This window comes from uncultured Tessaracoccus sp. (assembly GCF_947255005.1).
Taxonomy (GTDB): Bacteria; Actinomycetota; Actinomycetes; order Propionibacteriales; family Propionibacteriaceae; genus Arachnia.
The window spans coordinates 1-57,514 of sequence record NZ_CAMYFI010000010.1 but is presented as its reverse complement, the minus strand read 5'-3'; the positions used below and the strand labels follow the sequence as shown (position 1 = coordinate 57,514).

At 63.3% G+C, this 57,514-nt stretch carries 53 protein-coding genes and 1 pseudogene (1 of these 54 cut by a window edge); 6 read left to right on the top strand and 48 right to left on the bottom strand.

The features are described 5' to 3' along the window. From Q0X61_RS03915 to Q0X61_RS03845, 15 genes are all read right to left on the bottom strand, one after another. Positions 1–352 carry the 5' portion of a lactate utilization protein C gene (locus tag Q0X61_RS03915; protein WP_297740552.1) on the bottom strand. Its footprint begins 302 nt before the window's first position, so 352 of the gene's 654 nt are visible here — the first part of the coding sequence; its start codon is at positions 350–352; its stop codon lies beyond the left edge, outside the window. Positions 353–354: 2 nt separating this feature from the next. Next, complete coding sequence (locus tag Q0X61_RS03910) at positions 355–1,827, bottom strand: LutB/LldF family L-lactate oxidation iron-sulfur protein (protein WP_297740550.1); 1,473 nt, start codon at positions 1,825–1,827, stop codon at positions 355–357. After that, positions 1,824–2,594 (bottom strand): (Fe-S)-binding protein, encoded by a 771-nt coding sequence (locus Q0X61_RS03905; RefSeq protein WP_297740548.1) that lies wholly within the window; start codon positions 2,592–2,594, stop codon positions 1,824–1,826. Before Q0X61_RS03905 ends, Q0X61_RS03910 begins: the two co-directional genes overlap by 4 nt. Before the next feature lie 11 nt (positions 2,595–2,605). Further along, entirely contained in the window at positions 2,606–4,297 is a 1,692-nt protein-coding gene (locus tag Q0X61_RS03900) for an L-lactate permease (RefSeq protein WP_297740546.1), read from the bottom strand. A gap of 207 nt (positions 4,298–4,504) precedes the next feature. After that, a complete protein-coding gene (locus tag Q0X61_RS03895) occupies positions 4,505–5,200 on the bottom strand; it encodes a FadR/GntR family transcriptional regulator (RefSeq protein WP_297740544.1) in 696 nt (231 codons plus the stop codon). Further along, positions 5,184–6,245, bottom strand: a complete 1,062-nt coding sequence (gene aroB / locus Q0X61_RS03890; RefSeq protein WP_297740542.1) for a 3-dehydroquinate synthase — start codon at positions 6,243–6,245, stop codon at positions 5,184–5,186. Before aroB ends, Q0X61_RS03895 begins: the two co-directional genes overlap by 17 nt. Beyond that, positions 6,242–6,736 (bottom strand): shikimate kinase, encoded by a 495-nt coding sequence (locus Q0X61_RS03885; protein ID WP_297740540.1) that lies wholly within the window; start codon positions 6,734–6,736, stop codon positions 6,242–6,244. The genes aroB and Q0X61_RS03885 overlap by 4 nt, the downstream gene beginning before the upstream one ends. Next, positions 6,733–7,917 carry a chorismate synthase gene (gene aroC / locus Q0X61_RS03880; RefSeq protein WP_297740538.1) on the bottom strand — a complete coding sequence of 395 codons (1,185 nt, stop codon included), beginning with the start codon at positions 7,915–7,917 and terminating at the stop codon, positions 6,733–6,735. Before aroC ends, Q0X61_RS03885 begins: the two co-directional genes overlap by 4 nt. Positions 7,918–7,930: 13 nt before the next feature. Continuing rightward, positions 7,931–8,755 (bottom strand): shikimate dehydrogenase, encoded by an 825-nt coding sequence (locus Q0X61_RS03875; protein ID WP_297740536.1) that lies wholly within the window; start codon positions 8,753–8,755, stop codon positions 7,931–7,933. Beyond that, positions 8,740–9,858 carry an endolytic transglycosylase MltG gene (mltG, locus tag Q0X61_RS03870; protein ID WP_297740534.1) on the bottom strand — a complete coding sequence of 373 codons (1,119 nt, stop codon included), beginning with the start codon at positions 9,856–9,858 and terminating at the stop codon, positions 8,740–8,742. The genes Q0X61_RS03875 and mltG overlap by 16 nt, the downstream gene beginning before the upstream one ends. Then, positions 9,855–10,319: a Holliday junction resolvase RuvX gene (gene ruvX / locus Q0X61_RS03865; protein WP_297740532.1), complete on the bottom strand. Its 465-nt coding sequence runs from the start codon at positions 10,317–10,319 to the stop codon at positions 9,855–9,857. Before ruvX ends, mltG begins: the two co-directional genes overlap by 4 nt. Next, positions 10,312–12,963: an alanine--tRNA ligase gene (alaS, locus tag Q0X61_RS03860; protein ID WP_297740530.1), complete on the bottom strand. Its 2,652-nt coding sequence runs from the start codon at positions 12,961–12,963 to the stop codon at positions 10,312–10,314. Before alaS ends, ruvX begins: the two co-directional genes overlap by 8 nt. 5 nt (positions 12,964–12,968) lie before the next feature. Next, complete coding sequence (locus Q0X61_RS03855) at positions 12,969–13,196, bottom strand: hypothetical protein (RefSeq protein WP_108871979.1); 228 nt, start codon at positions 13,194–13,196, stop codon at positions 12,969–12,971. Next, complete coding sequence (locus Q0X61_RS03850) at positions 13,193–13,564, bottom strand: DUF948 domain-containing protein (protein WP_297740526.1); 372 nt, start codon at positions 13,562–13,564, stop codon at positions 13,193–13,195. Before Q0X61_RS03850 ends, Q0X61_RS03855 begins: the two co-directional genes overlap by 4 nt. After that, positions 13,551–14,942, bottom strand: a complete 1,392-nt coding sequence (locus Q0X61_RS03845; RefSeq protein WP_297740524.1) for a replication-associated recombination protein A — start codon at positions 14,940–14,942, stop codon at positions 13,551–13,553. Before Q0X61_RS03845 ends, Q0X61_RS03850 begins: the two co-directional genes overlap by 14 nt. 52 nt (positions 14,943–14,994) lie before the next feature. Between Q0X61_RS03845 and Q0X61_RS03840 the strand changes: the two genes are divergently transcribed. Then, entirely contained in the window at positions 14,995–15,975 is a 981-nt protein-coding gene (locus tag Q0X61_RS03840; RefSeq protein ID WP_297740522.1) for an LLM class flavin-dependent oxidoreductase, read from the top strand. Between the two features lie 341 nt (positions 15,976–16,316). Here Q0X61_RS03840 and aspS read toward each other — a convergent pair whose 3' ends face one another. The 3 genes from aspS to Q0X61_RS03825 all read right to left on the bottom strand — a co-directional run bounded on the left by aspS (position 16,317) and on the right by Q0X61_RS03825 (position 20,207). After that, positions 16,317–18,110 (bottom strand): aspartate--tRNA ligase, encoded by a 1,794-nt coding sequence (aspS, locus tag Q0X61_RS03835; protein ID WP_297740520.1) that lies wholly within the window; start codon positions 18,108–18,110, stop codon positions 16,317–16,319. Between the two features lie 100 nt (positions 18,111–18,210). Next, positions 18,211–19,524 carry a histidine--tRNA ligase gene (hisS, locus tag Q0X61_RS03830; RefSeq protein WP_297740518.1) on the bottom strand — a complete coding sequence of 438 codons (1,314 nt, stop codon included), beginning with the start codon at positions 19,522–19,524 and terminating at the stop codon, positions 18,211–18,213. Continuing rightward, the gene (locus Q0X61_RS03825) at positions 19,524–20,207 is read right to left on the bottom strand and encodes an MBL fold metallo-hydrolase (RefSeq protein ID WP_297740516.1); all 684 of its coding nucleotides are present in this window, start codon (positions 20,205–20,207) and stop codon (positions 19,524–19,526) included. The genes hisS and Q0X61_RS03825 overlap by 1 nt, the downstream gene beginning before the upstream one ends. Before the next feature lie 30 nt (positions 20,208–20,237). Here Q0X61_RS03825 and Q0X61_RS03820 point away from each other — a divergent pair, with 30 nt between their 5' ends. Then, the gene (locus tag Q0X61_RS03820; RefSeq protein WP_297740514.1) at positions 20,238–21,482 is read left to right on the top strand and encodes a DUF349 domain-containing protein; all 1,245 of its coding nucleotides are present in this window, start codon (positions 20,238–20,240) and stop codon (positions 21,480–21,482) included. A gap of 59 nt (positions 21,483–21,541) precedes the next feature. Here the strand turns inward: Q0X61_RS03820 and Q0X61_RS03815 are convergent, their stop codons facing one another. Beyond that, on the bottom strand, positions 21,542–23,794 hold the full coding sequence (locus Q0X61_RS03815) for a bifunctional (p)ppGpp synthetase/guanosine-3',5'-bis(diphosphate) 3'-pyrophosphohydrolase (protein WP_297740512.1): 2,253 nt from the start codon (positions 23,792–23,794) through the stop codon (positions 21,542–21,544). A gap of 368 nt (positions 23,795–24,162) precedes the next feature. On the opposite strand from Q0X61_RS03815, the gene Q0X61_RS03810 reads away from it, so the two are divergent. Next, entirely contained in the window at positions 24,163–24,762 is a 600-nt protein-coding gene (locus Q0X61_RS03810; protein ID WP_367270700.1) for a polysaccharide deacetylase family protein, read from the top strand. Here Q0X61_RS03810 and Q0X61_RS03805 read toward each other — a convergent pair. From Q0X61_RS03805 to dnaE, 19 genes are all read right to left on the bottom strand, one after another. Then, positions 24,759–25,823, bottom strand: coding sequence for a TrkA family potassium uptake protein (locus tag Q0X61_RS03805; RefSeq protein ID WP_297740508.1), 1,065 nt, complete (start codon positions 25,821–25,823; stop codon positions 24,759–24,761). The genes Q0X61_RS03810 and Q0X61_RS03805 overlap by 4 nt on opposite strands. Positions 25,824–25,826: 3 nt before the next feature. Then, positions 25,827–26,351, bottom strand: coding sequence for an adenine phosphoribosyltransferase (locus Q0X61_RS03800; protein WP_297740506.1), 525 nt, complete (start codon positions 26,349–26,351; stop codon positions 25,827–25,829). Continuing rightward, entirely contained in the window at positions 26,348–27,484 is a 1,137-nt protein-coding gene (gene secF / locus Q0X61_RS03795) for a protein translocase subunit SecF (RefSeq protein WP_297740504.1), read from the bottom strand. Before secF ends, Q0X61_RS03800 begins: the two co-directional genes overlap by 4 nt. Before the next feature lies 1 nt (position 27,485). Then, the gene (secD, locus tag Q0X61_RS03790; RefSeq protein WP_297740568.1) at positions 27,486–28,952 is read right to left on the bottom strand and encodes a protein translocase subunit SecD; all 1,467 of its coding nucleotides are present in this window, start codon (positions 28,950–28,952) and stop codon (positions 27,486–27,488) included. A 100-nt stretch (positions 28,953–29,052) separates the two neighbouring features. Then, positions 29,053–29,472 (bottom strand): preprotein translocase subunit YajC, encoded by a 420-nt coding sequence (gene yajC, locus Q0X61_RS03785; protein WP_297740502.1) that lies wholly within the window; start codon positions 29,470–29,472, stop codon positions 29,053–29,055. A gap of 88 nt (positions 29,473–29,560) precedes the next feature. After that, complete coding sequence (gene ruvB / locus Q0X61_RS03780; RefSeq protein ID WP_297740500.1) at positions 29,561–30,589, bottom strand: Holliday junction branch migration DNA helicase RuvB; 1,029 nt, start codon at positions 30,587–30,589, stop codon at positions 29,561–29,563. Continuing rightward, entirely contained in the window at positions 30,586–31,194 is a 609-nt protein-coding gene (ruvA, locus tag Q0X61_RS03775) for a Holliday junction branch migration protein RuvA (protein WP_297740498.1), read from the bottom strand. The genes ruvB and ruvA overlap by 4 nt, the downstream gene beginning before the upstream one ends. Continuing rightward, entirely contained in the window at positions 31,191–31,700 is a 510-nt protein-coding gene (gene ruvC / locus Q0X61_RS03770; RefSeq protein ID WP_297740566.1) for a crossover junction endodeoxyribonuclease RuvC, read from the bottom strand. The genes ruvA and ruvC overlap by 4 nt, the downstream gene beginning before the upstream one ends. 18 nt (positions 31,701–31,718) lie before the next feature. After that, positions 31,719–32,492 carry a YebC/PmpR family DNA-binding transcriptional regulator gene (locus tag Q0X61_RS03765; protein WP_297740496.1) on the bottom strand — a complete coding sequence of 258 codons (774 nt, stop codon included), beginning with the start codon at positions 32,490–32,492 and terminating at the stop codon, positions 31,719–31,721. Positions 32,493–32,556: 64 nt separating this feature from the next. Beyond that, on the bottom strand, positions 32,557–33,336 hold the full coding sequence (locus Q0X61_RS03760; protein ID WP_297740494.1) for a hypothetical protein: 780 nt from the start codon (positions 33,334–33,336) through the stop codon (positions 32,557–32,559). After that, positions 33,333–34,850, bottom strand: a complete 1,518-nt coding sequence (locus Q0X61_RS03755) for a lactate racemase domain-containing protein (RefSeq protein WP_297740492.1) — start codon at positions 34,848–34,850, stop codon at positions 33,333–33,335. The genes Q0X61_RS03760 and Q0X61_RS03755 overlap by 4 nt, the downstream gene beginning before the upstream one ends. Before the next feature lie 12 nt (positions 34,851–34,862). Beyond that, complete coding sequence (locus Q0X61_RS03750; protein ID WP_367270699.1) at positions 34,863–37,205, bottom strand: HAD-IB family hydrolase; 2,343 nt, start codon at positions 37,203–37,205, stop codon at positions 34,863–34,865. Then, complete coding sequence (gene priA / locus Q0X61_RS03745) at positions 37,198–37,935, bottom strand: bifunctional 1-(5-phosphoribosyl)-5-((5-phosphoribosylamino)methylideneamino)imidazole-4-carboxamide isomerase/phosphoribosylanthranilate isomerase PriA (RefSeq protein WP_297740488.1); 738 nt, start codon at positions 37,933–37,935, stop codon at positions 37,198–37,200. Before priA ends, Q0X61_RS03750 begins: the two co-directional genes overlap by 8 nt. Positions 37,936–38,039: 104 nt before the next feature. Beyond that, complete coding sequence (gene hisH / locus Q0X61_RS03740; RefSeq protein WP_297740486.1) at positions 38,040–38,645, bottom strand: imidazole glycerol phosphate synthase subunit HisH; 606 nt, start codon at positions 38,643–38,645, stop codon at positions 38,040–38,042. After that, the gene (gene hisB / locus Q0X61_RS03735) at positions 38,642–39,250 is read right to left on the bottom strand and encodes an imidazoleglycerol-phosphate dehydratase HisB (RefSeq protein WP_297740484.1); all 609 of its coding nucleotides are present in this window, start codon (positions 39,248–39,250) and stop codon (positions 38,642–38,644) included. Before hisB ends, hisH begins: the two co-directional genes overlap by 4 nt. 2 nt (positions 39,251–39,252) lie before the next feature. Then, positions 39,253–40,320 (bottom strand): histidinol-phosphate transaminase, encoded by a 1,068-nt coding sequence (locus Q0X61_RS03730; RefSeq protein ID WP_297740482.1) that lies wholly within the window; start codon positions 40,318–40,320, stop codon positions 39,253–39,255. Then, on the bottom strand, positions 40,317–41,618 hold the full coding sequence (gene hisD / locus Q0X61_RS03725; RefSeq protein ID WP_297740480.1) for a histidinol dehydrogenase: 1,302 nt from the start codon (positions 41,616–41,618) through the stop codon (positions 40,317–40,319). Before hisD ends, Q0X61_RS03730 begins: the two co-directional genes overlap by 4 nt. Before the next feature lie 11 nt (positions 41,619–41,629). After that, positions 41,630–42,172, bottom strand: coding sequence for a hypothetical protein (locus Q0X61_RS03720; RefSeq protein WP_297740478.1), 543 nt, complete (start codon positions 42,170–42,172; stop codon positions 41,630–41,632). Then, a complete protein-coding gene (gene dnaE / locus Q0X61_RS03715) occupies positions 42,172–45,693 on the bottom strand; it encodes a DNA polymerase III subunit alpha (RefSeq protein WP_297740476.1) in 3,522 nt (1,173 codons plus the stop codon). The genes Q0X61_RS03720 and dnaE overlap by 1 nt, the downstream gene beginning before the upstream one ends. Positions 45,694–45,851: 158 nt before the next feature. On the opposite strand from dnaE, the gene Q0X61_RS03710 reads away from it, so the two are divergent. Further along, positions 45,852–48,626 carry a DUF2804 family protein gene (locus Q0X61_RS03710; RefSeq protein WP_297740474.1) on the top strand — a complete coding sequence of 925 codons (2,775 nt, stop codon included), beginning with the start codon at positions 45,852–45,854 and terminating at the stop codon, positions 48,624–48,626. 2 nt (positions 48,627–48,628) lie between these two features. On the opposite strand, the gene Q0X61_RS03705 is transcribed toward Q0X61_RS03710, so the two are convergent. Genes Q0X61_RS03705 through Q0X61_RS03685 form a run of 5 tightly spaced genes read right to left on the bottom strand, consistent with a single transcriptional unit; the run spans position 48,629 to position 52,315 of the window. Continuing rightward, entirely contained in the window at positions 48,629–49,258 is a 630-nt protein-coding gene (locus Q0X61_RS03705; protein WP_297740472.1) for an SCO family protein, read from the bottom strand. Continuing rightward, entirely contained in the window at positions 49,255–50,088 is an 834-nt protein-coding gene (gene trpA / locus Q0X61_RS03700; RefSeq protein WP_297740470.1) for a tryptophan synthase subunit alpha, read from the bottom strand. The genes Q0X61_RS03705 and trpA overlap by 4 nt, the downstream gene beginning before the upstream one ends. Position 50,089: 1 nt before the next feature. Further along, the gene (gene trpB / locus Q0X61_RS03695) at positions 50,090–51,319 is read right to left on the bottom strand and encodes a tryptophan synthase subunit beta (RefSeq protein WP_297740468.1); all 1,230 of its coding nucleotides are present in this window, start codon (positions 51,317–51,319) and stop codon (positions 50,090–50,092) included. Between the two features lie 10 nt (positions 51,320–51,329). Then, the gene (trpC, locus tag Q0X61_RS03690) at positions 51,330–52,106 is read right to left on the bottom strand and encodes an indole-3-glycerol phosphate synthase TrpC (RefSeq protein WP_297740466.1); all 777 of its coding nucleotides are present in this window, start codon (positions 52,104–52,106) and stop codon (positions 51,330–51,332) included. Then, positions 52,103–52,315 carry an HGxxPAAW family protein gene (locus Q0X61_RS03685; protein WP_297740564.1) on the bottom strand — a complete coding sequence of 71 codons (213 nt, stop codon included), beginning with the start codon at positions 52,313–52,315 and terminating at the stop codon, positions 52,103–52,105. Before Q0X61_RS03685 ends, trpC begins: the two co-directional genes overlap by 4 nt. A gap of 81 nt (positions 52,316–52,396) precedes the next feature. Here Q0X61_RS03685 and Q0X61_RS03680 point away from each other — a divergent pair, with 81 nt between their 5' ends. Continuing rightward, on the top strand, positions 52,397–53,263 hold the full coding sequence (locus Q0X61_RS03680; protein ID WP_297740464.1) for an A/G-specific adenine glycosylase: 867 nt from the start codon (positions 52,397–52,399) through the stop codon (positions 53,261–53,263). Between the two features lie 99 nt (positions 53,264–53,362). Here the strand turns inward: Q0X61_RS03680 and Q0X61_RS03675 are convergent, their stop codons facing one another. Genes Q0X61_RS03675 through hisI form a run of 4 tightly spaced genes read right to left on the bottom strand, consistent with a single transcriptional unit; the run spans position 53,363 to position 56,270 of the window. Then, a complete protein-coding gene (locus tag Q0X61_RS03675; RefSeq protein ID WP_297740462.1) occupies positions 53,363–54,091 on the bottom strand; it encodes a cytochrome b5-like heme/steroid binding domain-containing protein in 729 nt (242 codons plus the stop codon). 18 nt (positions 54,092–54,109) lie between these two features. Next, on the bottom strand, positions 54,110–54,487 hold the full coding sequence (locus Q0X61_RS03670; RefSeq protein ID WP_297740460.1) for a hypothetical protein: 378 nt from the start codon (positions 54,485–54,487) through the stop codon (positions 54,110–54,112). Beyond that, the gene (locus Q0X61_RS03665; protein ID WP_297740458.1) at positions 54,478–55,953 is read right to left on the bottom strand and encodes an anthranilate synthase component I; all 1,476 of its coding nucleotides are present in this window, start codon (positions 55,951–55,953) and stop codon (positions 54,478–54,480) included. The genes Q0X61_RS03670 and Q0X61_RS03665 overlap by 10 nt, the downstream gene beginning before the upstream one ends. Beyond that, positions 55,950–56,270: a phosphoribosyl-AMP cyclohydrolase gene (gene hisI / locus Q0X61_RS03660; protein ID WP_367270698.1), complete on the bottom strand. Its 321-nt coding sequence runs from the start codon at positions 56,268–56,270 to the stop codon at positions 55,950–55,952. Before hisI ends, Q0X61_RS03665 begins: the two co-directional genes overlap by 4 nt. A 31-nt stretch (positions 56,271–56,301) precedes the next feature. Here hisI and Q0X61_RS03655 point away from each other — a divergent pair, with 31 nt between their 5' ends. Further along, on the top strand, positions 56,302–56,901 hold the full coding sequence (locus tag Q0X61_RS03655) for a maleylpyruvate isomerase family mycothiol-dependent enzyme (protein ID WP_297740455.1): 600 nt from the start codon (positions 56,302–56,304) through the stop codon (positions 56,899–56,901). Between the two features lie 117 nt (positions 56,902–57,018). Here the strand turns inward: Q0X61_RS03655 and Q0X61_RS03650 are convergent. Further along, positions 57,019–57,514 (bottom strand): annotated as a pseudogene (locus Q0X61_RS03650) (Asp-tRNA(Asn)/Glu-tRNA(Gln) amidotransferase GatCAB subunit B); the annotation flags it as partial.

The following is a 57,514-nucleotide window of genomic DNA, read 5'->3' as shown; positions in this document are numbered from 1 at the left end:
CAATCTCGTTGAGTTCATCGTGGGTGAGCTGCGGCTCGTCGAGGTGCACGGTGACGTTCGCCGCCTTGACCGCGTCAATCCAGCCGTCGGGAACACCGTCAGGAACCACGACATGCTCCGAGCCGAGCGTCTTGAGTGCCTCGGTCAGCGCCTTCTTCACTGCTGAATCGCTGACCTGTACGACGGTGGCGCGGTAGTCCTCAATCTTTTCGACGAGATCCGCGAGCACGTCCTTCGTGCCGAGCGGTTGACCGTACGTCCACTCGACAGCGATATCCGTCTCCTTCTCCGACGAAGGAACATCGGCCAGGGCCTTGCGCACCCTGCCAAGGATCACTTCCTTTGCTCCCATGGTCAGCTCCTCTTCTCCTTCTTCCACCAGTCGCGGAAGGTCTTCGTGGGTGGCGGCTCAACGTCGCGAGCATTCGTCCACTTATTCACCAGCGGAACGGGCAGTGGGCCAATCCATTTCTTTCCGAACACGTGTCCTGCGGTCTTGGAGGCACGCTGCACAGTCTCGAGATGACTGCCCTTAGACATGACCCAGCCAGCCATCTTCATGAGGCCCTGCTCCACCGTCGGATGCTTCGAGGTCTTTTTCTCAGCAACGCGACGCCGTTGGTCTACGAGAATGTCGGTGAACGGAATACGTACCGGGCACACCTCGTTGCAGGCTCCGCACAGACTCGAGGCGTACGGCAGCGCTTGGTCTACCTTCGACGTGATCCCTCTCAACTGCGGGTTCAGGATGGCGCCGATGGGCCCGGGGTACGGGGACCCATAGGCGTGGCCACCTGCACGCTCGTAGACGGGACAGATGTTCAAGCAGGCCGAGCATCGGATGCATCGCAGCGCGGCGCGGCCGAGCGGATCGGCGAGCACATCGGTGCGCCCGTTATCGAGCAACACGACGTGGAGATCCTGTGGTCCATCGCCTTCTGACACGCCGGTCCACATGGAGGTGTAGGGGTTCATTCGCTCACCAGTGGATGAACGCGGCAGCAGCTTGAGGAACACCTCGAGATCCTCGAACGTGGGGAGGATCTTCTCAAGGCCCACCACGCTGACGAGCGTTTCAGGAAGGGTGAGGCACATGCGGCCGTTGCCCTCAGACTCGACGATGACGAGCGTGCCCGTCTCGGCGACGATGAAGTTTCCGCCGGAAATCGCCATCTTTGCGCGGAGGAACTTCTCCCGCAGGTGCAGGCGCGCGGCCGCGGTGAGTTCGGGCGGGTCGTCGCTGATGCCCTCGGGCGCTGGCTTGCCGTAGCGGCCCATCTCGGCTTCGAAGATCTCGCGAACCTCAGAACGGTTGCGGTGAATGGCTGGCACGAGGATGTGGGATGGCAGGTCATGCCCCAACTGCACGATGAGCTCCGCGAGGTCGGTTTCCCAAGCGGCGATGCCTTCCTTCTCGAGGTGCTCGTTGAGGTCGATTTCTTGGGTGGCCATCGACTTGATCTTGACGACCTCGTCGACGCCCTTCTGCTTCGCGATGCGCGTGACGATTTCATTCGCCTCTTGAGCATCGCGTGCCCAGTGGACGGTGATTCCGGCCTTGGTCATAGCCTCTTCGGCCTGCTCGAGGTAGTAATCGAGGTGGCGCCCAACGCGGTTCTTGATCTGCTCCGCAGCGGTGCGTAGCTCCTCCCAGTTCGGCACCTCGCTGGCCCGGACGACGCGCTTTGCGCGGATGGTGCTCGTCGCGTGGCGGAGGTTCTTGCGCTGGATGGAGTTCTCGAGTTCAGATTTCACCGCCTCGGGGAACGGTGGGATGCCGAGCCATGCTCCCTCTGGCGGGGCGGGGGTCAAACGTTCGACGGTCATCGCGCTTCCTCCTTGGTGCTAGCGAGGATCTCGACGAGATGGATAGTTTGTACGCCGGAATGCTGGCGGTGCAGCATGCCGCCGATGTTCATCAGGCAGGCGTGGTCGCCGCCGACGACGTACTCGGCGCCGCTATCGATCACGTGCCGAGCCTTATCGGAGGCCATGGCGACCGACATGTCCGAGTTCTTCAGTGAGAACGTGCCGCCAAATCCGCAGCACTGGTCGGCCTCGGGCAGGTCGACGAGCGTGATGCCCCCGACGGCTTCCAGGAGCTGCATCGGCTTGTCCCCCAGCTTCAGCATGCGCTTGCCGTGGCAGGACGGGTGGTAGGTCACCTTGTGCGGGAACCAAGCCCCCACGTCCGTGACGCGCAGCACGTCGACGAGGAACTCGGCGATGTCGTAGGTGCGCTTCGCGGTGGCGGCCGCATCGCGCGCGAGGCCGGCGTCGCCCACATGATTGGCGATCATCTCGTGCTGGTGGTGCACGGAGGCCACGCATGAGCCGGAGGGCGCGACGACGTATTCCGCGTCGCCGAAGCTCTTCACGTAGTTACGGACGGTGCCCTCGGTTTCCTTGAAGTAGCCCGTGTTGGCCATGATCTGGCCGCAGCAGGTCTGTTCCTTTGGGAACTCCACCTTGCATCCGAGGCGTTCGAGCAGTTTCACCGTCGCGATGGGAACGGATGGTTTCATGGTGTCCGTGATGCAGGTGGCGAACAGTGCCACCGTGATCCCGGCACCTGGAAGTGTGGCTGTGGTCATGCTTATTCCTTTCAGATCAGCCAGCTGAGGACCGGTGTCGACATCAATCCGACGATGACGCACATCAATGCGAGCAGAATGAGGCTCCATTTGAAGACCTTGCGCAACACCACAGACTCGCTGCCGACCAGGCCGATGGCAGTAGCGGCGATGGTGAGCGACTGGGGCGAGATCATCTTGCCGACGACGCCGCCTGCGGCATTGGCGCCAACGAGCAGTTCACGCATGCCCTGCACTCCGAGATGGCTGCCTTGGCCGATCTCCTGACCGACGGTGGACTGCAGGCCGGAGAACAGGATGTTGGCGGAGGTATCCGAGCCGGTCACGTAGGTGCCGATCCAGCCGAGGATGGGTGACAGGGCCGCGTAAATGGATCCGGCTGCAGCGATGAAGAAGCCGAGGGCGAGCGTCTGGCCGGAGTCGCCCATCACATAGGCCAGTGCGACGACCAGTCCAATCGTGAGGGCGGAGAACCGCATCTTCTTCATGTTTTCCCACAGTACGGCGAAGGTCTGACCCAAAGACATCTTGTAAATGATGCCGGTCAGGATGGCCACGATGGCGAGCAAGATGCCTGGCGACGAGGCCCACAGCAGCGTGTACGTCTGGTGCGAGGCCGGGCTGCCGTCGAGGCCCATCAGGTTGCCGAGCAACGGCCAAGCGAAGCTCACGTCGAGCGACTTCAGGAACGTCTTCACCGCGGGGATGGATGCGATGCCGAACACCACGATCACCATCAGGTAGGGCACCAGTGCCATGACGATTCGGTTGGTGGTGAGCTGAGGCTGACCCGCGTCATCGTGGACGGCGGGCTCCCAATCCTTCTCGACCTCGGGCGCCATCATCTCGCTAATGCGCCCCTTAGCGTCGGTGCCGCCGGTTGGGTGCCACAACTTGAGGAAACCGAGCGTGACGGCGATACTGACCACGGCTGCGAACATCTCGGTCAGGTTGAACAGCGGCGTGGAGCTCACGATCCACTTGGTGATACCGAATGAAACACCGATGACGAGACCCACCGGCCAACACTGCTTCAGCCCCTTGGCGCCGTCCATCACCAGCAGAATGAGGAAGGGAACGATGAGGCTCAGCATGGCGGTGATACGTCCGCTGATCGGGGCGACGGCGAGCACATCCAGTTCAGCCGTCTGGGCAGCAACGACGATGGGCAAGCCGACGGCGCCAAATGCCACCGGGACGGTGTTGGCGAGCAGCGCCACCATGGCGGCTCGAATGGGCGAGAAACCGACCGCGATGAGCATGGCAGCGGCGATCGCGACCGGCGCCCCGTAGCCTGCGAGGGCTTCTAGAAGACCGCCAAAGCTGAACGCGATGATGAGACCTACGACACGCGGATCATCTGAGATGAGGAAGAACGTGCGTCGAAGATCTTCGAAGCGCCCCGACTTCACAGTCACCTCGTACATCCAGATTGCGGTGAGCAGAATCCAGACGATCGGGAAGATGCCGTAGAGAATGCCGTGCGCGCTTGTGGAGAGCGCCATCACCACCGGCATCCGGAACGCTGCAATCGCCACTATGAGTGCGACGCCCCACGACGCCAATGCCGCGTAGTGGGCCTTCCACCGCAGCGCTCCCAGCGTGGCAAGCATGCAAATAATGGGCAGTGACGCCAACAGCGCGGACAGCCACAGCTGCCCAGTAGGGTTCGTCTCCGGGACGAATGTCTGAAGCAAAGTCATGGTTGAACTCCGTTGTTCTGGCTACAGCAGCACTTTAATACTACTGCACGTCGTAAATTATAACGGTCGGACCAATTTGTCAATGCGTTGGGGATAGGTTCCCCGCCTGAGTGACGCCGCACTCTCGACTGGACGCACGCCAGATTCAATAAATGAGTGTGCAAAGACCAAAATCGGCATCTGTTGTGCGCCCAGTCGAGGAAGCATTTAGAACAGCGACGTCGCGGCATCGCGGATGTGGTGTTCAACGAGATCAGCGGCGTGGGCCCCGTCGCCGCTGCAGATGGCCTCGTAGATCGCTCGGTGCTGGGTACACAGCATGGTGCGGATATCCGTCCAGCGCTCGACGCCGAGTGAAGCTTGCAAAATGGGTCGACGCAGCGCCTCACGGATAGCAACCGTGAGGTCACGCAGCAGTGGATTGCCCGAGATCTGGGCGATGCAGTGATGGAAGTCAGTGTCCAGGTCGTTGTACGGCGCGAGTTCGTGGGTGCCATCCATCGCCTCGATGATGTGCTGCAGTCGAGCGTGGTTCTCCGGCGTCGACGACGATGCTGCGAGGCTGGCCGTCGCACGTTCCAGTGCGATGCGCGTCTCCATGAGATCTGCCTGCGATTGCGACGCCGTGGCGAGATGGAGGGAGAATAACCGGCCGAGCGCCTTCGATTGCATCGCGATCACACGTGTGCCGCGTCCTGGGCCTGGCTGTGATTCCAGCACGCCGTACGCTTGCATGGCACGGATGGCTTCGCGTACGGCCCCGCGACTCACGCCGAGCTCTGCAGCGAGTTCTCGCTCCCCCGGGAGACGGTCGCCCACCGCGAGCGCTCCGGAGAGCACCTGTTCTTGCAGATGGGTGAGCGCGAGGACATATCCCCCGGCGGTTTCAGGCGAGCTCGGCATAGCACGCTTCCAGCACGCCCTCGTCGGGGCTGACAACGATGGTTGGCGATCCCACCTCACGCAGGCACACGAGCCGCAGCGCCTGGCCGCGAGCTTTCTTGTCAAGGCTCATCACGTGCCGCAGCTTGGCGAAGTCTCCGTCATAGGAAGTTGGGAGTTGCAGAGAGCGCAGGAGTTCGTCGTGGAGAACGACGATGTCATCAGCGAGGCCCGTGAGGTGGCGAGAGACGCGAGCGATCCAAGCCATGCCCACTGCGATGGCCTCGCCGTGGCGCCAGAAATACCGCTCACAGGTTTCAATAGCGTGGCCCAGGGTGTGACCGTAGTTCAGGGATTCGCGGCCCACTCGGTCTCCCACCGACGTCGCCTCGCGAAGATCGGCGGCAACCACGTCGGCTTTCACCGCAATGGCTCGCGAAACGAGTTCCGCGAACGTGCTTCCTGACACATCCAGACGATCATCACGCGCTGCCAGAGCGAGAATGTGTGAGTCGCGAATGAAGCCGCACTTCACCACTTCGGCCATGCCGGAGCGCAGTTCGCGCGACGGAAGCGTGGCCAGGAAGTCGAAGTCGCAGAACACCGCACGCGGCTCGTAAAACGCGCCGACGAGGTTCTTTCCCGCCTCGAGATTGATGCCCGTTTTCCCGCCCACTGCTGCATCCACCATCGCAAGCACGGACGTAGGTACGGAGATGTAGGCGACGCCGCGAAGCCAGGTGGAGGCAACGAAGCCGGCGAGATCCGTTACCGCTCCCCCGCCAATGCCCACCACCAAGTCATTGCGGGTGAACCCGGCCTTGGCCAGCTCGTTCCAACAGTGCTGCAGCACCGTTACCGTCTTGGCTGCCTCCGCGTCGGGAACTGGAAGGCGCAACACGTGCCCAGCGACCCGGGTTGCGACGGCGTCTGCCAGATGCGGTAGATGCTCGGGGAAGATGACGGCGATACGGGAGCTTCCCTCGCTGGCTGCCGCGAAGCCCTCGAGTACCCCGGCGCCGATGTGCACATTGTAGGGATGCTGCTGGGAATGGACGGTGATCACTGCTGATGCTCCGCCACGATCTGGTCGGCAACCTCGGCTGTACCCCGCCCGTCGGTTTCAATCGTTCGTGTGGCGCAGGCCTCGTACAATGGCGTGCGCTCAGCGAGCAGTTTGATGAGCGTCGCCCGCGTGTTGCCCAGCAGGAGTGGGCGGACGGTATTCATGCCGACGCGGCGCGCGGCCTGGCCCGCAGAAACCTTCAGCCAGATCACCTCGTGGCCTTGCAGCGCTTCCCGGATGCGTTCGTTCATCACGGCACCCCCACCAAGCGAGACCACGTCCGCGGTATCCAGCAACTCGAGGGTAGCTTCCTCTTCAGCTTGGCGGAAGTAGGCCTCCCCTTCGTCGGCGAAGATCTCGCTGATGGGTTTTCCCAGCACTTCTTCGATACGAGCATCGACATCGACGAACGTGAGGCCAAGTTTTCGGGCGACGCGTTTCCCGGCGGAGCTTTTCCCGGCACCCGGCGCGCCGATGAACACCATGCTCATGCCAGCCCTAGCCCCCGTTCGCGGATGTCCTCAAGGTAAGCGGCAGCGTTACGGCGCGTCTCCGCGACGGAGTCGCCGCCGAACTTTTCAATCACGCACTCGGCCAACACCAGCGCAACCATCGCTTCCGCGACGACGCCCGCCGCCGGCACAGCGCACACGTCGCTGCGCTGATGGTGAGCGGACTCGGCGGCGCCGGTTGCGACGTCGACCGTTCGAAGCGCGCGGGGCACCGTCGCGATGGGTTTCATCGCGGCTCGCACGCGCAACAACTCGCCCGTGGACATGCCACCCTCCGTGCCCCCCGCGTGATCGGTGGCGCGACGAATCCCTGGCAGGATTTCGTCGTGGGCCTTGGAGCCGCGGGTACGGGCGAGCTCGAACCCGTCGCCCACCTCGACGCCCTTGATGGCCTGGATGCCCATGAGCGCGCCCGCGAGGCGCGCGTCGATCCGGCGATCACCCTGGATGTGCGACCCAAGGCCGGCAGGCACGCCCTCGGCGATCACCTCAACAACGCCGCCGAGCGTGTCGCCCTCCTTGTGGCAGGCCTCAACCTCCGCCTGCATCTCCACTGATGCGGCGGCATCAAAGCACCGCACGGGGTTGGCGTCGATCGCTTCCAGATCGTCCCACGTCGGCCGCTCTGCCTTCTGGGAGCGCACGGGCCCGAGCTCGACAACATGGCTCAGCACCTTGATGCCCAAGGCCTGGTCGAGAAACGCCATAGCGACGGTGCCGAGCGCAACGCGCGCAGCCGTTTCACGCGCAGATGCCCGCTCCAAGATGGGGCGTGCCTCATCAAAGGCGTACTTCTGCATACCCACCAAATCGGCGTGACCAGGACGCGGACGGGTGAGTTTCGCGTTACGAGCGAGCGACGCGAGCTCGTCGGCATCTACCTCGCCAGGGGCCATGACTCGTTCCCACTTCGGCCATTCCGTGTTCTGGACCTCAATAGCAATCGGCGATCCGAGGGTCTCGCCATGGCGGAACCCAGCCAGCAGGCGCAGCGCATCGGCTTCGAACTGCATGCGGGCTCCTCGGCCTGCACCGAGTCGCCGCCGGGCGAGGTTGTGCGCGATCTCCTTCTCCCCCACACGAACGTGAGCGGGAATGCCCTCCATCGTGGCGATCAGCGACTGGCCGTGCGATTCACCGGCCGTGAGGTAACGAAGCATGCGGATCATTCTTTCAGAGAGTCTCCCGACGGCGAAGTTCCCGCTCGGCAGCCGAGAGACAGGCTTCGAATGTGATTCGTTGCCCCGTCAGCCAGAAGAACTGATCCACTGCCTGACCTGCGAGCAGGTCCAGGCCAGACAGTGCCCGACGGTGGAGCGCGCTCGCCGCGGCCCCAAGGGGTGTGGGCCACGGGTCGTAGACCACGTCGAAGACCGTCGTCGCGCATGTTGCCCAGCGCCGGGCGTAGGGCTCGGTCGCGAGCGTGGGAACTGTGCTCGCGAGTAAGTCCACCGGCTCCAGCGCATCGGAGAGCAGCCGCACCTCGGCGATCAGTCCGAGCGCTTCGGCAAACCTGAAGAGGCCTTCTGCTCGCTTTGGATTGCGAGCCAAGATCACGACATCCTCGGCACCCAGCTGAGCAACCGCCAGCGTGATCGACCGCGCCGTGGCACCGTTCCCGACGATCGCCACCCGTCTGGGTGTGGGGGTGCCTGAGCGTTCGAGGGCAAGCGCAAAACCAGGTACGTCGGTGTTACGAACGAGAGGCTGCTCCCCGAACACTAACGTGTTGCCGCAGCCCAGCAGGCGGGTGGGTTCGTCGGGTTCCCCATACTCAACGATGGCGTCTTTGTGTGGTGCCGTGACGCTGAGCCCAGCCCAGCTTGAATCTTCCCTGCAGCGCTGCACGAACCCTGGAAGATCGCCGGGAGTGACGTCGATGGCGTCGTACTGCCAATCCAACCCGCACGTGGAGTAGCCTGCGGTGTGGATAGCCGGCGAGAGTGAGTGCGACGCAGGGTCACCGATGACGGCGCAACGCATCATTTGCCCGAGCACTTGCCCTTGTTCGCCTGGCAGTACTCCTGGAACTTCTTCACGTTGGCGTTGTGTTCTTCGAGCGTATTGGCGAACAACGTCTCCCCCGTGTCGAGATCGACAGTGACGAAGAACAGTGCTTCGGTGTCGGCAGGGCTGAGGGCCGCTTTGATGGCGGTCTCGCCGGGGTTGTTGATGGGGCCGGGCGGAAGACCTTTGTGGCGGTACGTGTTGTAAGGCGACTCGCTGGCACGCTCGGCGGCAGTGGTGGTGACCGCGCCGGACTTACCCACCGCATAGTGCACCGTCGAGTCCATCTCCAGCCTCATGTCCTTCTCAAGACGGTTATAGATGACGGCGGCGATGAGCGGTTGGTAATCGGGATCGTGCGACTCGCCCTCAATTATGGACGCGACGGTGAGAACCTCAAGCGGAGATTTGCCAATGGACTTCGCTCGGTCGGCAAGGTCGATGCGGGTCGCGACCGTGTTAAATTGGGCGACTTGCTTCTTCATGATCGCGAATGCATCGATGGGCTCTGCCACGTCGTAACGAGCCGGGAACAAGAAGCCCTCAAGCGTGCCCTTGGTGTGAGCCCATTTGGGTAGCCCCAACTCGCCGACTCGGCTGGCAGCGGTGTCGATCTGCTCCTGAGAAAGCCCGAGCTCCTTGCTGATGCGCGCCTGCTGTTCCTTGGTGGTGGTGCCTTCGGGGAACGTGATCCAGATTCGTTTGATGTTGCTCGGGTCGAGCAACATGGTGAGTGCTGTTTCTGCGGGGAGTTCCTTGCGGAGTTTGTATCGACCAGCTTGGAGTCGGTCAACCGAACCGGAACTCAGCGCCTCGCCGCGGAACTTTCGCACCGATTTCACAACGCCCGCTTCGTAGAGGATGTCGCCAATCTCGGTAATACCCGCACCGCGAGGAATAACCACCTCGATATCTTCGGTTCCATTCCCGACGAAGTCGTCATCGGGGGTAGTGGCGGCAACGTAGAAGTCGTGGGCTTTGGAGTACGCGAACCAGCCCCCACCGATGAGCACTGTGAGGGCGAGCAGGACTGCGAAGGCGCCTCGGCCGTAGTAGGCCACATCGCGCCAGTCCACAGGTTTCTTCTCGCTCATTCGTCCTCGTTTCCGTGCAGTAGCTCACCAGCCGGTTGAGACAGGCGCTGCTCAACGTCGACCGCAGTCTGCAAAATCTCCACAGCCGCAGCTTGATCGATGATGCCACGCTGAGATCTGGTGTCTCGCCCGACACTCCCAAGAGTACGCGAGGCCGAAGCCGTGCTCATCCGCTCATCGATCAGCCGAACCTCAATTGGGGCAACGCGTTGCGCCAACGCGGCGGCTTTCTGCGCCACAAACTTGGCAGCCGGGCCCAGCTTGCCCCTAAGGTCGAGCGGGTAACCCACGTAGATGATCTCCGGCTCGTACTCCTCGACAAAGGCAGCCAAATGATCGAGCTCGTCACGGCCAGCTCGCACTGTCGCCACAGGATGACACACCGACGTGTGACGCCCGCAAGCAGCAACTCCGATGCGAGCCTTACCCCAGTCGATGCCCAGGCGCGGAGAATCAGGCATCAGCAACCTTGGCTCGCACGGCAGCCAGTGCGGCTTCGGCTTGTGCCCAATCCGAGCCGCCACCTTGCGCAAGGTCGTCTCTGCCACCGCCCTTGCCGCCGAGCGTCGTACACATCTCGCGGATAAGGGCGCCTGCCTTGAGCCCCTGCTCGCGGGCAGCCTCATTCGTCGCGACAATGGCGGCGGGCTTGTCTGCACCGCCAACCAGCGCGACAACACCCGCTGTCGCGGTGTCCAGACGCTCCCGAAGATCCGACGCCAAGGTGCGCAGATCTCCGCCGCTGACCCCCTCAACCTTCAGCGCGAGCAGGTTGACCGAACCAACGCGCTCCACTTGAGCGAGCATCGCCTCGGCGCTGGCCAGCAGTTTCTCAGAGTGGAGCTGAGCGATCTGCTTCTCTGCTTCCTTCAGTTGCTGCACGAGTTTGCCAACGCGCTCTCCGAGCTGCTCAGGCGCAACCCGCAACGTGTCGGTGAGTTCACGCACAAGTGCGCGCTCGGCAGCGAATTGCCGAAACGCATCACCTGCGACGAGGGCCTCGACGCGCCGAACGCCAGAACCTACCGACTGTTCGGAGACGAGGTTGAGCACGCCGATTTGCGCGGTATTGGCAACGTGAGTGCCTCCACACAGTTCACGCGACCAGGGGCCCGCCAACTCCACCATGCGCACGACGGGTGGGTACTTCTCGCCAAACATGGCCATCGCACCGAGGGCTTTCGCGTCCTCGAGCTTGAGCTGCTGGCTCGTGACGTCAAACCCATCAAGGATGGCCTGGTTGGAGCGCTCCTCTACCTCGCGACGCAGCTCCTCGCTCATCGCTTGCGGGGCCGAGTAGTCGAATCGAAGATAGCCAGGCTTGTTGTAGGAGCCGGCCTGCGTCGCCCCCGATCCGAGCAGTTCGCGTAGTGCCGCATGCACGATGTGCGTCGCGGTGTGTGCCTGCGAGGCCTGGTGGCGAAGCGCCGGGTCGACTTGCGCCTCGACTGCCGTTCCTACTCCGAGCTCACCCGAAAGCTGTACCCGGTGCACGACGAGCCCCGGCACTGGGCGCTGCACGTCCAGCACGTCTGCGGTGAACCCGTGGCCGACGATGACCCCGTGGTCGGCATCCTGGCCGCCAGCCTCGGCGTAGAACGGCGTCTCATCGAGGATGATCTCTACCTGCGCACCAGTGATAGCGCGGTTAGCGGCGTGACCATCGACGATGAGGCCACGCACCGTCGTTGCGAGCCCAAGCTCGTCGTACCCGGTGAAGGGGGTCTCTCCTTGTTCACGGAACGCGCGGTACGCCTCATGATTCGCGAGCCCGCCCTTCTTCGCCTTCGCGTCGGCGCGGGCCCGTTCCTTCTGCTCCTTCATGAGCGCTTCGAAGGCCGTGCGGTCGACGCTGAGCCCCTGCTCGGCGGCCATCTCCATCGTCAGATCAATCGGAAACCCGTAGGTGTCGTGCAGCTTGAAGGCTGTGTCGCCGGGCACCGCCGTCGCCTTGGATTGCTTGAGCTCGGCTGCGACGCCGTCGAAAAGTACCGTGCCTGCTTGGAGCGTGCGCCGAAAGCTCTCCTCTTCTGCCGAAGCAGCTTGCGAGACGCGATCCCAAGCCTCAGTGATCTCCGGGTAGGAGGGTTCCATGAGCGCCTTTGAGACGGGCATGAGTTCGCCCAGCACCGGGTCCTGGACGCCCAGTAAGCGCATCGCTCGGATAACACGACGAAGTAGTCGGCGCAGCACGAAGCCCCGGGCCTCATTTCCGGGGGTAACGCCGTCGGTCATCAGCATCAATGAGCTGCGGACGTGGTCGGCCACCACGCGGAACCAGACGTCGTCGGCAGCGTTCACGCCGTAGCGCTTGCCGGAGAGCTCGGAGGCCTTCTGGATAACGGGGAACACCTGGTCGATCTCGTACATATTCGCCTTGCCCTGCTTGAGGAAGGCGATGCGTTCGAGCCCGGCGCCGGTATCAATGTTCTTGCTCGGCAAAGCGCAAGCAACGTCGAAGTCATCCTTCGCGCGAACCGCGGAGAGTTCTTCCTGCTGGAACACCAGGTTCCAGATCTCCAGGAAGCGGTCTTCGTCGGCCTCGGGGCCACCATCGGGCCCGAACTCCGGGCCGCGATCGACGTAGATTTCGGAGCATGGCCCGCCGGGTCCGGGAACTCCCATGTGCCAGTAGTTGTCTTTGAGTCCGCGTTGCTGAATGTGTTCGCTCGGCACCCCGACAGCGCGCCACATGCTGATGGTTTCGTCGTCGCCGTGGAGCGCGGTCACCCAGATCTTGTCGCCGTCGAAGCCCAAGCCCCCGTCGGATTCTGGTTTAGTGACGAGTTCCCACGCCATCGAGATGGCGCCTTCTTTGAAGTAGTCGCCGAACGAGAAGTTGCCGAGCATCTGGAAGAAGGTGCCGTGACGGGTGGTCTTGCCAACCTCATCAATGTCGAGCGTTCTCACACACTTTTGCGCTGAGACGGCCCGGCGAAATGGTGCCGGCTCGTCGCCCAAGAAATAGGGTTTGAACGGCACCATGCCGGCGTTCACGAACAGCAGTGTCGGGTCGTTGTACAGCAGCGATGCGCTCGGCACCACCTCGTGCTCGTGGGCCTCGAAGTGGTGGATGAAGCGCTGGAGGATGTCATGGGTCTGCATTGGATTCATTCCTGCGGGATGTTGAGTTCGCGACGGATTTCGGCCTCGCGCTCAGCGCGTGCTGCTTCAAAGTTGGCGGAGAACCGCCCTAGGTCGATGGCGGCGTCGTCGCTCTTGGCTTCAATCTGTCTGCGCAGCGACTCGGGAAGGTACTCGCGGTAGAGCTTCTTGCCGCGGAAGATCACGTAGCTGGCCGTGGCGGCGCCGACGGTGAACCAGAATGTGTTTCTCATTTGCGGCCGCCTCCGATCGCTTTGCGTGCTGCATACGTGAACGATGCGGTCTTGATGAGCGGCTTTTGGAACACAGCACCGACGAGATTCGAAAACTGAGCGGCGTCCTCGCTCACTTCGGCGGCGTGGGACGCGACGCGGCCCGCATCGTCGGTGACATCCGAGAGCTTGTCGAGGTTCGCGTCCGCCTTCGCAGCAGCATCTGCGAGGCGTTCCATGGCGGGCACGATCGATTCGCTCGCGTTGCGTACGGACTCAGTCACGTCGTCAATGGCCGCACTCAGTTTGAGTAAAGGGCGTGCGGCGAGAGCGACGAGGACACACAACGCAACGGCTGCCAAGATGGCTGCCAATTCAGCGACGCTCATCGTCTCCTCCTCCGTGTTTCGACGGCGCAACTCTATCCGAGAGCACACTGCGGAGCGAGTGAAGGCGTTCAGCAATCAGTTGCTCGGCTCCGTTGTGGGTGGGTTCGTAGTATCGCGTGCCGTCCAGGTCGTCGGGGAGATACTGCTGTGCGACGATGTGGTGCGGGTAGTCGTGGGCGTACAGGTAGCCCTGGCCGAAGCCTGCTTCCTTGCTGGCCTTGGCAGATCCGTCGCGAAGGTGGAGGGGCACGGAGTTGCCCTTGCCTGCCTGCACATCGGAGAGAGCCTTGCCAATCGCAAGGTAGGCGGCGTTGGACTTCGGAGCCGTGGCCGCCACCACCGTCGCGTGCGCCAAGGTGATGCGAGCTTCCGGCATCCCGATGAGCTGAACGGCCTGCGCAGCTGCCACGCACGTGGGCAAGACGTTCGTGGCGGCGAGCCCCACGTCCTCGGACGCGGAAATCACCAGACGTCTGGCGATGAAGCGAGGGTCCTCCCCCGCCTCCAGCATGCGGGCGAGGTAATGCAAGGCAGCATCGACGTCGGAGCCGCGAATGGACTTGATGAATGCCGAGATCACGTCGTAGTGCTGGTCGCCGTCACGGTCGTAGCGCAGGGTCGCGCGGTCGACGGCGCTGGTGAGAATGACCGGCGTGACGACGCGTTCCCCGAGGGCGGTGGCTGACGCTGCCGCCTCCTCCAGATAGGTGAGTGCCCGACGCGCGTCTCCCCCGGACATGCGAAGTAGCTCACTGCGGGTCTCGTCCGCCAGCTCGATGGCGCCGTGCAATCCGCGTTCGTCGTCCACTGCACGGTCGATGAGCGCGGCGATGTCCGCGTCCTCGAGAGGTTTGAGGCGAAGCAGAAGCGATCGCGACAGCAGCGGGGAGATCACCGAGAAGGAGGGGTTCTCGGTGGTGGCAGCAATCAGGGTGACGAGCCGATTCTCGACGGCGGGCAGGAGCGCGTCCTGCTGGGTTTTGGAGAAGCGGTGTACTTCGTCAATGAACAACACTGTCGACGTTCCCTGGCGGAGGGCGCGGCGGGCGGCGTCCAGCTGCGCTCGGATCTCTTTCACGCCGGCGGATACGGCGGAGACCTCGACGAATCGTGCTCCAGATTCCCTGGAGACGATGGACGCGAGCGTCGTCTTCCCTACCCCTGGCGGCCCCCACAGAAACACGCTCATGGGCTGGCCCTCTACGAGCCGCCGAAGCGGTGAGCCAGGGGTCAGGAGATGCTGCTGCCCGACGATCTCGTCGAGGTTGCGCGGACGCATCCGGACGGCGAGCGGCGCCCCCTCTTCGAGCGCGTCGCCGAGCGATCCGACGGGAGCATCGGATTCGGGCGCGCCAAACAGATCGAGGTCGTAACTCACAACACTGCAGTCTATGCCGCATTGGTTGAGGCGAGCTCATAGGATCGGAAGCATGAAGCTCTCGATCTTGGATCTCGTCTCCGTCTCCCAGGGCCAACCGGTGGCAGATGCCATCGAGGCAGCCATGCGGGCAGCGGAGCTGGCGGACGAGCTGGGATACGAACGCGTGTGGTACGCCGAACACCACAACACCGCCGCGGTGGCGTCGTCGGCGACTGCTTTGCTCATCGGGCACGCCGCGTCGAGAACGAAGCGTATCCGGGTGGGTTCAGGGGGCATCATGCTGCCCAACCACTCCCCGCTCAATGTGGCAGAGAATTTCGGCACGTTGCACCAGATGTATCCGGGGCGTATCGATTTAGGCCTCGGCCGTGCTCCCGGCACCGATCAGCTCACCGCCCGCGCGCTGGCGCGATCGAGTGCGGAGCCGCAGGAATTCATGCGCAACATCGAGTTGATGCAGACCTGGTTTGGCGCGGGTTCGGTGGGCGGAATCGAGGTTGGCGTAGCGAAGGGCACCAACGTACCGATGTGGGTGCTCGGCTCCTCTGATGCGGGCGCCACGATGGCCGGCGTGCTGGGGCTCCCCTACTCGTTCGCCTCACATTTCTCTCCGGATATGCTGCACGCCGCCATTCAGCTCTATAAGGACAACTTCAACCCGAATGCGCCGACTGCGCAGATCGCCGAGCCATATGTGCAGGTGGGCGTGAACGTCCTCGCCCACGAACAGCCCGGAGAGGCCAAACGGCAGTTCACAACGACGCAGAACATGTTCTCTGCACTACGACGGCACGGCGGGCGCTCCCCGCTGCAGCCACCGACTGACGAGCCCGAGGGCAACGCGCTGGAAGTACAGATGATGGAACGTGCGCTCAGGGTGCGCGCCGTCGGTACTCCCGACGTGGTGGCCGCCCGGCTGCACGAAATTCAGCGTGACACCGGCGCGGACGAGCTCATCGGCGTGACCTATACCTTCGACCCGGAGGTGCGTCTCAACTCGCTGCGATTGGTCGCCGAGGCCGTGCTCTAACGCGTGTCTCTACCAGGTGGTTGAGCCGCGCGACCGCCTCCACCTCGGTGGTTGAGTAGCGAGCGAAGCTCGCGTATCGAAACCACACCCGCTTAGGTGGCAGATTGCCGTCCGTCTTTGAGCGTAGATTTGCCACTGAAGCTCACGACGCATGATTTCGACACGCTGCCTTCGGCAGCGGCTCAATCATCGGCTGCCCACCATTCCCCCGGTGGTTGAGTAGCCCGCGAAGCGGGCGTATCGAAACCCGACGAGGCATCTCGATACGGGCCTTCGGCCCTACTCGCTGACTGGAGGAAGGCGGGCGGCCTACTCGCCGACCGGAGGAAAGTGCCGACCGCCTACTCGTTGCGCGGAGCGTCCTTCTTCTCTGGTTTGAAGTCAACGCCGGTCTCCTTGCGTTGCTGCGCGGAGATGGGCGCGGGCGCGGCCGTGAGCGGATCGTAGCCGCCACCGGACTTCGGGAACGCGATGACGTCGCGGATCGACTCCGACTTACTGAGCAGCGCCACGATGCGGTCCCATCCGAAAGCGATACCGCCGTGCGGTGGCGCGCCGAACTGGAACGCGTCGAGGAGGAAGCCGAATTTCTCCTGCGCCTCTTCGCTACTAATACCCATCACCTTGAACACGCGCTCCTGCACATCACGGCGATGGATACGGATGGAGCCGCCGCCGATCTCGTTGCCGTTGCACACCATGTCGTAGGCGTACGCGAGCGCGTTTCCCGGGTCGGAATCGAACGTATCGAGGCACTCCGGCTTCGGCGAGGTGAACGCGTGGTGCACAGCCGTCCACTGGCCGCCACCGACCGCCACGTCACCCTCGGCCTTCGCCTCAGATGCCGGCTTGAACAGCGGCGCATCCACCACCCACACAAAGCTCCAAGCATCCTCGTCGATGAGCCCACAGCGCTCACCAATCTCGTTACGCGCCGCGCCGAGGAGCGCCTGCGACGGCGCCACCTGGCCGGCAGCGAAAAAGATGCAATCGCCCGGCTGAGCGCCCGTCTTGGCAGCCAAGCCGGAGCGTTCCTCGTCGGAGAGATTCTTCGCGACGGGGCCGCCCAGCGTGCCTTCGTCGTCGAGCGTGACGTAGGCCAGGCCCTTTGCTCCGCGTTGGCGAGCCCACTCCTGCCAGGCATCAAAGGTGCGCCGCGGCTGCGAACCACCGCCGGGCATCACGATGGCGCCGACGTAATCGGCCTGGAACACGCGGAAATTCGTGTCCTTGAAGTACTCAGTGAGTTCAGTGATCTCGAGGTCGAAGCGCAGGTCGGGCTTGTCGGAGCCGTACTTCGCCATCGCGTCGAGGTAGGTAATCCGCGGGAATGGCGTAGGAAGGTCAACGTCGATGAGCTTCCAAATCTCGGAAGCGAGCTGTTCCCCGAGCGCAATCACGTCTTCCTGGTCAACGAAGCTCATCTCGATATCGAGCTGCGTGAACTCCGGCTGACGGTCGGCGCGGAAATCCTCGTCGCGGTAGCAACGAGCGATCTGGTAATAGCGTTCCATGCCGGCCACCATGAGCAGCTGCTTGAACAGCTGTGGCGACTGCGGCAGCGCGTACCACGATCCCGGCGCCAGCCGTGCAGGTACGACGAAGTCGCGGGCGCCTTCAGGCGTAGAGCGGGTGAGCGTCGGGGTTTCGATTTCCACGAAATCGTGCTGCTCCAGCACGCGGCGGGCAGCCTGGTTCACTTTGGAGCGAAGGCGGATGTTTGCGCCTGGTTTGGGACGACGCAGATCAAGGTAGCGGTACTTCAGACGGGCTTCCTCACCGACGGTGACGCGCTCGTCGATTTGGAATGGGAGCGGCGCCGATGGGTTCAGCACCTCGAGCTCCTCAATGGCCACCTCGATCTCGCCTGTGGCGAGATCCGGATTGTCGTTGCCTTCCGGGCGCTCTTCGACGATGCCTCGCACGCGGATGCAGTACTCGTTGCGAAGGTCGTGCGCACCCGTCTCTTCAAGGAGTTCGTCGCGGATAACCACCTGCGCTCGACCGGAAGCATCGCGCAGATCAATGAAAGCGACGCCTCCATGATCGCGACGCTTGGCCACCCATCCAGCGAGTACAACTTCCTGGCCAATGTGTTCCTTGCGGAGTGTCCCGGCATCGTGCGTGCGGATCACAACGTATTCCTTTCGTCGACGTCTGCATAGACAGTGCAGCTCCAGACCACCGATCCTAGCCCCGTCCCTGCATTCGTCCGCAATGGCTAACGGCGAGCCCTCAGTCAAGCACGATGCCCGGGCGGATGTCTTCGGTCGGGGGCTCCCAGCTCCGCGGGTCGGCATCCACCTGCTCCCCGGAACGGATGTCCTTCACCGAGCCTTCGCCAAACCAGACGAACGGGATCCCGCGACGTTCGGCGTAGCGGATCTGCTTGCCGAATTTGTCCGCCTTCGGCGCCACCTCGCACGCAATTCCTCTAGCCCGCAGCTCGTTCGCCACACCGATGGATTGCTCGCGCGTGTCCTCGTGATCGACGGCGACGAGCACCACACTCGGCACCACACGGCTGGCGCTCACCCGTCCCTTCGAGATCAGCGGGGCAAGGATGCGAGTAATGCCGAAGCTGTAGCCAACGCCAGGGAACACCTGCTTACCGTCGGAAGCCAACGAGTCGTACCTGCCGCCGGAGGCGACGGATCCAAGGTGCTCGGACCCGTCGAGGAAGGTTTCGTACACCGTGCCGGTGTAGTAATCGAGCCCGCGAGCGATCTTGAGGTCAACGACCAAGTCGTCGGAGTCCGCGACGCGCACCAGCTGAGCGAGTTCGTCGAGGCCCTCATCCAGCATGGAGTGCTGCACCCCGAGCGCGCGAACTTCGTCGACGAACCCATCGTCGCTGCCGTGGATACCGGCCAGTGCCACGCACTTGCTGGCTTCCTCGTCACTCAATTTCAGTTCGTCAACGAGCAGCGCATGAACGACGTCGGGACCAACCTTGTCGTACTTGTCGACGCGCTGCAGCACTGCTGAGGGCTCTTCGATGCCGAGCCCGCGATAGAAACCCTCCGATAGTTTGCGGTTGTTCACATGGATAGTGGCGGTGGGCAGACCGATCTCGTCGTGCAAACGCCGGAACACATCAAGGGCCACGAGGGGAATCTCGACGTCGTGGTGGGCCGCCAGCTCACCTTGCCCGACGATGTCGATGTCGGCCTGCAGAAATTCGCGGTATCGTCCTTCCTGCGGGCGCTCTCCTCGCCATACCTTCTGCATCTGGTAACGGCGGAACGGGAACTGCAGGTGCCCGGCGTGTTCGAGCACCCACCTCGCGAACGGCACGGTGAGGTCGAAGTGCAGGCCAAGCTCTGCGGCGTCCTCTTCAGCTGCGTGGAGGCGCTTTACGACGTAGATCTCCTTATCGATTTCGCCCTTGCGCGCAAGCTGATCCAAAGGTTCGACGGCACGCGTTTCAATGGGTGCGAAACCGTGCAGCTCAAACGTCGAACGAACAATGTCGAGCACACGTTGCTCGACGATGCGACCGGCGGGCAGAAACTCGGGGAAACCGGACAGTGGCTTGGGGCGGGGCATTAATCCACCTTCAGAAAGTCGTCTTGGAGGTACGGGTTGGTTGCCGCTTCGACGGCGAGCGTCGTAGCATCCCCGTGGCCGGGGAGAAGCATCAGCTGGTGGTCGAAAGCGGTCAGAATGCGTCGAAGCGACTCGCGCATCTCCACCATGCTACCGCCGGGGAAATCGGTGCGCCCAATGCTTCCCGCGAACACCACGTCGCCAGAGAACAGCACGCGCTGGTCGCCGGCGGTGACGTCGATGATGGCGGATCCCTTCGTGTGGCCGGGTGCGGGCAGCACGCGCACCTGCATGCCCCCAATTTCCTGCTCATCTCCAAGCAAGATCACCGAGCGCACTGGCGGCAATTCGTCGGTGCCGCCTAAGAGCTGTGGCAGGAACTTCGCTGAGTTAGGGCTCAGCGCAAGCCCAGGTTTGGTCAGCAGTGGTTGGTCGGCCTCGGTGAGGTAGAGGGCAAGCTCATGACGCTCGGCGAGCAGATGCGCGTCGCCGATGTGATCAATGTGTCCGTGGGTGCCGAGCAGGGCGACAGGGTGTAGCCCGAGCTGCTGGAGCTGCGCGTCGACGAGGTCTGCTCCCTGCAACCCTGGGTCGACGATCACGACATCGGGCGAGTCGTCGAAGGGCTGCACAAGGTAACAATTAGCCTGCCATGGTGAAACTACGAGACGATGAATGAGCACAACAGCACCCTATCGGGATAGATTAAACCCATGAGCGAACAGCAAGCGCCCGCAGACTTCGGCCGTGTCGATCCAGACGGCACCGTATACGTCCGCATTGGTGACACGGAACGAAGCGTCGGACAAATCCCCGAGTCCACGCCCGAGGAGGCTCTCGCCTTCTACGTGCGGCGATATGAGAACCTCGAGGCAGAAGTGGTCCTCCTGGAGCAGCGTGTCGACGCGCAGGCCATGAGCCCGGAAGAAGCGAAAACGCGTATCACAACGGCGAAAGGCAACGTGGCCGAGGCGAACGCCGTCGGCAACTTGGAAGCGCTGATTGCTCGCCTGGACAAGCTCGAAGGGAAGCTTCCGGCTCAGATCGAGGCGCGCAAGGCAGCGCGCGCTGAACAAAACGCAGCCACGATCGAGTCCAAGACCGCCATGGTTGAGGAGGCCGAGAAGCTGGCGACCGGAAATGACTGGCGTGGTGGCGTCGACCGTTTCCGTGCTCTGCTCGACGAATGGAAGAAGCTCCCCCGTGTCGATAAAGCCACCGACAACGAGCTGTGGCACCGCTTCAGCTCCGCCCGCACGCAGTACACGCGACGCAGAAAAGCGCACTTCTCGCAACTGAACGCCAAGCGCGACGAGGCGAAAGCCATCAAGGAAGCCATCATCAAGGAAGCCGAGCCCCTGGCTACCTCCACTGATTGGGGCCCGACCTCGGGAGCCTTCCGCGATCTCATGCGCCGGTGGAAGGCCGCCGGTTCGGCCCGTCGTCACGATGATGACGCGCTGTGGGCGAAGTTCCGTGCCATCCAGGATCAGTTCTTCAACGCCCGTACCGAAGCCCAGAACGTGCTCGACGGAGAACAGAGCGAGAACCTTCAAGCGAAGCAAGCGCTCGCCGAGCAGGTGGAAAGAGACCTCGAAGGCGTCACCGATGTCGAACAAGCGAAGAGCATCCATCGCGAATTTCTCAACAAGTTCAACGAGCTCGGGCACGTGCCCCGGAACGCAATGCGCGACATAGACAACCGCGTTCGACGCATCAACGCGCGCGTCTCGGATCTTGAGGCTGAGGAATGGAGGCGCACTGATCCCGAGGCGCGACAGCGTGCCGACGACATGGTGACGAAGTTCCAGGAGCAGGTGGACAAGCTCACCCAGCAGCTCGCCGACGCTGAGGCGAAGGGCGATCAGCGTAAAGTCAAGGACGTTCGCAAGTCGCTCGACACCTATACGGCGTGGTTGGAACAGGCGAAAGAAACCTCCGCAGAGTTCACGGCATAACCGCAAGATATCTTCTACTAGATTTGGCCGCGGGCGTGATGCTCGCGGCCAAATCGCGTCTATCCCTGGGTGCGGTAGACGTCGAAGACGCCGGGAATGCGTCGTACCTGGTTGATGATGTGTTTGAGATGCGTGGGGTCTGCCGCCTCGAACGTGATCTTCCCCGTGAACTGGCGTTGCTTTGCGGATTCGATTTTGACCGACAGGATGTCGATGTGTTGTGCGGTGAGCATGGTAGACACGTCGGAGAGTAGCCCGGTCCGGTCGATGCCATGCATTTCTAAGGTAACGACGAACGTGTCGCCCGGATTGTTGCTCCAGCGCACGTCAATGATGCGTTCCGGCTGTTCGAGCAGCGACGGCACGTTGTTGCAGCTACGCAGATGGACGCTAACGCCGTCGCCCTTAGTGACGAAACCGATGATGTCGTCACCAGGCAGCGGTGAGCAACATTTCGCGAACTTTGCGTCGACCCTGTCGTCACCATCTACCAAGATGGACGCCGTCGCAGAGATCGGGCCACTGCCGGAGCCGACGTTGGGGTCGTCCTCACTCACCGTATCGAGGGCTTCGTCTTCTCCCCCATGCAAAGCGATGAGCTTACCTACGACCGTGGGTGCAGCAAGCTGTCCTTCCCCAACGGCGTTGTACAGCGACGGCACACCCTTCTGATTGAATTCATGAGCCACCGCAGTGAGATTCTCGAGGTTGAGCAGGCGCTGCAGCGGGATGCCGTGCCGACGTATCTCGCGTGCGAGGAGGTCTTGGCCCTTTTCGATGGCTTCGTCGCGGCGTTCCCTGGAAAAGTGTTGACGTATTTTTTGTTTCGCTCTCGAGGTAACGACGAAGTTGAGCCAGTCACGGCTGGGCCCGGCCTCCTCCGTTTTGGCGGTGAGGATCTCCACCTTGTCACCCTGCTGCAACGGTGTGCTGAGCGAAACGAGACGCCCGTTGACGCGCGCACCGATGCATCGGTATCCCACCTCGGTGTGCACGGAAAATGCGAAGTCGACCGGCGTGGCCCCCACTGGCAGTGCGGTGACTTCTCCCTTCGGCGTGAAGACGAAGATCTCGTCGGAGTTAATCTCGAACAGCACCGAGTCCAGGAACTCCGACGGGTCCTCGGTTTCCTTACTCATCACCGAAAGCTGGTGCATGGCCCTCAGCCCGGCCTCCTCCGGCGTGATCCCGTCCCTGAGGTTCTGCTTGTACTTCCAGTGCGCGGCAACACCGTACTCGGCGCGTCGGTGCATCTCATGGGTGCGGATCTGCAGCTCGACTGGCTCCTTGTTAGAACCCATCACCGTCGTGTGCAGCGATTGGTACATGTTGAACTTCGGATTGGCGATGTAGTCCTTAAACCGGCCAGGAATTGGCTTCCAAGCGGCATGGGCCACGCCCAGTACCGTGTAGCAATCCCTCTCCGAGTTGACGAGGACGCGCAACCCGATGAGGTCGTAGATATCGCGGAAGTCGCGCCCGCGAACCATCATCTTTTGATAAATCGAGTAGTAATGTTTTGGGCGTCCGTACACCGTCGCGTCGATTTTCGCTTCGCTGAGCAGCTTCTGGAACTGCTTGATTAATTCGCGTAGGGTGGCGTCACGTTCAGGGGCGGCGGAGTCGACCATGTCGACAATCTCTTCGTACACCTTCGGTTCGATGGTCTGGAAGCTCAAGTCTTCGAGCTCCCACTTGATCGTGTTCATGCCAAGCCGGTGAGCCAGTGGAGCAAAAATATTGAGGGTCTCCGTCGCGATCCGAATCTGTTTGTCGGAGCGCAGCGACCCGATGGTGCGCATGTTATGAAGGCGGTCTGCGAGTTTGATGATGAGCACTCGGACTTCTTCCGAGGTGGCCATGATCATCTTGCGGATGGTCTCGGCTTTCGCGGTTTCGCCATAGGTGAGTTTGTCGAGCTTAGTGACGCCGTCCACCATGCGCGCCACCTCGTCGGAAAATTCACTGCGACACTGTTCTAGCGTGTATTCCGTGTCTTCGACCGTGTCGTGCAGCAGTGCGGCGACGATCACTGGCTCAGTCATACCCAGTTCGGCAAGGATCGTCGCGACGGCGAGCGGATGCGTGATGTAGGGATCTCCGGATTTGCGCATCTGACCGGCGTGGTAGTGCTCCGCTGTGCGGTAGGCGCGCTCGATGAGATCAAGGTCAGCCTTAGGGTGGTTCGCCTTGACGATCGAGAACAGCGGATCAAGAACAGCCGAGCGCGGACGCACGGAGCCAAGTCGTGCCAGCCGTTGACGCATACGCTGCCACGTGAGCTGCTGCTCAGCTACCTCATGCGTTTCCATCGACTCTCCTTGAAGCATCCATAATGTCAAATACTACGTCGTTTCGTGATGGCTTAGGCTGTCAATGTGAGGGATTCGGACGTCATGCTGAGCCGACGATGTCTCGCCGCGGTGGGTGCGTTGGCGGGTCTACAGGCGTGCGCGTCTTCGCCTGCGTCCCGTCACACGTCGACGCCCAGCGCTTCCCCTTTCCCACCCCGGCGAGCTCTCCAGCGCCGGCCCCGAGCCCCACACAACGACCACTGTCGACCGGCCCCTCGCGTGAGGTGATCATCGAACGGTTTGAAGACCGATCGCCAACGCTTTGGAGCGACGGTAACCGTTCGGCGTTACCGGGGCTCGTTCGACGCACCCTATCCGACAGCGCCGTGTTGACATTGGACGCCTGCGGCGGCAAGCACGGCAGCCGGGTAGACGTTGAGCTTCTGCGCTATCTGCGCAGCGAACGCATCCCAGCAGTCGTGTTTATGAACCTACGCTGGGCCCAGGCCAACCCGAAAGCGTTCGGCGAGCTCGCAGAGGATTCAGACCTGTTTGAGATCGGCAACCACGGCAGTCGCCACGTACCGTTATCGGTGACTGGCCGCTCGCAGTACGGCATCCCAGGCACTCACGACGCTGGCCAAGTGTTCGACGAGATCATGGCAAATCACAAGTTCCTCACTCGTGAGCTCGGGCAGCCGCCGAGATACTTCCGTACGGGAACCGCATGGTACGACGACGTCGCCGTCGAGATCGTGCGCGCCTGCGGCGAGATTCCGGTCGGATTCGATATCAACGGAGACGCCGGTGCGACGTTCACTGCCAGTCAGGTTGCGCAGGCGGTGCAGCAGGCAACGGCTGGCTCGATCATCTTGTGTCACTGCAACCAGCCACGCGGTGACACCTACGAAGGTTTACGCCAGTCACTGCCCAAGCTTCGAGCATCCGGGCTGCAGTTCTCTACGCTCTCTGAGGCTGGGGTTTAGTCGTCGTCGCTTTGTACAGCCTTCGGGTCGGCGGGCGCGGCGCGACGGATCACGATGAGCTGGTCGCCAGTTTCGATGCGGGCCACCGTCGAATCGTAGAACCGGCGTAGCGTGTCGTTACGGACGACACCGATGACGTTCTCCCCCACCACCGACGACGGCGACTGGCCCACTTCCTCCGGCCGCGCCTGGCGTTGATGCACCTCGAGCCCCTCGCCGCCTGTCAGCATATCTTGGATGATCGCGCCCAAATCCGGGCCGATGGCAGACAGGCCGACGAGCCTGCCCACCGTTTCCGAACTCGTCACGACGCTCGTGGCACCGGATTGTTTCACCAGCGGCACATTCTGATGCTCGCGCACAGCGACCACCACGTTCGCAGTCGGGTTGAGCTGGCGCACCGTCAAGGTGGTGAGGATGGCGGCATCGTCGCGGTCGAGACAGATCACAATTTCCTGTGCCTTCGGTACCTCCGCGCGACGGAGCAAGTCGCGGCGGGTGGCGTCGCCCAGGAATGCGGCGAGACCGTCGAAGTTGGCATCGGCAATAGCCGAATCCTTGTCGTCGATGACGACGATCTTCTCGGCTTTCTCCCCCTGGCGACGCAGCGTGTTCACCGCAGAACGCCCCTTGGTGCCGTAACCGATAACGACGATGTGGTTGCGCATTCTTCTCCTCCAACGCGCATCTCGAATCGAGCGGCTGCCTTCATTGGCCAGCACCTCGATGGTGGTACCGACCAAGAGCACCAGGAAGCCAATCCTGAGTGGCGTGATGACGATGATGTTGAGCAGCCGGGCGTGCGGCGCGACGGGCGTGATATCCCCGTAGCCGGTGGTGGTGAGCGTCACCGTGGCGTAGTAGAGCGCGTCGATGAATCCGACGCCGTCCTGCCCGACGTTGTCGCTGTAGGCCGGTGCGTCCACCCACACAAGGAGTGTACAAATCAGCAGCAACATGAAGGCGAGCATGCCCCGGCGTGCAAGCTCTTTGAACGGAGACTCCGCAACCCGGGGCAAACTGACCAGCGCGAGCGGGCCGGCCTTCAGCCGCGATGCCATGACTCAGCCCTGCACCAGCGAGCTGAGACGGGCGATTCCCTGCTCTTCCAGCACCTTGCGGCCGCCGAGTTCAACGAGCTCGAGCACCACTGCGACGTGTACGAGCTCGGCACCGAGCTGACGCAGCAAGCCAGCGGTGGCTGCGACGGTGCCGCCGGTAGCTAGCACGTCGTCGATCACGAGCACGCGGGCGCCTGGTTCGATGGCATTGCGGTGCACCGTGAGCGTTTCTGAACCGTATTCGAGATCGAACGATTGGGAATACACATCTCCGGGAAGCTTGCCTGGTTTGCGCACAGGCACGAACCCTGCTCCCAGCTGCAGTGCCACCGGTGCCGCGAAGATGAACCCACGAGCCTCCATGCCCACCACGGCATCGATCCCTTCAGGGGCCGACTGGGCCAACGCATCGATTGTCTTCTGGAATCCCGTCGGGGATGCGAGCAGCGGAGTGATGTCTTTGAACACGATCCCCGGTTTGGGAAAATCGTGCACATCGACGATCAGCGCCGCGATGTCGTCGTTCATTTCTTCCCCTTGCGCTGTGCACGACTCTGATGCGTACGACGCTGACGGCGTTCGATCCGAACGCTCGGTGCCGTAGCAGCGGCGACGGGCTCGGCGTCGTCGGAGTCCTCGTCATCCTGCACTTTGGCCTGTGCACGATGCTCGTCGCGGGCGCGGCGCTTCTCCAGCGTCGCGCGGTGCTCGCGCATTTCCGGGGTGTGCTCCGTGAACCAGGCCAACAGCGGGGTCGCGATGAAGATCGACGAGAACGCGCCTGCAATCATGCCGACGAGCAGCGCCAGACCCAGATCCTGGAGGGGGTTGGAATTGCCGACGACACCAGCCAGCAGCATCGCGGTGACGGGGAGCACACCGATGACGGTGGTGTTCACCGAACGTACCAGCACCTGGTTGATCGCGAGGTTGGCCTGCTGCGAGTACGTCTTGGTGCTGTGCGCCAAGTCTTTGACGTTCTCTCGCACCTTGTCGAACACCACCACGGTGTCGTAGAGCGAGTAGCCGAGGATGGTCAAGATACCGATCAGCGTGGACGGCGTGACGGTGAACCCAACGAGGGCGTACACACCGAGCGTGACGATCACGTCGTGCGCCAAGGCGATCACGGCAGCCACCGCCATGCGCCAGTTGCGGAAGTAGACGGCGATCAGGAGCATCACCAGCGCGATGAACACCACCACCGCGATGGCGGCGTCGCGAGAAATCTTGTCGCCCCACGAGCCACCGATGGTGTTGTAGGTGACCTGTTCGACGTCGGCGCCAACGGTCTTTGCGATGTCCTCGCGCGTTTGGGTGATCTCCGACGGCGTGAGTGAGCGCGTCTGCACGCGCACTGCGGAATCGCCGATGGAGAACACCTGCGCATCCAGGTCTTCGATGGCGAACTCGCTGGTGGCGTCTCGGACATCTTGGATGGTTTCTCCCTGCACCTCGATGGGCGCCTGGAAATCGGTGCCGCCCCGGAACTCGATGCCGAGGGTGAGCTGCTTGAAGATCAGCACGAGAATCGAGATCAGCACGACGGCTGCCGTGATGGTGAACCACATCTTGCGGTTCTTGATGAAGTCGTAGCTGAGCTTGCCCGAGTACAGGCGGTGAGCGATGCCCTCCTTCGGAGTCTTGGTCGTTTCCGACATCTCAGGCCTCCTTCCGTTTGGTGCGACGGCCGAGCAGCCGCTCACGCGAGACACCCATCTTGTCGGGGCTCAACCCCGACAACTTGTGCCCCTCGCCGAAGAACTTGGTGCGACCCAGCAGCGTGACGACGGGCTTCGTAAAGAACACGACGAGCACCAGGTTGATGAATGTCGTCAGCCCCAGGGAGAAGGCGAAGCCCTGCACACCTCCGACGGCCAGCACGTACAGCACGATGGCGGACAAGATCTGCACGGCGTTTGCAACGAAGATGGTGCTTCGCGCCTTCTTCCACCCAGATTCCAGCGATGAGCGGAGACTACGGCCCTCGCGAATCTCGTCTCGTATTCGCTCGAAATAGATGATGAACGCATCGGCTGTCACGGCGATACCGACGATAGCGCCCGCAATCGCGGGCAGGCTCAAGGTGAAGCCAACGGCCGTGCCGAGCAGCGTCATCATGACGTAGGTGGTCACACCTGCGAGCCCAAGCGACAGCAGCACGACGAGCCCGAGACCCCGGTAGTAGAACAGGGCATACACTGCGACGATCGCGAGCCCCAAAGCACCGGCGATGAGGCCGACGCGCAGCTGCTCGCCGCCCAGCGTCGGGGACACGCTCTCTACCTGCGACGGCTCGAAGTTGAGCGGCAGCGAACCGAACTTCAACACGTTCGCGAGCTGCCCAGCCTCTTCAGGTGTGAACTGGCCCGTGATCTGTGCCTGCCCGTTCATGATGGTGATATTGACCCTCGCTGCGGAACGCACCTTGCCGTCGAGCACGATGGCGAACATGTTCGTCGGTTCGGGCTTGCTCACCAGCGCTTGCGTCATCTTCCCGAAACGCGAGGTGCCTTCGCTGTCGAACTCGAGCGAGACGGCCCAGCCAACATCGTTCTGGGGCACCTCAGCGCGCGCGTTCGTGACGCTCTTACCCTGCACCGCAACGGGGCCGAGCAGATACTTGGTGGTGCCGACGTCGTCGCACACCACCTGGGCTTGATCGAGCACGTCAGTGGGATCGTCGTTGCACTTGTACTCCTGGAACCCTTCGTTATCGTCGTTGCTGGGCTGGAACGCCAGCACCTGCTCGACGTCGAGCACCTGGCCCTTGTCACCTGCAGGGCGAGGCAGCGGGCTGACCTTGTCCTGCTCCTTCGAGCCTTCCTCAGTCGGCTGGACAGGGGCGGCCTTGAATACCTGCCGAAACTCCAGCTGCGCGGTGGCGCCGACGAGTTCCACCAGGTCTTCGCGGGAGACGTTCGGGGCAGAGACGATGATGTTGCGGTCGCCCATGGTGGTCACCGACGCCTCGCCGACGCCCATGCCGTCGACGCGCTGCTGGATGATGCCGACCGCGAGGTCGAGAGACTCTTGCGACACCGTCGGATTGGTCGCGGTGAGCGTGATTGTCATACCGCCTTGCAAGTCGAGCCCCAGCTTGGGGGCCCACGTCTTAGTGCCCGCCATGATGCCAAACAGGAGGCCGATGACGGCAAGGAGGCCGAGGATGGCAAGGCCTGGCCTCGAACGCTTACGTGCTGTGGTTGCCAAGTGAGTGCCTCACGAACTAGCGGTTAGCCTGCGGGTCGACCTCGTCGACGCCCGAGTCATCGGATTCCTCACGCCTGCCCAGCACGTTGTCGAGCTCCTCGTCAGTCGCGACGGCGGCGTCGAGGTCGGCTTCGTCATCGTCGTCTTCACCCTCATAGACAAACTCCTCGTCGTCTGCGGTGACGACCCGTGAGATGTGTCCCTTCACGACGGTGATCTCAACACCTGGCGCAACCTCAACAATCATCTGCTGCTCCCCGACATGGAGCACGGTGGCATAGATGCCGGAGGTCAGCAGCACGCGGGTACCAGGCTCAACGGCATTCACCATTTCCTGATGTTCTCGCATCCTCTTCTGCTGCGGACGAATCATGAGGAAGTACATGATGGCGCCAAAAATAACGATCATCAGCAGTAATTCGAGGCCAGGAGGCATGGATCAAACTTTCGTAGAGTCGGTCAGGAGTGGTTTGCGCGCAAACCATCGCTCACAATAGCTCAACCACTCCGGAAACGCCGCACCGCTAGCCACCAAACAGCGAATCAGGTGCGGTGCTGGGTGGTGCCATGCCCAGATGCGTGTACGCCGACGGGGTAGCTACCCTCCCGCGAGGGGTGCGCATCATGAAGCCTTGCCTGATCAGGAATGGCTCGGCCACCTCGGCGACCGTGTCGATTTCTTCCCCAACGCTGAGTGCAAGTGTGGACAGCCCGACGGGGCCTCCCCCGAATTTTTCCACGAGTGAACGCAGCACCGAACGGTCGAGCCTGTCGAGCCCCCGCTCGTCGACCTCGTAGAGTTCGAGCGCGGCGCGGGCCACATCGCGCTGCAGCCTCGCGTGGCCCTTGACCTGCCCGTAGTCGCGAACGCGTCGCAGCAGACGGTTCGCAATACGCGGCGTACCGCGACTGCGTGAGGCGATCTCCGTCGCAGCGTCCGATGCGAGATCTACCTCCAACTTGTTGGCCGAGACGGCGACGATGCCGGCGAGGGCGTCGTCTGCGTAGAAATCGAGCTGGGCGGTGAATCCGAAACGGTCACGCAGCGGGCCCGGCAGGAGGCCGGCCCTGGTGGTGGCTCCGACGAGTGTGAACTGCGGCAAGTCGATGGGAATGGCCGTAGCTCCTGGGCCCTTGCCCACCACCACGTCGACGCGGAAGTCTTCCATCGCGAGGTACAGCATTTCCTCGGCGGGTTTTGACAGGCGGTGGATCTCGTCGATGAAGAGCACCTCGTGTTCGTCGAGGCCCGAAAGGATTGCAGCGAGGTCGCCCGCGTGCTGGATCGCGGGCCCTGAGGTGATGCGCAGGGTCACGCCGAGTTCGTTGGCGATGATCATGGCGAGCGTGGTCTTGCCGAGTCCGGGCGGGCCGGAGAGCAGCACGTGATCGGGAGCGGTACCGCGGTGGCGGGCTGCGTCGAGCACCAGCCCGAGCTGTTCACGCACCCTCGGCTGGCCCTCGAACTCGGTGAGCATCTTAGGACGCAGTGCCGATTCGAAGTCGCGCTCCCCTACAGTGGCCTCGGGATCAACAGGCGACGGCTCAGTCATCGTTTGGCCAGCCTACTCAGCGCGGCGCGCATCAGTGTCGCGATGGGAACATTCGGGTCTTCCTCAACGAGAGGGGCGACATGTTCACACGCCGCCTGCGCCTCCTTCGACGACCAACCGAGACCTTCCAATCCCTCCGTGACTTGTTGCCTCCACAGCGCATCGTCGTGGACGGCCACCGGCGCGGCAGCGTCATCGTCGGAGAGCAGCGGCACCTTGTCTTTCAGCTCGAGGATGATCTTCTGCGCGCCCTTGGGCCCAATCCCAGGCACGGATGTGAGGCGCCTGGCATCTTCGGATGCGATCACCTGCCGCAGCTCACCTGGGTTGAAGACGCTCAACATGGCGGCAGCAACCTTGGGGCCGACCCCCGACGCGGTCTGCATCAGCTCGAAGGCGTCGCGTTCCGCCGGTGTGGCGAACCCCCACATGGTGAGCGAATCTTCCCTCACGACGAGACTCGTATGCACGGTGTGCACGTCTCCGATGCGTAGTGAAGCGGCGGTGTGTGCGTTCGTGTTGGCGCGGTAACCCACGCCGCCCACCTCGATAATGAACGACGTGGCCCCGGCGTAGGTCACTTGCCCGGTGAGCTGCGCGATCATCGTCTTCCTTTCGCAGCGGCCACAGCTGCCGCATATCGGTTCGTGAGTACCCCGCGCCAGCCATGCGTGATGGCGACGGCGAGTGCGTCCGCGGCGTCAGCCGGACGCGGGGGCGCCGAAAGTTTGAGAATGCGGGTGATCATGGCAGTGACTTGGGCTTTGTCCGCGCTGCCCGAACCCGTGACGGCGGCCTTCACCTCGCTGGGCGTGTGGTAGGTGACGTTGAGACCTGCGTGTTCGCCGACCAGCGACGCCACGCCCGCGGCCTGCATCGTATCCATCACCGAGTTGCGGTTGTGCTGGGCAAACACGCGCTCGATAGCCATGGCGTCGGGGCTGTGCTCGCGCACCCACTCGGTGATGCCGGTTTCGATCATGACCAGGCGTTTTGGCGTCGGCAGCTCGGCCGGGGTTCGCACGACGCCGACTGCGACGAAGGAAGCCCGCCCCACCGTCGCATCAACAACCCCGATCCCACACCTCGTGAGACCGGGGTCAATGCCGATGACTCGCACCGCGTCTACTCAGTCCTCGGCGTCGAGTTCGGCTTCCACTTCGGGAGCCAAGTCGATGTTCGTGTACACGTTTTGTACGTCGTCGGAATCTTCGAGCGCGTCAATGATGTTGAACACTTTCTTCGCGGTGTCTACGTCGGTGACGGTGGTGTCGAATGATGCGACGAACTGCACTTCGGCGGATTCGTATTCGTATCCTGCGGCTTCCACGGCCTTACGCACGTCGACGACATCATTGGGGTCGCTCATGGCTTCCCAGTTGTCACCGGCATCTTCGACTTCTTCGAGCCCGGCGTCGAGCGCGGCCTCCATCACGTCGTCCTCACTGAGCTCGCGTCCACCCTGCTGCTTAGCGATCGTGACGACGCCCTTGCGCGCAAACATGCGCTGCACCGAGCCGACGTCAGCCATGGTGCCGCCGTTGCGGGTGACACCCATGCGCACCTCAGTGGCGGAGCGGTTGCGGTTGTCGGTGAGGCACTCGATGAGGATGGCCACACCGGAAGGTCCATAGGCCTCATACATGATGTTCTCGTACGAAGCGCCCCCCGACTCGACACCGGAGCCACGCTTGACGGCGCGGTCGATGTTGTCGTTCGGTACCGACGACTTCTTCGCTTTCTGGATGGCGTCATACAGCGTCGGGTTTCCGCCGGGGTCACCACCGCCTGTGCGGGCTGCGACTTCGATGTTCTTGATCAGCTTGGCAAACAACTTGCCGCGCTTGGCATCAATGGCAGCCTTCTTGTGCTTGGTGGTGGCCCACTTGGAGTGACCTGACATTGGCACCCTTCCTTTCCAAAAGCGAACGTGCGTTCAAGTCTATAGGAGCTTTCGGAAAAGGCCGTTACCGCCAGATTCGCCGGCGTGCTCCATCGTTCCTGGGTTCGGCCTGGTCCCAGAGCCGACGCCACTTCGCCGCTCGGGGTGAGGCCGGTGCGTCGCCGCTGGTTCTCCGACGTTCCACGTCCCACCATGACAGCTCACCCTCGCCGACGAGATGTTCCACGCGGGCCTGCACCTCGTCGGTGACATCGTCGATGGAGCGGGTGGCCACGTGCACCGGCGCGCCGAATCGCACTGAAACTTTGGGTTTGTTGCGCAAGCGCAGCTTCAAGGTATCCGCGAGCCGGAACGAGCCGACTAGCCCGACAGGCACAATCGCGATGGAGTGCTGCTTCGCAAGTTCAGCAGCTGTAACGTCAAATTCCCCGACGAGCCGCTCGCCGATGGGTTCGCCGGAGAACACGACGACGTTACGTCCCTTGCTGAGCGCGTGGCTCGGGCGGCGGGTGGTCGGGCGCAGTGCGCGAGGCAGGGCGAGCGCGAGCACCTGCTGGTCGAGTGTGCCTGCTTCGTTGACCGCGAGCACAAATGGGGTTTCCAGTCCGACGAGCGCGTCTCCGCCCACGACTTCCACATCGAAGCGCGGCCACAGCGCGGCGAGCACACGGATCCGCCGGGCATAGTCGCGCGCGAGACGAAGGTTGTTGCCGGTGCGGCGTGGCTGCGAGGTTTGCGGAGCTTGACGGCGAAAGCCCATCGTCGCAAGGTCGCTAAACAGCGTGATCTTAGGACCTCGTCGGGGTTTGTGGCTGCGGGCCCACGATTTCAGCTGGCGAGTCATTGGACGTCTCCCAGCGGCAGCCCAGGGCCATGCAAGTATGTGACGACCGGGTGGCGTCCAACCTTGTCACTCGCGATCTCAAGCGCATCTGCGAAGGTGGTGGCTGCGCGATGCCCGAACAGATCTGCGGTGAGCCTATTGCCTCCCACCCAGATCACGTCTGCGTATTGCTCACTGGCTTCGCACACGCGGTACCAGTACTGGAACGTGCGCAGTGGATGGTCGGCGAACTGTTTGCGGTAGAGGTCGATGTACCACTGGTCAACACAGGCGGCTTGTTCGAACTCTCCCATCTCGGACGGGGTGAGGGTTTGTGGCAGCACTTTGGCAAAGAAGTCGGAGGCCGATGACTGCCGACGGTTGGAAAAGCGTGGTGTGAGTGGATGCATTGCGATGGCGACTCCGCCCTCGTGGGCGTACGGTTTGCCCATCGTTGCTCCGATTCGTCGAACCAGCGCGTGATGCGCTGCATTGATCGGGGAGCCGCATGCGTCTCCTTCGTCGAAGCTGCCTCCCCACACGGGCGTCACAACAACATCCGCTTGCTTGGGTAATTCGACGATGTTGGCTGCCACCCACACCGCTGCGGCTTCGGAGAACACCTTGTTCGGATGTCCACTGACGACATCGACGACGGCGTAGTCGGCAACTGGGGTGGCGTGGAGCCGTCGGCCGGCGAGCTTCGGCACGAGGGTTCCCAGCTGACGCACCGTCGCAAACGACAGACGATCAGCCAACGACCACTCCCATTCGCGCTGTCCCGCGAAGTGCAGCAGGCCAGGGAAGAATGGCTGGCCGAGTACTGCCTGGATGGCGAACACGTCGAGCGCTTCGAGCACCGCTGAGTGCACGTTGCGGGTGAAGCCGGCATCGCGTGTAGGCCCCCCGAGACGGCGTAGCGTGTCGACGTCGAGAATGCTGCTCGTGAATGGGCTGACGCTTCCCCGCCCAAACTGCGTGCCGATGGTGACCACCACATCAGATTGGGCGACACGGCGGTTGATCTTCACCGGATGCCCATCAACCTGGCCGATCTCTACCAGGTCGGTGGCGGTCACATCGTGGCTTTCGATGCGCCCGTCGGGCTGGAAGCTCGTTGCGACGCGGTCACCCAGCGCACGGGTGATGTCGAAGGCGCTCCAACGCTTGTGGAGGCCACCGGCGATCACAATGGCAACATCGTCAACGAGCTGTTTGGCGGCAACCTCCAGGACTCTCTCAAGGATGCTTTGGCGAATGTCGAAGCGCGTGCGCGGCCGGGGGCGTTCGTCATCTACCACCACGATGGTGAGCTTCGTACTCGCCTTAAGCCGAGTGGCGAACGCGACACCGTCATTGGGGGCTGCGAGCGCCGAGTCAATGAGGCTCGTCGGGTCGGCCGACGGAGTAGCTTCAGCGCCGTACACCACCTGCGTGCCCAGTCCGAGCTTGCTGAGCCCAAGCTGCTGGCCGGAAAGGGTGAGCAGGGCCGGGGTCTTCTCGTCGACCTCGATCACGAATCCAGGACGTGACATGGAAATCCTTTCTTACGCCTTGGGCATCTTCCAACGAGGGATGGGGCTGAGTGCAGGCCAGTCGACGAGCGACCAACCGCGCTGCTTGGCAGCACGCATGAGGCCGATGTCGGGGCTCACCACGACGGGGTATCCCACCGAGCTCAGCATGGGGAGGTCTACGTGCGAGTCGGCGTACGCATACGAGTGGTCGAGATCAACGCCGTGAAGAGCCGCGAAGTGCCTGAGCCACGCCGAGCGAGACTCACCGACCATCGGCGGGCCACTCAAGAATCCGGTGCACTTGCCATGCACATCCGTGGCGAGATCGGCAGCGACGATCACGTCGAACAAGCCTTCAAAGGGCCTGGTCAGCGGACGAATGACGCCAGTCATGAGGACCGTGGTGTGCCCGGCGTCGCGGTGCTCGCGTATGCGCCTGATCGCGTCGGGCGACATGCGGTCAAGAATCAGCGGCGCCAGACGTTCGTCGACGTACTGTTCCAGCGCCTCGAGATCTGCACCCTCGTAGCGGCGGTAGATCGAACGCAAGAACACTCCGCGGTCACGTCGCTCAGCACCCAGGTAGTTGGGCAGCGCCGTCACGAGCTTGGCGAGCTCCGCAACCCGTCCGAAGGCGGATAGTTCAGGCATCTTCGACCACAAGTATGTCTCGATGACGTTGGTGGCCATCACCGTGCCATCGAGGTCGAAGGCTGCAAGGACGGGCGTGTTCGACGGCTCGATATCGCGGAAGGTGGGCTGGCGATTTGCGCGGCGCTTTCGCCTGGCTGCGGCTCGCTTCTCCGGATCGCAGATGGAAGGCGCATGGACGTCTTGCATGTAGTGATTCCAGTCGAATGCAGCCGAGTCGAAGCCGAAGCGCTCCTTATCGTCGGGATGCAGCGAGTTGTGGAGCGCGAGCGTGCAGTCGTCAACGAAATGCAGTTCGGACTGCAGGTACTCGCCGTACAAAGTGAGGTACTTATTGAGGAAGTCGAGTTGCTTGCGCGACTGATCCACCTGCGCGGCCAGTTTGCGCACACCCTTGCTTCGTGGCGCGAAACTCAACAACTTGTCAGCAATCTTGGTTGCCTTGTCCCCCACCCACATCATCCGTTCGACGGGTTCAGCGCCCGGGAACTTCCACGTCGCAAGCGGCGTGGAGGCGGTGCCGTGGTTGTACGGATGCTCCTCGAAGTATGCGCGAACCTGCTCGTAAATGCCACGGAAGGTCAGGGGGTTCCTGGCTCCCGATGCGCAGTGATAGAACTCCGGCTGGCCCGCTTCGGGCTGAGTAGCACACACCGCGATGATGGTGTTCACCACGTAGTCACAAGGGATGATGTCGATGACCGCATCCGGTGATGCAGGGAACTCGGGTAGCTGCCCTCGTCCGTAGGCGAGGATGATGGGATCGGCCATCTTAAAGCCCTCGATCCAGCCGGGGTACGGATACCGCAGGGAGGATTCAACGATCGCCGGGCGCACGATGGAAACCTGAATGTCTTTACACATGTCAGCCACCACGCGCTCACCCATCGCCTTCGCGAATGTATACACGTCCGTCCAGCCAAGTGAGCGTGCGCGTTCCGTGCCCGCGGCCACGAGCTCCTTCTGCACCCATTCGATGCGCCGCCGCTCCGTGTCTTCTGACGTGGTGAGGTAGCCGGCCTGGCGGTGCAACGCCTCGGCCTGCTTGCGCAGTCTCGTGAGCTGTTCTGGAGACCGCGAAGCCGCCTCAAGGTGCTCTGCCATCTGCAGGGCAGCTTCGGTCTCAACCATGTAATCCACGTCGTGCGCGTGCGCCGTCTCCGGGATGGCACCGCGACGCCGGCCGGCGGTGTAGGCCGTCGAGATGTGGATGTAGTGCGGAATACGCTCGAGCTCGCCGTTGTCGTCGGTGACGGATTCGAGGAAGCGGGTGAGCAATGCCTGGGTGCCCAGCACGTTGGTTTTAAAGGCCTGGTCGATGGGCGGGTCGAACGACACATCGCCTGCGCAGTGGATGAGCACATCGATGTCACGCGGCAGTTGTGGAACGTTAGGTAGATCGCCGGGGATCACCTCGATGCGCTCCTCGAGGAGCGCATCGAGAGAGCCAGCACGCTCGACCACCTCAGCGAAGATCTGTTTGCCGAGCAGCTGCTTCACGCGGTCTTCCGCTGTGTGTGTGCCTTTCGGGCGCACCAAGACCGCGGTGCGCGTCTGGGGACAGTCGTTGAGGAACGCCCACAGCATCTGCTCACCGATGAATCCGGTGACACCCGTCATGGCGATCTTCTTGCCTGCGAGGAGATCTCTCAAACGCCCATCGAGCAGTGGGGGCACATGTCCGCGTTCGGCCACACCAAATGAAGCAGCAGGGTTACGCATGCGCATCTCCTTCAGCAACCGCGAGCGCCTCGGCAATCGTAAACCGCCCGACGTAGAGCGCAGTGCCGACAATGGCGCCCTCGATGCCAGCAGCGACGAGCTCGCGCAGCCGTCGGAGGTGGTCGAGGGTGGCGATGCCTCCAGACGCGACAACCTTCTTGCCCGACCGCCGAGCCACAGCGGCGAGCAGATCGAAGTTAGGGCCTGTGAGCATGCCGTCCGCCTCGACGTCGGTAACCACGAAACGCTCGCACCCAGCCGCCGCGAGTTGGTCGACGGTGTCCATCCATCGCCCGCCCTCGCGGGTCCATCCGCGAGCCGCCAGCCGCTCACCGCGCACGTCGAGCCCGATGGCGATGGCGTCGCGATGGGAAGCGATAATTTCTTCGCACCATTGCGGGTTCTCGAGCGCGGCGGTGCCGATGTTCACGCGCTTGCAGCCGGTGGCGAGCGCACGTTCAAGGCTGGCTTCGTCACGGATTCCGCCGGAGAGCTCCACATGGCAGTCAATCTGAGCGATGATGTCTGCGAGCAAGTCGGCGTTGGACCCACGACCGAAGGCGGCGTCCAGATCGACGAGGTGAATCCAGCGCGAACCGGCATCCACCCAGCGCTTCGCAGCCGCGAGCGGATCACCGAAGGTCTTTTCAGTTCCTGCTACACCCTGGACGAGCTGCACGGCCTGGCCGCCCTGCACATCGACGGCGGGCAATAAATCAAGCGTGTCCACGACGCCCAACTCTAGCCGATCTAAAGATTCGTCAACCCTAGGGAAACAGGACGTGGGTTGCGTGCGCGCTGCCTTCGGCAGCCCCTTCGTAGTGAGTTGGCACATCAGTAGGCGGCGAGCCAGTTCTTCAGCAGTTGTAGCCCGGCCACACCGGACTTCTCCGGGTGGAACTGGGTAGAGCACACCGGACCTTGTTCTACTGCGGCCACGAAACGCACGTCGCCATAACTTGCATACACCGCACCGCGCACGGCCTGCTGCACCGCGTAGGAGTGCACGAAGTAAAACCGCTCGTCACGCACCCCAGCGAAGAGCTTGGAACTCTCTCCAGCGGCAACCGTGTTCCAACCCATGTGTGGCAGCGGGGTGGCAGGCATTTTGCTCACCACACCTGTATAGATGCCGATGCCGTCGGTGGGTACGCCATGTTCCAGACCCGAGGAGAACAGCACCTGGTGTCCGACGCAGATGCCAAACAGCGGGCGTTCTTTCTGCACCCAGCCCCGTACATAGTCGAAGCCGCCTACTTCCGCCAGACGACGTGCACACTCGGCGAATGCGCCCACGCCAGGCACGACGAGCGCCTCGCACCGCCCCAGCTCTTCCAAGCGCCCGGTGACGACGACGTCGGCGCCGGCACGCTCGAACGCTTTCGCAGCGGAGTGTAGGTTGCCAGTGCCGTAATCGAGAATGCCAACCTTCTTGATCACAGCGCACCCTTCGTGCTCGGAATGCCCGGCGAGCGAGGGTCTGTTTCGATTGCTGCTCTCAGCGCCCGGGCCAGAGCCTTGAACTGGGCCTCGACGATGTGGTGGGGGTCACGCCCGGAGCGCAGATTCATGTGGAGGCACACGCCGGCGTTCAGAGCGAACGATTCAAAGACGTGCTGCGTCATGGACCCTGGGTACGCAACACCGGAACCTCCGATGCGGGCGTAGGCCTGCCCGTCGGGCTCACCCTCGCAGACCACGTACGGACGGCCTGCGACATCGACCACGCACTCAGCGACGGCCTCGTCGAGTGGCACCACTGCGTGCCCAAAGCGTCGGATGCCGGACTTGTCGCCCAGCGCCTCTGCCACGCACTTGCCGAGCACGATGGCTGTGTCTTCGACGGTGTGGTGTGCGTCGATGTGGAGATCGCCCTCCGCTTCCACGCTCAGGTCGATGAGTGAGTGCTTCGCGAGGGTGGTCAGCATGTGGTCGTAAAAGCCAACGCCGGTTGAGATGTTTGCGACGCCAGTGCCGTCGAGGTTGACGGTGACGGTGATGCGGGACTCACTCGTCGCGCGCGATTGGGTGCTTGTGCGTACCATGGTCATTCCTTTTCGGGGTTCAAATCGTCGAGCGCTCGCCGCAACGCTTGCATTTCTTCCGGCGTTCCAGCGGATGCCCGCAGATACCCGTCGGGCCCGGTCTCGCGAATAAGAACGCCACGCTCGAGCAAGCCTTGCCAGACGGCATGGCGATCCGGGAAGCGCCCGAACAGTGTGAAGTTCGCCACCGAATCGGCGACGCTGTAGCCCCTCCCCCGGGCCCACTGCTCGAAGTCTCGGGCTGATGCCGCCAGCTTGCGCACCTTGGCCAGCAACACGTCGGCGTGGCGAAGCGCAACGCGTGCGACGGCCTGCGTCTGAGCGCTGAGGTGATACGGCAGACGCACGACGCGGCACGCATCGACGATCTCCCGCGACGCGGCAAGGTAACCGACGCGGCCCCCAGCCAAGGCGAATGCCTTGCTCATCGTGCGCGAGACGATGAGGTTGGTGTGCGCGTCGAGCAAACCAACGGCCGAGGGTTCCGTCGAGAACTCCTGATATGCCTCATCAACCACGACGAGGGCATCGGTGCCGGCGCACACCTCGTCGATGACCTCGAGAGGAATGCCCGTGCCCGTGGGGTTGTTGGGACGGGCAAGGAGGACCATCGTCGCTTGGTGCTTGGCAGCGGCCTCGAGCACCAGTTCGGTGTCGACGGTGAAGTCGTCGCGGCGGGGCTCAGTGACGTAGCGGGTGAGGGTGTTGCGCGCGTACTCGGGATACATCGAGTACGTGGGCGTGAAGGTGAGTACCGTGCGCTCGGGACCGCCGAACGCGGTGCACAACTGCTGCATGATTTCGTTGGAGCCGTTCGCCGCCCAGACGCGCTCTGCGGTGAGCCCCGCATCGAGGTAGTTGGCGAGGTCAGTGCGCAGTGCCAGGGCGTCGCGATCCGGGTATCGGTTGAGGCGCAGCGCGGATTTCCGCACCGCTTCGCCCATCTCGTCGGCAATCTCGGGGGTGAGCCCGTACGGGTTTTCGTTCACATTCAGCACAACGGGAACGTCCAGGATGGGCGCGCCGTAGGGTTCTGCGCCTACTAGATCGGCTCGAAGCGGCAGGCTCATGCGTGCCTCCGAACGGTGATCGCTGCGGCATGCCCCGGCAAATGCTCAGCGAGGGCGAACTGTTCGACGCCCTCGGCGATCTCGGCGAGCGCTTCGCGCGAATAGTGGATGACATGCATCGACTTCATGAAGCTGCGCACGGTGAGCCCAGACGAGTGGCATGCACAGCCGGCGGTGGGAAGCACGTGCGTCGACCCGGCGGAATAATCACCCAACGAGACCGGCGAATGCTCGCCCACGAAAATGGCGCCCGCGTTGTGGATGCGCTTGGCGAGTGTGTCGGCCTCTGCAGTGTGAATCTCGAGGTGTTCTGCGGCGTAGTCGTCGGCCACCGCAACCGCTTGCTCGAGGCCACGTACCAGCACGATGGCGGACTGCGGCCCGCCCAGCGAGGTAGTGATGCGCTCCGCATGCAGTTGGCCTTCCACCTGGCGCTGCACCTCAACGCCGACAGCGTCGGCCAACGACTGTGAGGGCGTGATCAGCACAGAGGCGGCCATGGGGTCATGTTCAGCTTGTGAAATGAGATCAGCTGCAACGAAGGCTGGCTTGGCCGTGTCGTCAGCAATGATGGCGATCTCGGTGGGCCCTGCCTCTGAATCGATGCCGACGAGGCCACGCACGGCACGCTTGGCTGCAACGACGAAGATGTTGCCGGGTCCGGAGATGAGGTTCACAGGCTCGCACAGGCCGTCGACGCCGTGCGCGAACATCGCGATGGCTTGGGCACCGCCAACGGCGTACACCTCATCGACGCCGAGCATCGAGCACAACGCCAGCACGTTGGGGTGCGGGCATCCTCCAAACTCCGCCTGCGGTGGAGAGGCAACGGCGATCGCGCCCACGCCTGCCACTTGGGCGGGCACGACGTTCATGATGACGCTGGAAGCCAGCGGCGCGAGACCACCAGGAACGTAGAGGCCGACCCGCTGCATGGGGGCGCTGCGCAACCCCACGAGCGCGCCGGGCGCCAGCTCGACGGGTTCTGCCTCGGGGAAGCGTTCGAGGCGCTCCGCCACGGCTCGACGTCTCGTGATCGCCTCCTCGAAACTGCGGCGCAGCGTCGGATCCAGTTCCTGTTCAGCCTGCGTGAGCTGCTCAGCTGGCACGCGAACATGCTCCGGCACCACACGATCGAACCGCTCGGAGTATTCAAGTATCGCCGCCTCCCCGCGCGTGGCAACGTCGGCGATGATGGGTTGTACTTGCCCCACCGCCTGCTCGACGTTGAACTCAGCACGCGGCAAGAGCGCGCGGTATCCGTCTCGGGTCTCTCGCAGATCTACTACTCGAAGCACGCCAGGAGAGTTTACCCGTCGCCGTCCTCGGTTTTTGGGGCGTCCACGGAGCGTTCTGGCAGGAATGCCGAGAGCAACATCACGGGCGTAATGGCAAAGAACGGCCCGACGGCGAGCGCGCTGTGAGCGTGCAGCACCAAGTCCATTTGCACGTAGTCGCCGACGCTAGCCATGGCAATACGATCGGTGAGGCCCGATCCGCCGATGAGCTCCCCCACCGGCCACGCCGTGAGCGTCATCACCAGCGCGCCCAGCACGCTCAATGCGACGACATACCAGCTGCGCTTACTGAACCACGCCCATGTGAGCAACCCGAGTAAGGTTCCGACGATGGCGGTGATCATGACGAACATCGCGTCGCCGCCGATGATCTCGGCGTAGGCACGCTCGGACATCGTCGCGTGCAAGTCTTCGCCGACGAGATAGTGCGCTCTGGGCGCGAGCGAAACCCACACCACTCCGGCGACTACGCCTGCCGCGGCACACACGATGAGTTGCGCCAAAGCCCGCCAGCCGGAGCGTTCCCAAATGCCGCGTCCTGCATCTTGCCTCATCAGTGCGCCATCCTCACCGAGGTGGGGCCGAGCAGCGCCTTCAGATCAGCAAACAGTGGGGAGGAGAGCTGCACGTGGAACCCGTCGGAAAGCCGAAACACGGTCGTGCGAGCCTTGCCCTTCACCTCGACGTGCACCTCGGCGCTGCCGGGGTAGGACGAGATGACCCGCTTGAGATCCGCCACCAGCCTCGGCGTGCAGCGCGTCTCGGCCATGGTGATGATCACCGGGCCGACGGCGCCGTCGCTGTTGACGTGCGGAGCGGTGACGTTCTGCGCGCGCATCCTTCCCCGGTCTTCCCCCGCTTCCACGACACCCTCGATGGCGACAATGTTGTCAGGCTCTAGGATGCCCGAAACCCGCTCGTAGACACGTGGGAACACAGTGACCTCGATACCGGTGGTGAGGTCTTCGAGCGTGACCTGCGCCCAGATGGCGCCATGCTTGTTGACGCGACGGTTGACGCTAGTAATCAACCCACACAGCGTGGTGCTCCCCGTGAAGGCATCCTCGCCGGCAGTGGAGGCGATCGTGCGGTCACTGTGTTCAGCGATGACGTGTTCCAGGCCGTTGAGTGGGTGGTCGGACACGTACAGGCCGAGCATGTCGCGCTCAAAGGCGAGCTTCGTCTTCCTGTCCCACTCGTCCAGATCTGGCACCGCGACGTGCTCCATCTGCTCCGAGTCATCGTCGACGGCGAGCCCGAACAGGTCGTCCTGCCCATTCGCGGCGTTGCGTTTCACGTCGATGATGGAATCGACGGCCTCCTCGTACACGGCCATGAGTGCGCGACGGGTGTGCCCCAGCTCATCGAACGCGCCCCCGCGGATGAGGGATTCGATGATGCGCTTCGAGCAGAACTGGAGCGGCGCCTTGCCGAGAAAGTCGTTGAAGTCACTCGCCGGGCCCAGCTGGTCGCGCTCAGCCAGCCATGCTTTCACCACCTTGTCACCCACGTTGCGGATGGCGCCCAGCCCGAAGCGGATGTCTTTACCCACCGGGGTGAATGCCACCTCCGACGAGTTCACATCGGGCAGCAGCACCTGGATGCCCATGTGTCGACACTCGTTGAGATAGATGGAGAGCTTGTCTTTGTCGTCGCGCACAGATTGCAGCAGCGCTGCCATGTATTCCGTCGGGTAGTGAGCCTTCAAGTACGCCGTCCAGTAGGCGACGAGCCCATAGGCGGCGGAGTGAGACTTGTTGAAGGCGTAGTCAGAGAAGGGAACCAGGATTTCCCACAGCGTTTTGATGCACTCGGCGGAGTAGCCGCGTTCTTTCATGCCCGCTTCGAAGGTGACGTACTGTTTATCGAGCTCGGCTTTCTTCTTCTTACCCATGGCGCGTCGCAGCATGTCGGCGCCGCCCAGCGAGTAGCCGGCGACGCGCTGCGCGATCGACATCACCTGCTCCTGGTAGACGATCAGGCCGTACGTTTCGCCAAGAATGTCGGCCAGGGGTTCCTCGAGCTCCGGGTGGATGGGCACGACGGCCTCACGCCCGGTCTTGCGCCTGGCGTACTTGTTGTGCGAATCAGCGCCCATCGGGCCGGGACGATAGAGGGCGACCACAGCCGAAATGTCGGAGAACGAGTCTGGCTGCATGGAACGCAGGAGCGCGCGCATGGGGCCGCCGTCTAGCTGGAACACGCCGAGCGTGTCGCCTGCCGCGAGCAGTTCGTAGGTGGCGACATCATCGAGCGGCAGCTGCTCCAGGTCGATCTTGTCGCCGGTGTTGCGCTCGATGTTTTCGATCGCGTCGCCCAAAATGGTGAGATTGCGAAGCCCGAGGAAGTCCATCTTGATGAGCCCTAGGGATTCGCAGCCCGGGTAATCAAACTGAGTGATAATGGCACCGTCGGACTCGCGACGCATGAGCGGGATGATGTCGATCAGGGGATCGCGCGACATGATCACGCCAGCCGCGTGTACACCCCACTGACGTTTGAGACCCTCGATGCCCATGGCGGTGTCGACGACGGTCTTCACATCCGGGTCTTGCTGGTACAGCTCGCGGAACTCCGTGCCCTCCGCATAGCGCGGGTGGTTCTCGTCGAAGAGCTGCGGCAACGGGATGCCCTTGCCCATTACATCCGGCGGCATGGCCTTGGTGATCTTCTCGCCCACCGCGAACGGCATGTCGAGCACGCGCGCGGAATCTTTCACCGCAGCCTTGGCCTTAATGGAGCCGTAGGTGATGATCTGCGCCACCTTGTCTTGGCCATATTTCTCGGTGACGTACTCGATCACCTCACCGCGGCGTCGATCGTCGAAGTCGATGTCGAAGTCGGGCATGGAGACGCGTTCGGGGTTCAGGAATCGCTCGAAGAACAGGCCGTGTTCGATCGGGTCGAGGTCGGTGATGCGCAGCGCGTAGGCACACATGGAACCAGCACCCGAGCCACGTCCAGGACCGACGTAAATACCGTTGTTCTTCGCCCAGTTGATGAAGTCGGCCACGACGAGGAAGTAGCCGTTGAACCCCATTTGGGTGATGATGCTCGACTCGAAGTCGGCGCGCTCCTGCACCTCGCGCGGAATGCCGCCCGGGTAGCGGTACTCGAGGCCGCGCTGCACTTCTTTGTGGAACCAGGATTCCTCCGTCTCACCGTCGGGCACCGGGAATACGGGCATGTAGATGCCGATGCCTTCATCGAAGACGGTTTCGCAGCGCTCCGCGATGGCGAGGGTGTTGTCGCACGCGTCCGGGTGCTCGCGGAACAGTTCGCGCATCTCCTCAGGAGACTTCAGGTAGTAGCCGGAGCCATTGAACTTGAATCGGTCGGTTTGGGCCTTCCGAGCGCCCGACGAGACGCACAGGAGTGTGTCGTGGGCATCGGCGTCGTCCTTGTGCACGTAATGGAGGTCGTTCGTGGCGACGAGTGGCAGGTTGAGCTCTTTCGACAGCCGAAGCAGATCTTTGCGGACGTTCGTCTCGATATCGAGCCCATGGTCCATCAGCTCAACGTAGAAGTTGCCCTTGCCGAAAATGTCTTCGAACTCCCCGGCAGCCTCGCGGGCGTTGTTGTACTGTCCGAGCCTCAGGAAGGTTTGGATCTCGCCCGACGGGCACCCCGTCGTCGCGATCAACCCGCGGCCATATTCGTTGAGCAGCTCGCGGTCTGCGCGCGGCTTGTAAAAGAAGCCCTCGAGCGAGCTGCGGGTGGAGAGCCGGAACAGGTTATGCATCCCGTCCTTGTTCTCGGCCCACATCGTCATGTGGGTATAGGCGCCTTTGGATGCAACATCGTCGCCGGTGCCGTCCCCGAACTGCACGCGCTTGCGCTCGCTGCGATGCGTGCGCGGAGTCAAGTACGCCTCGAGCCCGATGATGGGCTTGACGTTATAGTTTTTCGACGCCTTGTAGAACTCATACGCACCATACAAGTTGCCGTGGTCCGTGATGGCCAGGGAGGGCATCCCCATCTTCTCGGCATTGACGAACAGGTCGTTCACCCTCGCGGCACCGTCGAGCATGGAAAACTCGGTGTGGTTGTGTAGGTGCACGAACGTGTCGACCACGACTGTCCTCTCGGTTGGCTGGCGCAGCTACTCTACCTTCTTCACTGCCGGAACCTCGAGGGCCAGACGAAGCGTCGATTCGAGGCGCGTGACGGTTTCGCCACCATGCACGGCGAGGCCGGCACGCAACCGCGTCCATGGCAACTAGACTCGTCGTCATGTTGACCACGCCCTGGGGCGAAGCCCTCGACGACGACGCCGTACTACAGGACTACCCGCGCCCGCAGTTGGTTCGTGATTCCTATCTCAATCTCAACGGCACGTGGGATTACGCCGTCAGCAACGTCGACGACGGCGCTCGTCCCGACTTCGATCGCTCGATCCTGGTTCCGTTCGCTCCCGAAGCGCCGCTGTCCGGCGTGTTGCGCATCCTGCAGCCAGGTGAATTCGGGTGGTATCGCCGCACCTTCACCCTCCCCGAGGGATTCCGCGAAGGACGAGTGCTGCTGCACTTCGGCGCCGTCGACCAGGACTGCCACGTCTGGATCGACGGCTCCCCCGCCGGTGAACACCGCGGAGGCGTCTTGCCGTTCATGTTGGACATCACCGAACACCTCCACCGAGACGAGCACGAGATTGTCGTGAGGGTACGCGACGTCACCGACACCTCGTATCGCTCTCGCGGTAAGCAGTCGCTCACGCCAGGTGGCATCTGGTACACGCCAAGCTCCGGCATCTGGCAGACCGTCTGGCTGGAGTGTGTGCCCGAGCAGCACATTGCGGGTGTGGACTACACCCCGCGCCTCGCAAGCGACGAGGTGGAGATCACCGTGCATGCCCCGAAGCCCGGCCGGGCCACCGTCATGATCTCCGCCGACGGCGCGCCAATCGCCGAGGCAGAGATGGACACCAATACCCCCACCACCGTTCGATTGCCAGACGCCCGCCGCTGGAGCCCGAACGACCCATTCCTGCACGACGTGCAGGTGCGTTTGGGTAGCGACGAAGTGTCGAGCTACTTCGGCATGCGCGAGATACGCGTGGCGAAGGACCCGCGCGGACACATGCGCGTGTTCCTCAACGACGAGCCCTTCCTCGTGAAAGGTCTGCTAGACCAGGGATACTGGCCCGACGGCCTCCTTACCGCGCCGTCAGACCAGGCCCTCGCCTACGACATCGCGCTCGCCAAGAGCCTGGGCTTCAACACGGTGCGCAAGCACATCAAGGTGGAGCCGCTGCGCTGGTACTACCACTGCGATCGCATCGGCATGCTCGTATGGCAGGACATGGTCAGTGGCGGTGCGAAACCGTCGCGGTTTCTTAGGAGCGGCTCGAACGACGCGCCCAAGAAAGTGGACGACACCCGCCACGGGCTGATGGGGCGCAAGGACGCGGAAGGCCGGGAGGAGTATCGCGCGGAGCTAGAAGCCACCGTCGCCCTGCTGAAGGCCTCGCCGTCGGTCGTCGTGTGGGTGCCGTTCAACGAAGGCTGGGGGCAATTCGACGCCCTCGACGCCGCCCGCAAACTGCGCGAGCTGGACCCGTCGCGCCCGGTAGATCATGCCTCCGGATGGTTCGATCAAGGAGGCGGAGATTTCCGTAGTCAGCACGCATACACCAAGCCGTATCACCCCACAGCGGAGGACTTTGCCGACGGCCGCGCGCTCGCGTTGACGGAGTACGGCGGCTACTCGCACCGCGTGCCGGGGCACGTCGCTGTGGAAAAGGAGTTCGGTTACAAGCGGTACGTCAGCGGCGGCAAATTCGAGCTCGCCTACGAGAAGTTGCACCGCACCGAGATCGCAGACGCCGTGGAGCGCGGACTGAGCGTCCTCATCTACACCCAGCTGAGCGACGTTGAGGAAGAGACGAACGGCCTAGTCACCTACGACCGGCGCGTGGTGAAGCTCGACGAAGCCCGCTCTTTGGCAATCATGGCGACCCTCGATGAGGCCTTCCGACGCTCGCTCGGCGAGCAGCCGCGTGCTATTCCAGTTGCGGAGCGCGAACTCACCACACCAGAAAACCTCACCATGCCCGACGGCACCCTCAACGCCTCCGCAGTGGGATGGAGCAGGACTCCCCTCATCCGCAGCGACGGCATCGGGGGACTGCGTCGGGCAGGGCGCAACAAGCGCTGGGAGCATTGGGGGGTGACCACGTCGTCGCATGTGCTTGGGCTCACGATCGCGCACCTCGACTATGTCGGCGTGCTGGGGTTCTACCTTGCCGATCTCGCCTCCGGCCAGGAATGGGTCGCCGATGCCGCCATCCCGCTAGGCGGGCAGATAGAACTGCCCGGCACGATCGGTGAGGGGCGCAGCTACGGACGTACCCGCAAGCTCATGCTGCGATTCGACGAGGTACCTTCCGGCACGCGTCTTCGCGGCCAAACCGGAGAGATAGCGTTCGACATCGTCGCCCACCTCAACGAGCAGCGCGACATGCTGGGCGTCGTGGTGCCCTGGGATGAGCAGACGTTCCAATACACGGTGAAGGATGTGGGCCGACGCGCCACGGGCACCATTTGGATTGGAGACGAGGCGCACAACGTCTCCGGCCCGGAGGCGTTCGCCACCCTCGATCACGGTCGCGGCCGCTGGCCGTACTCGGTGCATTGGAATTGGGGCGTGGGTGCGGGCAGGCTCGGCAAGCAACACCTCGCGATTCAGCTCGGAGGCCAATGGACCGATGGTACCGGCAGCACCGAGAACGCAGTCATCGTCGGGAACACCCTGTACAAGATCAGCCAAGAGCTGCTGTGGGAATACGATGCCACCAAGTACGAGCGGCCCTGGCGCGTGCGAGGTGAGGGCATCGATTTGCGGTTCGAGCCGTTCCACCTGCGCACGGCGTCCACGCAGCTCGGTGTCCTCTCCTCCAACACGAATCAGGCGTTCGGCACATGGTCAGGTTCGCTGAGCATCGACGGCAAATCCATACCCGTGAAGGGTCTCACCGGGTGGGCGGAGGATGTTCGAAACCGCTGGTGAAATTAGGCGCCGGAGATGAGGCGCTCGTAATCCTCACGTAGGTGACTCACGTCCAGCCCGAGCGTGGTCCACACCACGTGGACCCGTTTGTCGCTGCCGACGCCGAGTACCTGCGTCGAGTGATCCACCTCGTACCCACCGCTTGGAAGCTGTTTGCCCTTCTCAATCGCGATATGGAGTTGGTTGCCCACATCCTTGATGGTGTTGAGGTCGCCGGTGAGGCCGACGAACGTGTCATCCACACGAGCAAGGTACTCACGCAGGGCCTCTGGCGTGTCGCGTGCTGGATCTGTGGTGACCAAGATAGGGGTGATCTGCGACGCGTCCCCGAGTCGGCGCTTAGCCGTCGCCATGTCGGCCATGATGCCCGGGCATACGTCAGGGCAGTTGAGGTACCCGAAGAAAAGGGCGGCGGCAGGGGTGCTCCAGCTGGTGCGGAGGTTGAATGGCTTGCCGTGCTGGTCGGTGAGTTCGATGTCGGGTAGTTCCCATCCGTTGGGGATGTGCGTGCCGTGGAAAGTGTTGTCGGTAGAAGCTCCTTCGACGGTGGCCGCGCCCTCGTCGACATCGCTACAGGCGGCGACGAGGGGCAGCGCTGCCGCCCCGGTGATGAGGTGACGTCGAGAGATCATCGCTTGCTTCCGCCTGCCGCGATATCGCCGGCAAGTGCGCGCAAATCGGCCAACCCGGCGTCGAAATCCGGCGCTTTCTCGATCGTCGAGATGAGCGCAGAACCCACGATCACGAGATCGGCGAACGCGGCCGTCTCGTGCGCCTGCTGGCCGTTCGAGATGCCCAGCCCGATGCCCACCGGAATGGTTGGGTCTGCCCTCCGTGCCCGCTCTACGATGCGCGGCGCCGCCTGGGAGGTGTGCTGACGCGCGCCCGTGACGCCCATCACGGAAGTCGCGTACACCCAGCCGCGTGACGCCTGCATCGTCATCGCGAGCCGCTCGTCGGTGGACGACGGCGCGATGAGGAAGATGCGGTCGAGGCCATGCGCGTCGGTGGCCGCTATCCATTCCTTGCAATCGTCTGCAGGCAGGTCGGGGGTGATGACTCCCCCGCCGCCCGCGTTCGCGAAATCGCGAGCAAAGGCGTCGACACCGTAGGCCTCGATGAGGTTCCAGTAGGTCATCGTGAGCGGCATGGCGCCTGCTTGCCCCACGCGTTCCGCAGCGCGGAACACGTCGCGGGTGCGTACCCCGCCCCGCAAGGCCTGCGTGGCGGCGCGCTGAATGACCTTGCCATCCATGAGCGGGTCGGAATAAGGGATGCCAATTTCCACCAGGTCTGCTCCGTGTCCGTCGGCGCCTTCAACGATGGCTTCCATCGCCTGCATGGAGCGTTCGACGTCGGGGTATCCAACCGGGTAGTAGCCGACGGTCGCCGCGCGACCTTCGTCGAGGCAGCGCACGACGATGCGCCCGGATTGGCCAAGCCGATGTTCTGGGTAAGTCACGTCAGGCACCTACCTTCAGGTCTGGCTCGCCGGTCAGCCCGAACCAGTCGAATGCGGTTGAAGTATCTTTATCGCCGCGTCCTGAGAGACAGACCAGGATGCGGGGCGTCGTCGACGGCGCCTCCTCGGCCAGTCGCCGGCCCAGCCGTAGCGCGCCAGCGAGGGCGTGTGCCGACTCGATGGCGGGGATGATGCCCTCGCTTTGGGTGAGCAGCTTAAACGCGTCCATCGCTTCGGCGTCAGTGACTGACTCGTAAGTAGCGCGCCCGGAGTCCGCGAGCCACGCGTGCTCTGGGCCAACTCCTGGGTAGTCGAGGCCAGCGGAGATGGAGTGCGATTCGATCGTCTGGCCATCCTCGTCTTGCAGCACGTAGGTGCGAGCTCCGTGCAACACCCCGGGCGACCCGGCACCAATCGTGGCGGAGTGGCGACCCGTCTCGAGGCCTTCTCCCCCGGCCTCGATGCCGAGCAGGGCGACATCGTCGTCGATGAAATCGTAGAACTGGCCGATAGCGTTGGATCCGCCACCCACGCACGCGACGACATGGGTGGGCAGGCCGCCGAACCGCTCCAGCATCTGCGCCCGTGATTCCGTCGAGATGACGCGCTGGAACTCCCGCACCATGGTGGGGAATGGATGGGGTCCGCCGACGGTACCGATGAGGTAGTGGGTGTCGTCGACGGTGGTCACCCAGTCACGCATGGCTTCGTTCATGGCGTCTTTCAAGGTGCGCGAACCGGCAGCCACGGCTACCACTTCGGCACCGAGCAGCTGCATGCGCGCGACGTTGAGTGCCTGGCGCTGCGTGTCCACCTCGCCCATGTACACGCGGCATTCCAGCCCGAAGAGCGCGGCGGCAGTGGCCGTCGCGACCCCGTGCTGACCGGCGCCAGTTTCCGCAATGATGCGGCGCTTGCCCATGCGCTTCGTGAGCAGCGCTTGCCCCAGCACGTTGTTGATCTTGTGCGCGCCGGTGTGGTTGAGATCCTCGCGCTTGAGGTACACCTCGGCGTTGCCAGCGTGTTCGGAGAAGTGCTTGGCGAGGGTGACCGGTGTCGGGCGACCAGAGTAGTCGCGTTGGAGCCGACGAAGCTCCTCACCGAAGCTGGGGTCGGCCTGCGCGTCGGCGAAGGCCTGTTGCAGTTCCAGTAGGGCGGCTTGGAGCGCTTCGGGGACGAACTTGCCCCCGTACTGGCCAAAGTGGCCCAGCTCGTCGGGAAGTGAAGTCATGGAAGCAACACTAGCTGGCGCTTAACGCTCTGACGGCCTGTCTCGGCTCGCCATGCCGCACGAGCGCCTCTCCGACGAGGATCACGTCGGCACCCTCGTTGCGCACGCGACGAGCGTCGGCCGGGGTGAAAATGCCGGATTCGGCGACGCGGACCACGTCGTCGCCGATGTGGCTGGCGAGCCGGCCAAAGTTGGCGAGATCCACGTCGAGGGTTTTCAAGTTGCGGTTGTTGACGCCGATGAGGTCTGCTCCGGCGGCCAGCGCGCGGTCAGCTTCGTGGGTGTTGTGCACTTCCACCAGCGGAGAGAGCTGCAGATCGCGGGCTAGCCGGAGGAAGCGAGCGAGCTCGACGTCAGTGAGGGCTGCGACGATGAGGAGCACAAGATCTGCGCCATGCACGCGCGCTTCGAGGAACTGGTACTCGTCGACCATGAAATCCTTGCGCAGCACGGGGATCTCCACGCGGGCGCGGACGGCGTCGAGGTCGTCGAGCGAGCCGCCAAACTTGCGCTGTTCGGTGAGAACGGAGATGGCCGACGCGCCGCCCGCTTCGTACTCGTGCGCCAGCGCGGCTGGATCGTCAATGGTGGCGAGCGCGCCCTTCGACGGCGACTTGCGCTTCACTTCCGCAATGACGCTCAGACCGTCTCCGCGAAATGCGGGCATGGGGTTACGCGTTGGTGGGCACGATTCGAGCTGCTGCTCCAGCGTCGTGAGGGGGACACGGCGCCGGCGTTCGTCCATGTCAGCGCGAACTCCGGCGATGATGGAGTCGAGAACGCTCACGGTTGGCCAAACCCCATCGCCTTCATGACCATCGTGACAAGGCCTGCGAGCAGCACCACGCCACTGCCGATAGCAACGACCACCCAGGAGGGGCCAAGCATGATTCCGACGAACGCGACGATGAAACCGATCGCCGCCAGAATGCTGCCGGTCCAGGCCGCCGGGCTCTGACCGTGGTGGTAGTAACGGGCTGTGCGCGCCATCCTCATCCCTTTCTTCGCTACGACCAGGACAATACCGCAAGTGACACGTATGCGACGGCGCACGCACGCGGCCTAGAGTGATCCCCGATGACTGATCCCTACAGCCTGCTCGCTCCGTGGTACGCACAGCATGCCCGAGACCTGCCATGGCGGCGCCCGAACTTTCCTGCCTGGGGCACGTTGGTGAGCGAGATCATGCTGCAACAGACGCAGGCAGCCAGGGTCGCCGTGGAGATCGATCGATGGCTCACGAGGTGGCCGACGCCGGCTGCCCTGGCGGCAGCTCCCACCGCTGACGTGTTGCGCGCGTGGGGGAACCTGGGCTATCCGCGCCGCGCGTTACGCCTGCAGCAGGCTGCGCGAGAGATCGTCGAGCGGCACAACGGCGAGGTGCCCGACGACGTGGAAGCCCTACTCGCGCTGCCCGGTGTGGGTGACTACACCGCGCGCGCCGTCGCAGTGTTCCACTACCAGCAGCGGCACCCCGTCGTGGATACGAATGTCCGACGGGTGGTGGCTCGTTACGTGCATGGCCTTGCCAATCAGGCCGGTGCGAAGCGCAGCGACCTCACTGACATGGAACGGCTGCTACCCGCTGATCCGGATGAGGCGGGGCTCGTCGACGCGGCGCTCATGGAGCTCGGCGCGCTCGTGTGCACCAGCAAGTCGCCAGCCTGCGACGCGTGTCCGCTGCAACTCCGGTGCACCTGGGTGCAGGCGGGCAAACCGGACAATGCCCCAGCAGGGAGGCCCCGACAGGCAAAGTTCGAAGGCAGCGACCGTCAGGCCCGCGGGAAGGTGTTGGGGGCGTTGCGGGCGGCCGACGGGCCGCTTGCAGAAGCCGATGTCGAGGCGCTTTGGTCCGATGCGGTGCAGCTCCAGGGCGCTGTGGCGTCGCTCGTGGCCGACGGGCTCGTGCAAGCCACCCCGGAGGGGCTCAGCCTTCCGCGGTGACCTCCAGAAAGTGACCGTTATCCTCCACAGGCGGAAACTATCGGCGCATTTTGGGCACTATTTTCCGCGTGTGGAGGATAACGGTCGAATCGGACGCGGTCACCCCACCAGCGGGCCAATCTTGTACTGCTCAAGCGTGGTGTGTGGACGCTGTTCTTCTCCGTGCTTCTTGGTGAATTCGGCGGTGGCGTCGGTGCCGCAGATTCGGCCAATTTTGCTGGGGCCACCTGGGTGGCGAGGCAGCCAGTCGCTCAAGTCGTAGGCGTTGCCGGCCACGGCAACCCAGCAGTCGTCGGTGGAAGCGTGTTTGGACACTTCGAGCATGGTGACGCCATTCGGGGCCGTCTGCGTAGGCTTGCTCGGAGGGTTGACAACTTCCATCCAGGTCGCCTGGGCGCCGAGATGCCCGACGGTGACCGTGAGCGCCAGCACGCCAAGGCCGATGAAGGAAGAGATCATTCCCCCGAGTAGTTTCATGCGGGCGGTCTGGTCTGGCTTCCCGGCGATACGCACGTCGTGGCGCACCCACCACAGCCAGCCTCCCCCGACCACGAGGAACAGTAGCGACGCCCACACCAGCCAGCGCCCAAGCTCAGCGTGGGTGGTGGGTTCGCCCCCGACGTATGGCGCAAGCGACTCGCCGGTCTGTTTCGCGACGATTGTCGAGACGAACCCCACCGCGAGTACGACGATGGTCGGCACCGCCATGCGTCGGCGAGCCTTCGGCTGGGCCGTAAGGAAGATGATGCCCAGTGCGGCCAGCGGCAGCAGCACGACGGGAAGATGCACGATCAGAGGGTGCAGTGGAAGGCCGGCAAGAATAACCATGAGTGGAATCGTAGTGGCTTACAGCGTCGGGTCTTCTCCCTTGTCTAGCTCTTCCCACAAGCTGCGCTGCTGCACCCGCGGAGGGCGCTGCGTGCGCCAGGTTGGTCCAATCGTGACGAACAGCACGGATGCCACGAACAGCGCAACGAATGCGACCACGACCCACGGCTGCTCCATCACGCATACGACGATGCCCGTCACGCTCAACAGCGCGAGTAGCACGCCCAACACACGCAATCCTTGGCCGTGCAGCATGAGGCTGAGCCCAATCGCAGCGAGCCCTGCCCAAGCCACGCCCCGCGTCGCTGGTACGTCCAGGATGTTGCCTGCGATCGCTGCCCCGCCCGCGCCCGCGAGGCCGATGATCGTCGTCGATGCACGCGCAGTCAGCGCCATGATTCTGCCTTCTGGATCGCTGCGACGACGGCCCTGGCCTTATGGGAACACTCGGCGTCCTCAGCCGCGGGCACCGAGTCCTTGACGACGCCCGCCCCCGCCTGTACGTGAGCGATACCGTCGGTAATCACGGCCGTGCGGATGGCGATGGCCACCTCGGCGTTACCAGCGAAGTCGAGGTAACCCACGACACCGCCGTAGAGGCCCCGACGGGTGAATTCAAGCTGCTCGATGATCTCCATTGCCCGCACCTTGGGTGCGCCGGAGAGAGTTCCTGCCGGGAAGCAGGCAAGCACGGCATCGAGGGCGCTGCAGTCGGCGCGCAGCTTCCCCGTCACCGCAGCTTCGAGGTGCATGATGTGCGAATAGCGATGCACCTCAAGCATCTCTTCCACGACGACGCTGCCGGGCTGGCAGATGCGTCCCAAGTCGTTGCGCCCGAGATCGACCAGCATGATGTGCTCGGCGCGTTCCTTCTCGTCCGTGACGAGCTCTTCGGCGAGCTTGCGGTCTTCTTGCGGGGTCGCCCCACGCGGGCGGGAGCCTGCGATAGGACGTGTGGTGGCGACTCCGTCGCGCACCTGCACCAGCGCCTCGGGGGATGCACCAACGATCGAAAACTCATCGAGATTCAGGTAGTACATGTAGGGGCTGGGGTTGGTGGTGCGCAGTGCGCGGTAGACGTCGAAGGGGTGCGCGCTGGTGGGAATGTCGAAACGCTGCGAGGCAACGATCTGGAAGGCCTCCCCCGCCGCGATTTCTTCTTGCGCTTGCCGCACGATGGCCTCGAACTCGGCGCTGGTGCGCTGGCGTCGGATGTCTACTTCGGCGGGCTCGGTGGGCGTCGCGGTGAGCGGGCGTCTGGCATCACACACCCGCGCGCGCATGTCGTCGATGGCCCGCACGGCACGCTCGTACGCTTGCTCGACACGTTCGGGCGAGCCGTCCCAGTTGATGGCGTTGGCGACGAGCCAGAGTTCACCTTGTTGATGGTCAAGGATGGCGACTTCGCTGGTAAGCAGGAACAGCAGCTCGGGGAGGTGCAGATCGTCAACAGTGCGGTCAGGGATGCGCTCGAGTTGGCGGATGATGTCGTAGCCGAGGAACCCCACGAGCCCAGCCTGGAAGGGTGGCAGGTCGGGGTCAGGCTCCGTCGCGAGTTCGAGTAACGCGTCACGAAGCAGCGTCAGTGGGCTGCCATGGCGGTCGAGGCCCGCGATGTCGCGTCCGCTCCAGTGTGCCTCACCGCCGCGGGAGGTGAGCGTCGCCTCGGAGCGGACGCCGACAATCGACCACCGCCCTTGCGTGCCTGCTTCAGCGGATTCGAGGAGGAAGGTGCCCGCGCGGTCGCGGCAGAGTTGGTCGAACAGGGCGACGGGGGTGAAGTCGTCGGCCACGAGCTTTTCCCACACGGGAATGACGCGACGGTGCTTCGTGCGGACGCGGAATTCGTCGAGGCTGATCATGCTTGCACCTCCAAGGAGTTCGAGAAGCAGGTGCGCGTTCCGGTGTGGCAGGCGGCGCCCACTTGGTTGACCTTCATGAGAATGGTGTCGCCATCGCAATCGAGCCACAGCGCCACGACCTCTTGGGTGTGCCCGGAGGTTTCGCCTTTGACCCACAGCTGCTGGCGGCTGCGTGACCAGTAGGTTGCACGCCCGGTGCTTTGGGTAAGGCTCAGGGATTCTTTGTTCATCCAGGCCATCATGAGCACTTCGCCGCTGTTGGCGTCTTGCGTGATGACGGGGATGAGCCCGTCTTGGTTGAAGGTGATCGTCGGCATACCCCCATTCAACCGCAGGTAGACTGCACCCATGACTTTCGCCCGCCGCCAACGTCGTCAACTGCTCGATGCCATGCACACCGCTGGTCCGCTCGCGCCGACTGCGTGTGAAGGCTGGCTCGTGCAAGATCTTGCCGCGCATCTGTGGGTGCGCGAGCATCGTCTGTCTGCACTGCCGGGTATCGGTGCCCCCCGCTTCGCTGCGCGTACACAAAGGTTGCAGATGGAGGGGCTGCACCGGCTGGGTTTCGAGGGATTGCTGGAGAAGCTTGAGCGTCCTGGATGGGTGATGCGTCTCGTAGATCCGCTGGTGAACGGCGCTGAGTTCTACCTGCACCTGGAAGACGTGCTGCGCCCGCGTCATGAGCATGCCGAGTTGAGTCGTAGCGACCAGGAGTATCTGCGCAGAATTGCGCTACTGATGGCGCGAAAGACGCAGCTAGGCAAGCCGTACCGCCTCGTGGTGACACCCACCGACGGGCACGCGAAGTCGTACGGGGGCGGCGAGCAGGTGGTCTACGTCGAGGGGGCACCCAACGAGCTACTGCTCCATTTCAGCGGCCGCGACGCCGACGTCGTTATCACCGCCGACGACGAGCCCGCTTACCGTGCGTCCATCGCCGGGTTGTAGTTGCTGCATCTCGACACGCGGGCTGCGCCCGCTACTCGATGAGCGAGTCTGGCGGCCGCCCCGGTGGTTGAGTAGCCGCCACAGGCGGCGTATCGAAACCCCGGGAGGATGATCCAGCTACGTGAGCTTGTCCAAGATGAGTTCGCGCACCTTACCCGCGTCAGCCTGGCCGCGCATCGCCTTCATCACCTGGCCAATGAGCGCGCCGGCGGCCTGCACCTTGCCGCCGCGAATCTTGTCCGCGACGTCGGGGTTGGCGGCGATGGCATCGTCGACGGCGGCAGCGAGCGCGCCCTCGTCGGATACGACGCCAAGCCCGCGGGCATCCACCACTTCGGCGGGTTCGCCCTCGCCGGCAATGACGCCATCGATGACCTGGCGAGCCAGTTTGTCGTTGATTTTGCCTTCCTCGACGAGTTCTTGCACCGCCGCAACCTGCGCGGGCGTGATGCCGACGGCGTCGAGCTCCACCCCGGCCTCGTTGGCGCGTCGCGCCAATTCGGACACCCACCACTTTCGCGCCGCGGCGGGCGTCGCACCGGCGGCCACCGTGGCGTCGACGAGGTCAAGCGCTCCGGCGCCGACAATGCCAGCGAAGTCGATATCAGAGAAA

Coding starts and splice junctions, on each gene's coding strand:
- Q0X61_RS03760 (WP_297740494.1), bottom strand. CDS start 33,336: ATGACTCGCCAGCTGAAATCGTGGGCCCGCAGCCACAAACCCCGACGA.
- Q0X61_RS03655 (WP_297740455.1), top strand. CDS start 56,302: ATGACTTTCGCCCGCCGCCAACGTCGTCAACTGCTCGATGCCATGCAC.
- Q0X61_RS03730 (WP_297740482.1), bottom strand. CDS start 40,320: ATGAGCCTGCCGCTTCGAGCCGATCTAGTAGGCGCAGAACCCTACGGC.
- secD (WP_297740568.1), bottom strand. CDS start 28,952: ATGGCGGGCACTAAGACGTGGGCCCCCAAGCTGGGGCTCGACTTGCAA.
- Q0X61_RS03720 (WP_297740478.1), bottom strand. CDS start 42,172: ATGAGGCAAGATGCAGGACGCGGCATTTGGGAACGCTCCGGCTGGCGG.
- aroC (WP_297740538.1), bottom strand. CDS start 7,917: ATGCTTCGTTACCTCACGGCCGGTGAATCGCACGGCCAGTCGCTGATC.
- Q0X61_RS03855 (WP_108871979.1), bottom strand. CDS start 13,196: ATGAGAAACACATTCTGGTTCACCGTCGGCGCCGCCACGGCCAGCTAC.
- Q0X61_RS03710 (WP_297740474.1), top strand. CDS start 45,852: ATGTTGACCACGCCCTGGGGCGAAGCCCTCGACGACGACGCCGTACTA.
- mltG (WP_297740534.1), bottom strand. CDS start 9,858: ATGAGCGAGAAGAAACCTGTGGACTGGCGCGATGTGGCCTACTACGGC.
- secF (WP_297740504.1), bottom strand. CDS start 27,484: ATGTCGGAAACGACCAAGACTCCGAAGGAGGGCATCGCTCACCGCCTG.
- Q0X61_RS03685 (WP_297740564.1), bottom strand. CDS start 52,315: ATGAGGATGGCGCGCACAGCCCGTTACTACCACCACGGTCAGAGCCCG.
- Q0X61_RS03885 (WP_297740540.1), bottom strand. CDS start 6,736: ATGAGCATGGTGTTCATCGGCGCGCCGGGTGCCGGGAAAAGCTCCGCC.
- Q0X61_RS03755 (WP_297740492.1), bottom strand. CDS start 34,850: ATGTCACGTCCTGGATTCGTGATCGAGGTCGACGAGAAGACCCCGGCC.
- hisI (WP_367270698.1), bottom strand. CDS start 56,270: ATGCCGACGATCACCTTCAACCAAGACGGGCTCATCCCCGTCATCACG.
- Q0X61_RS03680 (WP_297740464.1), top strand. CDS start 52,397: ATGACTGATCCCTACAGCCTGCTCGCTCCGTGGTACGCACAGCATGCC.
- ruvA (WP_297740498.1), bottom strand. CDS start 31,194: ATGATCGCGCAGCTCACCGGGCAAGTGACCTACGCCGGGGCCACGTCG.
- Q0X61_RS03665 (WP_297740458.1), bottom strand. CDS start 55,953: ATGATCAGCCTCGACGAATTCCGCGTCCGCACGAAGCACCGTCGCGTC.
- Q0X61_RS03670 (WP_297740460.1), bottom strand. CDS start 54,487: ATGGCGCTGACTGCGCGTGCATCGACGACGATCATCGGCCTCGCGGGC.
- Q0X61_RS03805 (WP_297740508.1), bottom strand. CDS start 25,823: ATGGCATCGCGGCTGAAGGCCGGCCCGCTCGCGCTGGTCAGTTTGCCC.
- Q0X61_RS03750 (WP_367270699.1), bottom strand. CDS start 37,205: ATGCGTAACCCTGCTGCTTCATTTGGTGTGGCCGAACGCGGACATGTG.
- Q0X61_RS03815 (WP_297740512.1), bottom strand. CDS start 23,794: ATGGAAACGCATGAGGTAGCTGAGCAGCAGCTCACGTGGCAGCGTATG.
- hisB (WP_297740484.1), bottom strand. CDS start 39,250: ATGGTACGCACAAGCACCCAATCGCGCGCGACGAGTGAGTCCCGCATC.
- Q0X61_RS03850 (WP_297740526.1), bottom strand. CDS start 13,564: ATGAGCGTCGCTGAATTGGCAGCCATCTTGGCAGCCGTTGCGTTGTGT.
- trpB (WP_297740468.1), bottom strand. CDS start 51,319: ATGACTTCACTTCCCGACGAGCTGGGCCACTTTGGCCAGTACGGGGGC.
- yajC (WP_297740502.1), bottom strand. CDS start 29,472: ATGCCTCCTGGCCTCGAATTACTGCTGATGATCGTTATTTTTGGCGCC.
- Q0X61_RS03675 (WP_297740462.1), bottom strand. CDS start 54,091: ATGGTTATTCTTGCCGGCCTTCCACTGCACCCTCTGATCGTGCATCTT.
- Q0X61_RS03820 (WP_297740514.1), top strand. CDS start 20,238: ATGAGCGAACAGCAAGCGCCCGCAGACTTCGGCCGTGTCGATCCAGAC.
- Q0X61_RS03765 (WP_297740496.1), bottom strand. CDS start 32,492: ATGTCAGGTCACTCCAAGTGGGCCACCACCAAGCACAAGAAGGCTGCC.
- Q0X61_RS03895 (WP_297740544.1), bottom strand. CDS start 5,200: ATGCCGAGCTCGCCTGAAACCGCCGGGGGATATGTCCTCGCGCTCACC.
- ruvB (WP_297740500.1), bottom strand. CDS start 30,589: ATGACTGAGCCGTCGCCTGTTGATCCCGAGGCCACTGTAGGGGAGCGC.
- Q0X61_RS03910 (WP_297740550.1), bottom strand. CDS start 1,827: ATGACCGTCGAACGTTTGACCCCCGCCCCGCCAGAGGGAGCATGGCTC.
- Q0X61_RS03705 (WP_297740472.1), bottom strand. CDS start 49,258: ATGATCTCTCGACGTCACCTCATCACCGGGGCGGCAGCGCTGCCCCTC.
- ruvX (WP_297740532.1), bottom strand. CDS start 10,319: ATGCCTGATTCTCCGCGCCTGGGCATCGACTGGGGTAAGGCTCGCATC.
- hisS (WP_297740518.1), bottom strand. CDS start 19,524: ATGCCCCGCCCCAAGCCACTGTCCGGTTTCCCCGAGTTTCTGCCCGCC.
- Q0X61_RS03840 (WP_297740522.1), top strand. CDS start 14,995: ATGAAGCTCTCGATCTTGGATCTCGTCTCCGTCTCCCAGGGCCAACCG.
- alaS (WP_297740530.1), bottom strand. CDS start 12,963: ATGCAGACCCATGACATCCTCCAGCGCTTCATCCACCACTTCGAGGCC.
- Q0X61_RS03905 (WP_297740548.1), bottom strand. CDS start 2,594: ATGACCACAGCCACACTTCCAGGTGCCGGGATCACGGTGGCACTGTTC.
- Q0X61_RS03800 (WP_297740506.1), bottom strand. CDS start 26,351: ATGAACGACGACATCGCGGCGCTGATCGTCGATGTGCACGATTTTCCC.
- Q0X61_RS03900 (WP_297740546.1), bottom strand. CDS start 4,297: ATGACTTTGCTTCAGACATTCGTCCCGGAGACGAACCCTACTGGGCAG.